49 protein-coding genes and 1 pseudogene (1 of these 50 only partly in view) are annotated in these 46,703 nt (G+C 72.2%); 12 read left to right on the plus strand and 38 right to left on the minus strand.

Annotated features, from left to right (window positions below; all coding sequences use genetic code 11):
- Positions 1-569 carry the 3' portion of a DUF4192 domain-containing protein gene (locus tag ACFQGL_RS20260; RefSeq protein WP_377513740.1) on the plus strand. The gene continues 475 nt to the left of window position 1, outside the view, so 569 of the gene's 1,044 nt are visible here — the last part of the coding sequence; its start codon lies off the left edge, out of view; its stop codon occupies positions 567-569.
- 11 nt (positions 570-580) lie between these two features.
- On the opposite strand, the gene fdhD is transcribed toward ACFQGL_RS20260, so the two are convergent.
- A complete protein-coding gene (gene fdhD / locus ACFQGL_RS20265) occupies positions 581-1,447 on the minus strand; it encodes a formate dehydrogenase accessory sulfurtransferase FdhD (protein ID WP_377513741.1) in 867 nt (288 codons plus the stop codon).
- 78 nt (positions 1,448-1,525) lie between these two features.
- Between fdhD and mobA the strand changes: the two genes are divergently transcribed.
- From mobA to ACFQGL_RS20280, 3 genes are all read left to right on the plus strand, one after another.
- Positions 1,526-2,272 (plus strand): molybdenum cofactor guanylyltransferase, encoded by a 747-nt coding sequence (gene mobA / locus ACFQGL_RS20270; RefSeq protein ID WP_377513742.1) that lies wholly within the window; start codon positions 1,526-1,528, stop codon positions 2,270-2,272.
- Positions 2,269-2,535 (plus strand): DUF6457 domain-containing protein, encoded by a 267-nt coding sequence (locus ACFQGL_RS20275; RefSeq protein WP_377513743.1) that lies wholly within the window; start codon positions 2,269-2,271, stop codon positions 2,533-2,535. Before mobA ends, ACFQGL_RS20275 begins: the two co-directional genes overlap by 4 nt.
- 124 nt (positions 2,536-2,659) lie before the next feature.
- The gene (locus tag ACFQGL_RS20280) at positions 2,660-3,766 is read left to right on the plus strand and encodes a T3SS (YopN, CesT) and YbjN peptide-binding chaperone 1 (RefSeq protein ID WP_377513744.1); all 1,107 of its coding nucleotides are present in this window, start codon (positions 2,660-2,662) and stop codon (positions 3,764-3,766) included.
- A gap of 7 nt (positions 3,767-3,773) precedes the next feature.
- On the opposite strand, the gene ACFQGL_RS20285 is transcribed toward ACFQGL_RS20280, so the two are convergent.
- Together ACFQGL_RS20285 and ACFQGL_RS20290 are read right to left on the minus strand one after the other, a co-directional pair.
- A complete protein-coding gene (locus ACFQGL_RS20285; protein ID WP_377513745.1) occupies positions 3,774-4,730 on the minus strand; it encodes a zinc-binding dehydrogenase in 957 nt (318 codons plus the stop codon).
- Positions 4,731-4,818: 88 nt separating this feature from the next.
- Positions 4,819-5,277, minus strand: coding sequence for an Lrp/AsnC family transcriptional regulator (locus ACFQGL_RS20290; RefSeq protein WP_377513746.1), 459 nt, complete (start codon positions 5,275-5,277; stop codon positions 4,819-4,821).
- Between the two features lie 59 nt (positions 5,278-5,336).
- Here ACFQGL_RS20290 and ddaH point away from each other — a divergent pair, with 59 nt between their 5' ends.
- A complete protein-coding gene (ddaH, locus tag ACFQGL_RS20295) occupies positions 5,337-6,170 on the plus strand; it encodes a dimethylargininase (RefSeq protein ID WP_377513747.1) in 834 nt (277 codons plus the stop codon).
- Between the two features lie 76 nt (positions 6,171-6,246).
- On the opposite strand, the gene ACFQGL_RS20300 is transcribed toward ddaH, so the two are convergent.
- Together ACFQGL_RS20300 and ACFQGL_RS20305 are read right to left on the minus strand one after the other, a co-directional pair.
- Positions 6,247-7,434 (minus strand): ABC transporter substrate-binding protein, encoded by a 1,188-nt coding sequence (locus tag ACFQGL_RS20300; protein WP_377513748.1) that lies wholly within the window; start codon positions 7,432-7,434, stop codon positions 6,247-6,249.
- A gap of 80 nt (positions 7,435-7,514) precedes the next feature.
- Complete coding sequence (locus tag ACFQGL_RS20305; protein ID WP_377513749.1) at positions 7,515-8,312, minus strand: alpha/beta hydrolase family protein; 798 nt, start codon at positions 8,310-8,312, stop codon at positions 7,515-7,517.
- A gap of 83 nt (positions 8,313-8,395) precedes the next feature.
- On the opposite strand from ACFQGL_RS20305, the gene ACFQGL_RS20310 reads away from it, so the two are divergent.
- Positions 8,396-8,998, plus strand: a complete 603-nt coding sequence (locus ACFQGL_RS20310; protein WP_377513750.1) for a bacterial proteasome activator family protein — start codon at positions 8,396-8,398, stop codon at positions 8,996-8,998.
- A 20-nt stretch (positions 8,999-9,018) separates the two neighbouring features.
- On the opposite strand, the gene ACFQGL_RS20315 is transcribed toward ACFQGL_RS20310, so the two are convergent.
- The 3 genes from ACFQGL_RS20315 to ACFQGL_RS20325 all read right to left on the minus strand — a co-directional run bounded on the left by ACFQGL_RS20315 (position 9,019) and on the right by ACFQGL_RS20325 (position 11,615).
- Positions 9,019-9,831, minus strand: coding sequence for an HAD family hydrolase (locus tag ACFQGL_RS20315; protein ID WP_377513751.1), 813 nt, complete (start codon positions 9,829-9,831; stop codon positions 9,019-9,021).
- Positions 9,831-10,652 (minus strand): HAD family hydrolase, encoded by an 822-nt coding sequence (locus ACFQGL_RS20320; protein ID WP_377513752.1) that lies wholly within the window; start codon positions 10,650-10,652, stop codon positions 9,831-9,833. Before ACFQGL_RS20320 ends, ACFQGL_RS20315 begins: the two co-directional genes overlap by 1 nt.
- Before the next feature lie 225 nt (positions 10,653-10,877).
- Positions 10,878-11,615 carry a hypothetical protein gene (locus ACFQGL_RS20325; protein WP_377513753.1) on the minus strand — a complete coding sequence of 246 codons (738 nt, stop codon included), beginning with the start codon at positions 11,613-11,615 and terminating at the stop codon, positions 10,878-10,880.
- Positions 11,616-11,746: 131 nt separating this feature from the next.
- On the opposite strand from ACFQGL_RS20325, the gene ACFQGL_RS20330 reads away from it, so the two are divergent.
- The 3 genes from ACFQGL_RS20330 to ACFQGL_RS20340 all read left to right on the plus strand — a co-directional run bounded on the left by ACFQGL_RS20330 (position 11,747) and on the right by ACFQGL_RS20340 (position 13,518).
- Positions 11,747-12,178 (plus strand): OsmC family protein, encoded by a 432-nt coding sequence (locus tag ACFQGL_RS20330; protein WP_377513754.1) that lies wholly within the window; start codon positions 11,747-11,749, stop codon positions 12,176-12,178.
- 152 nt (positions 12,179-12,330) lie between these two features.
- Positions 12,331-12,678: a metallopeptidase family protein gene (locus tag ACFQGL_RS20335; protein ID WP_377513798.1), complete on the plus strand. Its 348-nt coding sequence runs from the start codon at positions 12,331-12,333 to the stop codon at positions 12,676-12,678.
- Between the two features lie 117 nt (positions 12,679-12,795).
- Complete coding sequence (locus tag ACFQGL_RS20340; protein ID WP_377513755.1) at positions 12,796-13,518, plus strand: AIM24 family protein; 723 nt, start codon at positions 12,796-12,798, stop codon at positions 13,516-13,518.
- A 49-nt stretch (positions 13,519-13,567) separates the two neighbouring features.
- Here the strand turns inward: ACFQGL_RS20340 and pheA are convergent, their stop codons facing one another.
- The 5 genes from pheA to ACFQGL_RS20365 all read right to left on the minus strand — a co-directional run bounded on the left by pheA (position 13,568) and on the right by ACFQGL_RS20365 (position 17,062).
- A complete protein-coding gene (pheA, locus tag ACFQGL_RS20345; protein WP_377513756.1) occupies positions 13,568-14,524 on the minus strand; it encodes a prephenate dehydratase in 957 nt (318 codons plus the stop codon).
- Positions 14,525-14,534: 10 nt separating this feature from the next.
- The gene (locus tag ACFQGL_RS20350) at positions 14,535-15,041 is read right to left on the minus strand and encodes a hypothetical protein (protein WP_377513799.1); all 507 of its coding nucleotides are present in this window, start codon (positions 15,039-15,041) and stop codon (positions 14,535-14,537) included.
- Between the two features lie 198 nt (positions 15,042-15,239).
- On the minus strand, positions 15,240-15,629 hold the full coding sequence (locus ACFQGL_RS20355) for an ACT domain-containing protein (RefSeq protein WP_377513757.1): 390 nt from the start codon (positions 15,627-15,629) through the stop codon (positions 15,240-15,242).
- Between the two features lie 65 nt (positions 15,630-15,694).
- Complete coding sequence (locus ACFQGL_RS20360) at positions 15,695-16,153, minus strand: hypothetical protein (protein ID WP_377513758.1); 459 nt, start codon at positions 16,151-16,153, stop codon at positions 15,695-15,697.
- A 168-nt stretch (positions 16,154-16,321) separates the two neighbouring features.
- A complete protein-coding gene (locus tag ACFQGL_RS20365) occupies positions 16,322-17,062 on the minus strand; it encodes a hypothetical protein (protein WP_377513759.1) in 741 nt (246 codons plus the stop codon).
- Between the two features lie 163 nt (positions 17,063-17,225).
- On the opposite strand from ACFQGL_RS20365, the gene ACFQGL_RS20370 reads away from it, so the two are divergent.
- Positions 17,226-18,449 (plus strand): arginine deiminase, encoded by a 1,224-nt coding sequence (locus tag ACFQGL_RS20370; RefSeq protein ID WP_377513760.1) that lies wholly within the window; start codon positions 17,226-17,228, stop codon positions 18,447-18,449.
- Positions 18,450-18,483: 34 nt separating this feature from the next.
- Here the strand turns inward: ACFQGL_RS20370 and ACFQGL_RS20375 are convergent, their stop codons facing one another.
- From ACFQGL_RS20375 to ACFQGL_RS20400, 6 genes are all read right to left on the minus strand, one after another.
- Positions 18,484-19,371, minus strand: a complete 888-nt coding sequence (locus ACFQGL_RS20375; protein WP_377513761.1) for a DUF5926 family protein — start codon at positions 19,369-19,371, stop codon at positions 18,484-18,486.
- Between the two features lie 61 nt (positions 19,372-19,432).
- Positions 19,433-19,849: an ATP-binding protein gene (locus ACFQGL_RS20380; protein WP_377513800.1), complete on the minus strand. Its 417-nt coding sequence runs from the start codon at positions 19,847-19,849 to the stop codon at positions 19,433-19,435.
- 61 nt (positions 19,850-19,910) lie between these two features.
- Positions 19,911-21,365 (minus strand): PAS domain-containing sensor histidine kinase, encoded by a 1,455-nt coding sequence (locus tag ACFQGL_RS20385; protein ID WP_377513762.1) that lies wholly within the window; start codon positions 21,363-21,365, stop codon positions 19,911-19,913.
- 56 nt (positions 21,366-21,421) lie between these two features.
- Positions 21,422-22,210: a glycerophosphodiester phosphodiesterase gene (locus ACFQGL_RS20390; protein WP_377513763.1), complete on the minus strand. Its 789-nt coding sequence runs from the start codon at positions 22,208-22,210 to the stop codon at positions 21,422-21,424.
- Positions 22,211-22,220: 10 nt separating this feature from the next.
- Entirely contained in the window at positions 22,221-22,556 is a 336-nt protein-coding gene (locus ACFQGL_RS20395; RefSeq protein WP_377513764.1) for a rhodanese-like domain-containing protein, read from the minus strand.
- A gap of 58 nt (positions 22,557-22,614) precedes the next feature.
- The gene (locus ACFQGL_RS20400; protein ID WP_377513765.1) at positions 22,615-23,517 is read right to left on the minus strand and encodes an LCP family protein; all 903 of its coding nucleotides are present in this window, start codon (positions 23,515-23,517) and stop codon (positions 22,615-22,617) included.
- On the opposite strand from ACFQGL_RS20400, the gene ACFQGL_RS20405 reads away from it, so the two are divergent.
- Positions 23,506-23,652: a hypothetical protein gene (locus ACFQGL_RS20405; RefSeq protein ID WP_377513766.1), complete on the plus strand. Its 147-nt coding sequence runs from the start codon at positions 23,506-23,508 to the stop codon at positions 23,650-23,652. The two genes, ACFQGL_RS20400 and ACFQGL_RS20405, sit on opposite strands and share 12 nt — an antisense overlap.
- 135 nt (positions 23,653-23,787) lie before the next feature.
- Here ACFQGL_RS20405 and ACFQGL_RS20410 read toward each other — a convergent pair whose 3' ends face one another.
- From ACFQGL_RS20410 to ACFQGL_RS20500, 19 genes and pseudogenes are all read right to left on the minus strand, one after another.
- A complete protein-coding gene (locus ACFQGL_RS20410; protein WP_377513767.1) occupies positions 23,788-25,041 on the minus strand; it encodes an LCP family protein in 1,254 nt (417 codons plus the stop codon).
- Between the two features lie 210 nt (positions 25,042-25,251).
- Positions 25,252-26,487 carry an LCP family protein gene (locus ACFQGL_RS20415; protein ID WP_377513768.1) on the minus strand — a complete coding sequence of 412 codons (1,236 nt, stop codon included), beginning with the start codon at positions 26,485-26,487 and terminating at the stop codon, positions 25,252-25,254.
- Between the two features lie 76 nt (positions 26,488-26,563).
- A complete protein-coding gene (locus ACFQGL_RS20420) occupies positions 26,564-27,541 on the minus strand; it encodes an NAD-dependent epimerase/dehydratase family protein (RefSeq protein ID WP_377513769.1) in 978 nt (325 codons plus the stop codon).
- A gap of 92 nt (positions 27,542-27,633) precedes the next feature.
- Complete coding sequence (locus ACFQGL_RS20425) at positions 27,634-29,307, minus strand: solute symporter family protein (RefSeq protein WP_377513770.1); 1,674 nt, start codon at positions 29,305-29,307, stop codon at positions 27,634-27,636.
- Complete coding sequence (locus tag ACFQGL_RS20430) at positions 29,285-29,650, minus strand: DUF485 domain-containing protein (RefSeq protein WP_377513771.1); 366 nt, start codon at positions 29,648-29,650, stop codon at positions 29,285-29,287. Before ACFQGL_RS20430 ends, ACFQGL_RS20425 begins: the two co-directional genes overlap by 23 nt.
- 175 nt (positions 29,651-29,825) lie before the next feature.
- A pseudogene (locus ACFQGL_RS20435) lies at positions 29,826-30,359 on the minus strand (flavin reductase family protein); the annotation flags it as partial.
- Positions 30,340-31,242: an alpha/beta fold hydrolase gene (locus ACFQGL_RS20440; RefSeq protein ID WP_377513772.1), complete on the minus strand. Its 903-nt coding sequence runs from the start codon at positions 31,240-31,242 to the stop codon at positions 30,340-30,342. The pseudogene ACFQGL_RS20435 and the gene ACFQGL_RS20440, both read right to left, overlap by 20 nt.
- 80 nt (positions 31,243-31,322) lie before the next feature.
- Positions 31,323-32,957, minus strand: coding sequence for an ABC transporter permease (locus ACFQGL_RS20445; protein WP_377513801.1), 1,635 nt, complete (start codon positions 32,955-32,957; stop codon positions 31,323-31,325).
- Positions 32,958-33,010: 53 nt separating this feature from the next.
- Positions 33,011-33,775 (minus strand): ABC transporter ATP-binding protein, encoded by a 765-nt coding sequence (locus tag ACFQGL_RS20450; protein WP_377513773.1) that lies wholly within the window; start codon positions 33,773-33,775, stop codon positions 33,011-33,013.
- 58 nt (positions 33,776-33,833) lie between these two features.
- Positions 33,834-35,474: a sodium/solute symporter gene (locus ACFQGL_RS20455; RefSeq protein WP_377513774.1), complete on the minus strand. Its 1,641-nt coding sequence runs from the start codon at positions 35,472-35,474 to the stop codon at positions 33,834-33,836.
- Position 35,475: 1 nt separating this feature from the next.
- The gene (locus ACFQGL_RS20460) at positions 35,476-35,889 is read right to left on the minus strand and encodes a DUF485 domain-containing protein (protein ID WP_377513775.1); all 414 of its coding nucleotides are present in this window, start codon (positions 35,887-35,889) and stop codon (positions 35,476-35,478) included.
- Positions 35,890-35,932: 43 nt separating this feature from the next.
- Complete coding sequence (locus ACFQGL_RS20465; protein WP_377513776.1) at positions 35,933-37,807, minus strand: DUF4153 domain-containing protein; 1,875 nt, start codon at positions 37,805-37,807, stop codon at positions 35,933-35,935.
- Positions 37,804-38,886 carry a HAMP domain-containing sensor histidine kinase gene (locus tag ACFQGL_RS20470; protein ID WP_377513777.1) on the minus strand — a complete coding sequence of 361 codons (1,083 nt, stop codon included), beginning with the start codon at positions 38,884-38,886 and terminating at the stop codon, positions 37,804-37,806. The genes ACFQGL_RS20465 and ACFQGL_RS20470 overlap by 4 nt, the downstream gene beginning before the upstream one ends.
- Positions 38,883-39,560, minus strand: a complete 678-nt coding sequence (locus ACFQGL_RS20475) for a response regulator transcription factor (protein WP_377513778.1) — start codon at positions 39,558-39,560, stop codon at positions 38,883-38,885. Before ACFQGL_RS20475 ends, ACFQGL_RS20470 begins: the two co-directional genes overlap by 4 nt.
- 137 nt (positions 39,561-39,697) lie before the next feature.
- On the minus strand, positions 39,698-40,348 hold the full coding sequence (locus ACFQGL_RS20480; RefSeq protein WP_377513779.1) for a DUF5701 family protein: 651 nt from the start codon (positions 40,346-40,348) through the stop codon (positions 39,698-39,700).
- Between the two features lie 153 nt (positions 40,349-40,501).
- Complete coding sequence (locus tag ACFQGL_RS20485; protein ID WP_377513780.1) at positions 40,502-41,260, minus strand: LytR/AlgR family response regulator transcription factor; 759 nt, start codon at positions 41,258-41,260, stop codon at positions 40,502-40,504.
- Positions 41,257-42,483, minus strand: coding sequence for a sensor histidine kinase (locus tag ACFQGL_RS20490; protein ID WP_377513781.1), 1,227 nt, complete (start codon positions 42,481-42,483; stop codon positions 41,257-41,259). The genes ACFQGL_RS20485 and ACFQGL_RS20490 overlap by 4 nt, the downstream gene beginning before the upstream one ends.
- A 39-nt stretch (positions 42,484-42,522) precedes the next feature.
- Positions 42,523-44,094 (minus strand): sugar transferase, encoded by a 1,572-nt coding sequence (locus tag ACFQGL_RS20495; RefSeq protein ID WP_377513802.1) that lies wholly within the window; start codon positions 44,092-44,094, stop codon positions 42,523-42,525.
- Between the two features lie 263 nt (positions 44,095-44,357).
- On the minus strand, positions 44,358-45,218 hold the full coding sequence (locus ACFQGL_RS20500) for an Fpg/Nei family DNA glycosylase (protein ID WP_377513782.1): 861 nt from the start codon (positions 45,216-45,218) through the stop codon (positions 44,358-44,360).
- 24 nt (positions 45,219-45,242) lie between these two features.
- On the opposite strand from ACFQGL_RS20500, the gene ACFQGL_RS20505 reads away from it, so the two are divergent.
- A complete protein-coding gene (locus tag ACFQGL_RS20505) occupies positions 45,243-46,523 on the plus strand; it encodes a glycosyltransferase family 4 protein (RefSeq protein ID WP_377513783.1) in 1,281 nt (426 codons plus the stop codon).
- Positions 46,524-46,703 lie beyond the last annotated feature (180 nt).

The raw sequence follows: 46,703 nt of genomic DNA on the forward strand, positions 1-46,703 counted from the left end.
CTCTCGTGGCACAGGTGTCGCCGGTGGACGGCCCAGCCCGAGCTGCGTTGAGCGCCGCCACCGTCCGCGCCGAACAACGACTGGCCGAACTGATCGAGGAGGCGTCCGAGAGCGACCTGCTCGGTGGCCGGGCACTGCGCTCCGCCGGAGTGGCGGCGGTCCGTGAGGCCCAGCGCCGGCAGCGCCGCGGCGAGCCACTCGACGACGACGAGGTGGCCTGGCTGAGTCTGTTGCTGACGCATCTGCCGATCCGCGATCACGCGTGGGAGCGCACCGACGGGCGGGACCGGGACATCGCCCTCTGGATGGACGTGTTGCGGCGGGCCGAGCCGGAGCTGACCGCCGCGCCGGGTGCCCTGCTGGCGTTCGCCGCCTGGCGGGCTGGGCAGGGCGCGCTGGCCGCGGTCGCGCTGGAGCGCACGCTGAGCGTGCACCCGGACTACTCGCTCGCCCAACTCCTGGACGACCTGCTCCGGCGCGGCGTGCCCCCGTCCGAGCTGGACGGCTGGCCGTCGGTCGGGCTGCCCGGCGTGGTCCGCCACCGCAGACGAAGCCGTCGTCGCCGTTGAGGTGCGTCCGGTCAGGCTGGCTGCTCTACCGTGATCCGCTGGGGGCCGGCGTAGACGTTCATGGTCCGGCCGCGGAGAAACCCGACCAGCGTCATGCCCGCCTCGTCGGCCAGCTCGACGGCGAGGCTGCTCGGCGCGGAGACCGCCGCGAGCAGCGGCAGCCCGGCCATCCACGCCTTCTGGGTCAGCTCGAAGCTGGCCCGGCCGGACACCAGCAACAGGTGCCCGGCCAGCGGCAGTCGGCGTTCCCGCACCGCCCAGCCGATCACCTTGTCGACCGCGTTGTGCCGGCCGACGTCCTCCCGGAGCACCACCAGCTCTCCGGCGGGTGTGAACAGCCCCGCCGCGTGCAGTCCGCCGGTCCGGTCGAAGCCGCGCTGGGCGGCGCGCAGCCGGTCGGGCAGCTCGGCGAGGAGCGCGGCCGGCACGGCGAGCGTGTCCGCCGCGACCGGGAACAGCGAGCGGGTGCGTACCGCGTCGATGCTGGCCTTGCCGCAGACTCCGCAGGAGCTGGTCGTGTAGAAGTTCCGGGACGGGTCGGTGGTCGGCTCCGGCACGCCGGGGGCGAGCACCACGTCCACCACGTTGTACGTGTTCGGCGTCTCCGCGCCAGCGCAGAGCTGCGCGGTGAGCACGTCGTCGGTGGACCGGATCAGCCCCTCGGTCAGCAGGAACCCGATCGCCAGGTCCAGGTCGTCCCCCGGGGTACGCATGGTGACCGCGAGCGGCTGCCGGCGGCCGGGCCCGGCCAGGCCGACCCGGATCTCCAGCGGCTCCTCCACCGCCAGGTTGTCCGGGCGGCGGACCGCCCCGCGCCCGTCGGCCGCCGCGTCCAGGTCGATCCGGAGCACGCTCCGTCGGTCAGTCGCCCGTCCCATCCCGTCATCCTGCACCCCACGTCCGCCGGTCCGCACGGCCACCGGGTACTCGGCCGGCGGCACGGCTACCGTGGCCGGGTGGGGACGTACGCCGCCGTGGTGCTCGCTGGTGGGGCCGCCCGACGAATGGGCGGGGTGGACAAGCCCGCACGTCCGGTCGGCGGTCGGCCGATGCGTGACCGGGTGCTGGCTGCCGTCACCGATGCCGCGTCGCGGGTGCTGGTCGGTCCCGTCGACGTCGTCCCGCCCGGTGTGCGGGTCACCCGGGAGGATCCGCCCGGCGGCGGACCGGTCGCCGCGATGGCGGCCGGGCTGGCGCTGCTCGACCCCGGTACGACCGTGGTCGCGCTGCTCGCCGCCGATCTGCCGCTGCTCACCCGCGCCGCGGTCGGCGAACTCCTGCTCCACCTCGACTCCGATAGCGCCACCGCCCCTCCCGCCCCGACAGCCGGCACCGTCGTGAGCAGCGCCGTCGTGAGCAGCGCCGTCGTGAGCAGCGCCGTCGTGAGCAGCGCCGTCGTGAGCAGCGCCGTCGGGGCTGGCCCCGGCGAGAGCGGCGGCGGGCGGCGACCCGACGGGGCGTGTTTCGTCGACGCGGACGGGCGGCGGCAGTCGCTCTGCGGGGTGTGGCGGGTCGCCGCACTGCGGGCCGGGCTGGACCGGCTGGCGGCGGAGCGCGGCGGCAGTCTGGCGGGGGCACCGGTCCGGGCGCTGCTGGCCGGTCTCGTCGTCCGGGAGGTGCCGTGGTCCGGCGACGGCCCGCCGCCCTGGTTCGACTGCGACACTGACGAGGACGTACGCCGGGCGGAGGAGTGGGCGCGATGACGGTGCTGGACGACTGGGTCACGGCGGCCTGCGTGGAACTGGACCTGGACCCGAGCGGGGTGCCGGTGCCGGCGGTGCTGGACCTGGCCCGGGACGTCGCACATCAGGTGCTGCGGCCGGGGGCACCGGTCACCGCGTACCTGCTCGGGCTGGCGGTGGGTAGGGGCGCCGACCCCGCGGACGCCGCCGCCCGGCTCAGTGCCCTGGCGGGCAACTGGCCGGTCGAGCTGGGCGCCGACCCCACCGACCCGTCCGCGTCCTGATCTCCGGGTGCTGGCTGACGCAGCTGCTTCGTGGCGGCCCGTCGCGCCGATGTCCGATCCCGGTCCGGGCTGATTGGCCACCCAGCGGGCGTGGGTAGGGTGATCGTGACGGACGGAGGCGATCATGACGGCTGACCACCCCTCGGTGCCGGACGGTGAGCTGCCCGGCGCTACGGCCGAGCCGGCGGAATCGATCCTGCTCGACGAGCCCAGCACAACTGACCTGCGGGCCAAGGTGACCGAGGCGTGGCAGGAGTTCGTCCGCGCGCTCGCCGTCCGGCTGCGGGAACTGCCCGCCGGCGCGCACGTCGAGCTGACCCTGGACCCCACCGCCTCCGGGACCGGGGACGCCGTCTATTCGATCAGCATCGACGCGGACGGCGCCGGCGCGTTCTCCGCCCGGGCGGTCGGCAACGCCAGCCTGCCGGCGGGCTACCGGCTGGACCGCGCCGCCGTGGCGGACATGATCGCGCTCGGCTGGTCCCCGCCCGGGGTGGTGCTCGGCTCCGGCGGCTTCTTCGGCCTGGACGGTACGACGGCCGAGGCAACCCGGATCGCCACGCTGCTCGCCCGGACGCTGCGCGACGTCTACGGCGCCCCGCACCCAGCCTTCCTCGTCTACCTGATCCAGGACGCCGAGGGCGAGCCGCTGGCCGTGGAGCCGCTGGGCACCGCGCGCAGCGAGTTCGGCCCGGACGCCGACGTCGAGGGCGATCTGGAGGAGGCGCTGGCCGGAGCGGCGGCCGCGCAGGTCGAGCGGGACGACGTGCTCGACCTGGCGGACCGGGTCCGTACCGTGGTCTCCACCATGCTGAAGTCCGACAGCGACCGCTTGCAGATCGACTCGGACGGCGACATCAACATCCGTGCCGGTTCGGCGATGGTCTTCGTCCGGGTCCGGGACAACCCGCCCCTGGTGGACGTCTCCTCCCCGGTGCTCACCGAGGTCGAGCCGACCGAGCGGCTCTACGTCCGGCTGTCCGAGCTGACCAACCGGATGCCGATCGGTCGTCTCTACTGCGCCGACGACACGGTCTGGGCGTCCATCCCGGTCTTCGGCCGGAACTTCCAGGCCACCCACCTGATGTTGGCGGTGCAGGTGATGACCGGGCTCGCCGACGAGTTGGACGACCGGCTGCACGGTGAGTTCGGCGGCAAGCGGTTCTTCGGTGAGGGCGACAAGCCGGTCCGCCGGGACGATTCCGAACACCGCACCGGCATGTACCTCTGAGCAAGGTTCAGGAGACGTCCAACAGGGTCTTGCCGACCGTCGCGCGGGCCTCGATGGCGGCGTGCGCGTCGGCGGCACGCTCCAGCGGGAAGCGCTGGCCGATCAGCGGTCGCAGCCGGCCGGCCGCCGCGTCCGCCAGCGCCCGATCGGTGTACGCCCGCAGCTGCGCGGGCGGCACGTCCGGCCGGACCAGCGTGACCTGTCGCGCCGTGGCCGCCTCCGCGGAGACCGGGGACCACTCGCCGCTGGCCAGCCCGAAGCTGACCATGCGACCACCCGGGGCCAGCAGCTCGAACGCCGTCCGGGCGACCTCCCCGCCGACCCCGTCGAGCACCACGTCGACGCCGCCCACCGCCTCCCGGATCTGCTCGGCCCACTCCGGCGCGCGGTAGTCGACGGCCAGGTCGGCACCCAACGCGGGCAGCAGCTCCACCTTGCGCGGGCCACCAGCCACACCGATCACCCGCGCGCCGGCCTGGGCCGCGAGCTGTACCAGCAGGCTGCCCACACCGCCCGCAGCCGCCTCCACCAGCACCCGGTCACCGGGGCGTACGCCGACCGCCTCGACCAGCATGGTGGCCGTACGCCCGTCGGCCAGCAGCGCCACCGCCGCGTCCAGCGCGAGCCCGGCCGGCACCTCGAACGGCGCGGAGGCGTCCACGGCGGCACGTTCGGCGTACCCGCCGGAGCCACCGGTGGCGCTGACCACCCGACGCCCGGTCAGCGCGGGGTCGACGTCCGGCCCGACGGCGGCGATCACTCCACCGACGCCGTTACCGGGGATCAGCGGCGGAGTGACCCGGAAGGGTCCGGGGCGACCGGACCGAAGCTGTGTCTCGACGAAGGTGATGTTCGCGTGCGCGACGTCGATCAGCACCTGGCCGGGGCCGGGCACCGGGTCGGGAGCCGGGCCGGGGACCAGCACCTCGGGTCCGCCGAACGCACGTAACCAGACCGCCCGCATGGAACCCCCTTGGTCAAGGTGGGCACCGTGCCCACGCTACGGCCAGTTCATCTCCTCAACCGAACTTGAGGTCAAGGGGCGTGGCCGGTCAGCGGGCGGAGGGGCCGACGCCCGGCGACTCGACCAGCCGGGAGAGCACGATGGTGCTGCGGGTGGAGGTCACGAACGACTCGGCGCGTAGCCGTTCCAGCGCCGCCTCCAGGTGGGCGATGTCGGCGGCGCGCAGGTGCACCAGCGCGTCCGCCTCACCGGACACGGTGTACGCACCGACCACCTCCGGGTGTCGGCGGGCGGCCACGCCGATCTGGGCCGGGGTGGTCCGGCCGGCGCAGAACAGCTCGACGAACGCCTCGGTGGTCCAGCCGACGGCGGCCGGATCCACGACGGCCGTGAATCCCCTGATGACGCCGGTGGCGCGCAGTCGGTCGACCCGGCGTTTGACCGCCGGGGCGGAGAGTGACACCCGGTTGCCGATGTCGGCGTACGACGCGCGGGCGTCGGCGACGAGCAACGCAATGATCCGCTGGTCTACCGCGTCTATCTGCAACGTTCCGCCCCTGGGAAGCAATGGTTGTGGCTGTTACCAAAGTTCTACGGTACCTACTCTTGGTGACCGTGAACCAGCAGCGAGTCCCGCGAAAGCGGACATATCTCATGTGCTCGCCCGAGCACTTCGCGGTCGAGTACGCGATCAACCCGTGGATGGACGTGGCCACCCCGGTGGACCGGGAACTGGCCGTCAAGCAGTGGGACCGGCTGCGCGAGACGCTGGTCGGCCTCGGCCACGAGGTGCACCTGCTCACCCCCGAGCCGGGCCTGCCCGACATGGTCTACGCGGCCAACGGCGCCCTGATGGTGGACGGCAGTGTCTACGGCGCGCGGTTCAAGCACGAGCAGCGGGCCGCCGAGGCCGCCGCGCACCGGGCGTTCTACGAGTCGCAGGGCTGGCGGTTCATCGCACCGAGCGAGACCAACGAGGGCGAGGGTGACTTCGCGTACGTGCCGGAGGCGCACGGCGGGCTCATCCTGGCCGGGCATGGTTTTCGCACCGAGATCCCCGCGCACGCCGAGGCACAGGAGGCGCTGGGCCGGCCGGTGGTGTCGCTGCACCTGATCGACCCGCGCTTCTATCACCTGGACGTGGCGCTCACCGTCCTCGACGACTCGAACATCGCCTACTTCCCCGGCGCGTTCTCCGCAGCGAGCCAGCGGGTGCTCGCCCAGCTCTTCCCGGCCGCGGTGATCGCCGACGACGCCGACGCCATGGCGTTCGGGCTCAACCTGGTGAGCGACGGCGCGAACGTGGTGCTCAACAGCGAGGCCACCGGACTCGCCGGCACGCTCAAGGCCGCCGGCTACACCCCGGTGCCGGTCGAGCTGGCCGAGCTGAAGAAGGGCGGCGGCAGCGTCAAGTGCTGCATCGCCGAACTGCGGCACTGACCCGAGCGCTGCCGCGTACGTCAGGGGCCGGTCTCCCAAGCGGGAGGCCGGCCCCTGATCTCGCTCCGGTGGGCGCTCAGCCCAGCGTCTCCAGCTCGTTGATCAGCACGTTCGACATGACCTGACCGTCGCGCTGCACCTCGCGCAGGTACCACTTCTGCTGCGGGGTACGCGGCTGGTTGAACTGCCAGACGCCGCGCGGGCTGTCGATCTGCCCGATCTTGCCCAGCGCAAGGTTGACCTGCTGCGGGGTGGGCTCACCGCCGGTCAGCTGGATCGCCTGGTCGAGCACCTGCGCCGCGTCGTACGACGCCATCGCGTAGGTGGTCGGGGTGACCTGGTGCTTCTTGCGGTAGGCCGAGGCGAAGACCCGGTTGGTCGTGCTGTTCAGGTCGGCCGAGTAGTTCAGCGCGGTCTGGATGCCCAGGGCGTCGCGCTGCATGCTCTCCAGCGCGGTGCCCTCGGTGAGAAAGCCGGGCGCGTAGATCGGCCCGGAGAACTGGTCGCGAAGCTGCTTGATGAACTCCACGGCGGCGGTGCCGGCGTAGAAGCAGAAGACCGCGGTCGGCTTCTTGGCCAACGCCTTCTTGATGTCCGAGACGTACGTGGTCTTCCCCGGCGTGGCGGTGGCGTCGGTGTTGGTCACCGGGTCGGCGATCCGCGGGTCGGTGGCCCCGAACGCCTGCCGGAAGCCCCGCACCACGTCCGGGCTGCCGACGTTCTCCGGCACGATGATGGCCACCCGGGCGTTCGCGGGCAGCTGGTCGCGCAGGTAGCGGCCCATCGCGCGGCCAGCCTCGTCCAGCACGTACGACGTCCGCCAGATGTAGACCACGCTCTGCAGGCTGCTGGGCGAGGCGTTGGAGCCGATCAGCGGGACCCGGGCCTGCTCCACGGTGTCCCGGATGTTGACCATCACCGACGAGTTGACCACCCCGGTGAGCGCGAGGACGCCCTGCTTGAGCAGGTCGTCGACGGCGGCCTTGCCGGTCTTGGCGGTGTCGCCCTCGTCGGCGGTCAGCAGGGTCACCGGGTGCCCGCCCAGCCGCTGGTCGTGCAGGTCGAGGAAGAGCTGGAAGCCGTTGGTGATGTCGTCGCCGATGCTCTTGAAGCCGCCGGCACGCGGTGCGATCAGACCGATCTTGATCGGGCCCCGGTTGGAGGTCGCCTGGCCGTCCGTGTCGGAGCCGCAACCGGCGGCGAATCCGGTGGTACCGAGCGCGGCCAGCAGTTGGAGCGCTCGCCTGCGATTCATCTGCGACACCGAGTTCCTTCCAAGGAGCGTTGCAGGGCAGGACAACGCCCCTCCGGCGTTCTACCTGGTCCGCGACGCTGCGTCAATGGTTAGTGATCATCCTGCAGGGACCGCAACGCGTCGAGGACCTGCGGCCAGGCCTCCGACTCCGGGTCGATCAGCCCGAAATGCTCGCATCCGGGCAGTTCAACAAGGGAAATATCGGATCCTGCGGCACGGGCCGCCGTAACGAAAACTCGGCTGATCTCCACCGGCACCTGTTGGTCAGTCGAGCCATGAACTATTACTGTCCGTGTCTGTGTCGGCACCAATGATCGTGGATCTGCCGCCGCGTACCGGTCCGGAACCTGCGCCGGACCGCCGCCGAGCAGCGCGGCCACCGCGCCCGAGTCCAGATCCCGCCGGTACGCCTCGGCGAGGTCGGCCACCGGGGCCAGGGCGAGGACCCCGCCCACCGTCGTCGGCGCGACGGCCGCCGCGTACAACGCCAGGTGGCCGCCGGCGGAGTGGCCGACCAGGATCGGCGCGGCCCGGGTCACCCGGTCGGGCATGAGGTCGGCGGCCAGCCCCGGTAGCTCGGCCACCCCGGTCAGCACGTCGGTCAACGTGCCCGGCCAGCCGCCGCCCGGCTGCCCGGTACGCCGGTATTCCAGCTGCGCGACCGGGTACCCGGACCCGGCGAGTGCGGCAGCCAGCGGCCCGGTGTGCCGCCGGTCGTACTCGGCCCGCCAGAAGCCGCCGTGCACCACGACGACCAGCGGTCGCGCCGGGCCGTTGCCGGCCGGGAGCCGCAGATCGGCCACCTGATCCGGGTGGTCGCCGTACGCCACGGTCCGGTCCGGCTCCGGGGCGGGCCGGGTCAGCACGGCACGCGGGTCGGCAGGCATGGCGCGACCGTAGCGCGCCCGCCCGGGTGGTTCGGTCCTGGGAGTCGGTCCCGGGCGGCACGACACAGGCCGACTGAGTAAAGATGGACCCCATGACCGAAGCGCACTCCGCTGCACAGAACGATGAGCCGGGCCCCGACGGCACCGGTCACTCCGGCATCGTGGTGGTGGTCGGCCCGGACGGCCAGCCGGTCGGCACGGTGCAGACCGACGAGGGGCAGGGCGAGGATCCGACCCGCCTGGTCGAACAGCCGGCCAAGGTGATGCGAATCGGCAGCATGATCAAGCAGCTGCTCGAGGAGGTCAAGGCCGCCCCGCTCGACGACGCCAGCCGGCACCGGATGCGGGAGATCCACGAGCGGTCCATCGTCGAGCTCAAGGAGGGCCTCGCCCCCGAGCTGCGCGACGAACTGGAGCGCATCTCACTGCCCTTCACGGAGGACAAGGCCCCGAGCGAGAGCGAGCTGCGGATCGCGCACGCACAGCTCGTCGGCTGGCTGGAGGGGCTCTTCCACGGCATCCAGGCGGCCCTGGTCGCCCAGCAGATGGCGGCCCGGGTCCAGCTGGAGCAGATGCGCTCGGGCCGGCAGGCGTTGCCCAGCGGCCCCGGTGGGGTGGTGCCCGGCATGCCGGGCATCGGCCAGCCCGGGGGCGGCGAGGGGCACAACACCGGCCAGTACCTCTGACCCGCCGGGCCCCGGCCCGGTCAGCCCACCCCGAAAACCTTCTCCAGGTACGCCGCCACGCCGTCCTCGGAGTTCGCCGTCGTCACCTCGTCGGCGACCGCCAGGACGGCGCGGTGCGCGTTCGCCACCGCCACGCCACGTCCGGCCCAGCTCAGCATCGGCACGTCGTTGGGCATGTCGCCGAAGGCCAGCACGTCCGCTGCCGCCACACCGAGCCGGTCGCAGTACCAGGCCAGCCCCGCCGCCTTGGTCACACCGGCCGCCGAGATCTCCACCAGCCCGGACGACGACGAGTGCGTCGCCTCGGCCAGCCCAGCCACCGCCCCGGCCACCAGCGCGACGAACGCGTCCGGGTCCTGCTCGCCGGCGCGAGCGAGAAGTTTCACCGCCGGGGCCGAGAGCAACTCCTCCGGCGTCTCGACCGGCCGCATCCCGTCTGGGTCGACGTCCCAGCGCAGCGGGTAGTGCACCTCGTGCCGCATCTCCCGGCTGTCCAGGATCTCCACCGCGAAGCTGATCCCGGGCACCTCGGCACGTAGCCGCCGGGCCACCTCGGCCAGGTGCTGCGGCGCGAGCGGGTCGGCTCGCAGCACCTCGTCCGCGACCGGGTCGTAGACCACGGCGCCGTTGGCGCAGATCGCCGGCAGCGGCTCGGCCAACTGGTCGTACACCATCTTGAGCCAGCGGACGGGACGACCGGTGACCAGCACGACCGGCGTGCCCCGCGCGGAGATCCGCGCGAGCACGTCGGCGGTGTGCGGGCTGACCGTGCGGTCGTCACGGACGAGCGTGCCGTCGATGTCGGTGGCGATGAGCCGGGGTGTCTCTCCCATCACCGGGACAGTAGCCGGTCCAGGTACACCGCCACCCCGTCGTCGTCGTTGCGCAGGGTCACCTCGTCGGCGGCGGCGCGGACGTCGGGGTGCGCGTTCGCGACCGCCACCCGGGACCAGCCAGCCCACTCGAACATCGGCAGGTCGTTGGGCATGTCACCGAAGACCAGCACGTCGGCCGGATCGACCCCGAGAGACTGCGCCACCACGGTCAGCCCGGTCGCCTTGTCCACGCCCGGCGGGCAGATCTCGATGAAGCCGAGCCCGGCCTGGGTGAGCGTGGCGACCTCCGGCGGAACGATCCGCCGGGCCACCGCCAGCAGTTCGTCCACGTGATGGTCGGCGGTCCGGGCGAAGGCCTTGATCACGTCGCAGGAGAGGCATTCCGCGCGGCTGCGCGCCTCGAACCGGTCCTGATAGGGCCAGCTTGCGTGGTAGTCGCCCCAGAGTGGGGCGTCGTGCTCGTCGGACGCCTCGACCATGACGGTCAGCGGGCCGACCTCGGCCTCCAGGTCGGCGAGCAGACGGGTCAGCACCTCGCCGGCCAGCCGCTCGTCGCGGAGCACCACCGGCCCGGCCGGGTCGCTCTGGTCGACGACCCGTCCGCCACCGGCCAGCACCAGGAAGTCGGCGGCCCGGATGTCGTTGCGGGTCAACTCGGTCAACCGCGGGCCGCGCCCGGTCGCGCCGACCACCGGAATTCCGGCGGCCCGCACCCGGTCGAGCACCCCATGGGTGTACGCGGAGACGGTGTCGTCGCTGCGGACGAGCGTCCCGTCGAGATCGGTCGCGATCAGCTTGGGCAGGCCCGGGCGGGTCATCGTTCCTCCTTCGCCCGCCGCCGTCGCAGCCAGCCGTGCGGCCCTGAGTGTCGAGACCCGGCGGGACGGCGGGCAGCAACCGTACCTCGCGGAACAGGTCGCAACCATGGCTTCCAGGCGAATCGGGCGCCAACGGGCGGGGACCCGCCGGTGTCGATGGATAACCGACCGGACGGCGCTGGTGTAAGGGGACGCCGGCGCCTCCGGGGACCGGATCCGCGCTGCTCAGCGCGGGGGCTCAGGGTGGGCGAACGGTACGGCCGAGGTGACCGTCAGATCGGCCGGCTCGGATCGGCCGTCCTCCTCGATCGGCTCCTGGCGGCGACGCCAACCGCGGCCCGCGCCACCGGCCAGGTCGTCGTCGGCCGCTGGCCCGGCCGGGCCGCCGTCGAGGGCGGCCGCCGGCAGTCGCAGCGCCGCGCCGAGCAGCAGGCAGGCGACGAACGCCATCACCAGTCCGCGGCCGTACTCGGCCCGGAAGCCTTCCTGGGCGGTGTAGAGGAGGCTGCGTTGGGCGGGGTCATCGAGCGTCGTCGCGGCGGCGATCAGCAGCGCCAGCAGGGCGCCGGTCAGGGTGAGCCCGGCCAACCGGGCATTCGGCCGGATGGCGGCCGTGCCCCGCAGCGCCAGCGCCACGATGCAGACCAGGCCGAGCAGCCCGACCAGATAGCCGACCCCGAAACCGCCGACCTCGGACAACCCGGCCGGCACCTCGATCGAGCTGTCCGGGCCGGGCCCGCCGTCCGGGACGGTCATCACCAGCCACTCGCCGACCAGCGAGGCGACCCCGGCCACCGCACCGAGCCCGGCCAACAGCAGGGGCACCCGGGGGTCCCGGGTCAGACCGGCCAGGGACCGGCGGAACTGGCGCCGCCGGGCCGGCGGCTCATCGGCGGCCCACTCGATCACGGCCGGGCCGTCGGACCGGTCGCCCTGCCGGGGGATCGGCAACTCCTCGGACATCGGCCATCCTTCCGCCGGTCACGCACCTGTCACGAATCATGGCACAACCTGCAGATTGTGACCGGAATCGCAGGGCGGGCGTCGGTGTCGGTCGGTCGCTCGGTGGTCGCCTTTCCGCTAGCGTTCTGGCTATGCCAATCCGTACCGCTTCCGCACAATGGCAGGGCAATCTCACCGAGGGCGCGGGCACTGTCCGCACCGGTAAGGGCGGCCTGTCCGGCAACTACTCGTTCAAGTCGCGCTTCGAGGAGGGTGAGGGCACCAACCCCGAGGAGCTGATCGCGGCCGCGCACGCCGGCTGCTTCTCGATGGCGTTCTCAAAGGCCCTCGCCGACGCGGGCTCGACCCCCACCTCGGTCGAGACCACCGCGAAGGTCCACCTGGACACCACCGACGCCGGCCCGACCGTGACCCGGATCGACCTCGAGACCGTAGGCCAGGTGCCGGGCGTCGACGAGGCCGAGTTCCAGAAGATCGCCGAGGCCGCCAAGGCCGGCTGCCCGATCTCCCGCCTGCTCTCGCCGGGCGCCGAGATCACCCTCACCGCCCGCCTGGCCTCCTGACTCGGCCGACCCGTACGCCAGACGTTTCCGCAGCGAGCGGCCGCCCAGTCCGGGTGGCCGCTCGCGGCGTAAAGGCGCGGACCTCGATCGGGGTCGCGGAATCGTGACCCGGGTCGGTCGGGTCGGCATCGGGCAGAATGGGTGGCGTGCCGGTGGAGATGAACCGCGAGCGCTTCGAGGAACTGGTCGGCGACGCCCTCGACGAGGTGCCCGAGGAACTGCTCCGCCTGATGAGCAACGTGGTGATCCTGGTCGAGGACGACCCACCGCGGGGCGACCCGCACCTGCTCGGCCTCTACGAGGGGCACGCGCTGACCAGCCGAGGCTGGGACTACTCGGGCGTACTGCCCGACCGGATCTTCATCTACCGTCGGCCGATCCTGCGCATCTGTGACAGCGACGAGGACGTCGTCGACGAGGTGGCGGTGACCGTGGTGCACGAGATCGCCCATCATTTCGGCATCGACGACGAACGACTGCACGCGCTGGGCTGGGGCTGAGAGACCGCCGATGGTCCGCGCGCCGGACCCGCCACGCCGCTCGGCTGATGGCCCGTGGTTGCTCCGGTCGCCTACCGTCGGTGCAGCGAACGCGACCCTTTTCAGGAGGCACCTTTCATGCGCAGCGAGCTGTTCTCCGCGGAAAATCTGGAGAAGGAGTCCGCACAGGCCGGCATGCGGCTGCAGAACTCCAAGATGTTGAAGATCGAGCTCAACGGCGAGGCGATGGCCCGGGTCGGGTCGATGGTCGCCTACCAGGGGCAGGTGCAGTTCCAGGCGCTGGGCTCCGGCGGGCTCGGCAAGTTCCTCAAGCAGAAGCTCACCGGCGAGGGCGTCCCGCTGATGAAGATCTCCGGCCAGGGTGACGTCTTCCTCGCCGAGTTGGCCAAGGACGTGCACATCATCGATCTGGAGCCGGGCGACGCGCTCTCCATCAACGGCTCCAGCGTGCTCGCCTTCGACTCGACCCTGCAGTACGACATCAGGATGGTCGGCGGTGCCGGAATGGCCTCCTCGTCCGGCCTGTTCAACTGCGTGTTCAGCGGGTACGGCCGGATCGCCATCACCACCAAGGGCACCCCGGTGGTGCTCAACGTGGACGCCCCGACGTACGTCGACCCGCAGGCGGCGGTCTGCTGGTCGGCCAACCTCCAGACCGGCTACCACCGAGCCGAGCAGCTCGGCCTCGGCACGCTGCTCGGTCGACGTACCGGCGAGTCGTTCACGATGAGCTTCGCCGGTCAGGGCTTCGTGGTGGTGCAGCCGTCCGAGGAGCCGCCGATCATGGGCAGCGGGACGCAGCAGCAAGAGGGCGGTCTGCTCGGCGGTCTGCTGAGCTGACACGGCGGTTGCGGGCGCTCCCGGCTCGGGGGCGCCGGCAACCGTACGGTCAGGTCAGCTCGCCGGAACGCAGCCGGGTCAGCCAAGCAGCCGCGTCGGCGTAGTCGACGTCGGACAGACCGGCCGGCGCGGGCACCGGTCGGTCGCTGGCCGTCGGGGCCCAGCGGTGTCGGGGGTACGAGCCCAGGAAGCGGACATCGGCACAGACCCGGTGCAGCCCCTGCAACGCCTCGCCCAGCCGTACGTCCGCGACGTGCCCGGTGCAGTCCAGGAAGAAGACGTACCGGCCCAACGCCTCGCCGGTCGGGCGAGACTCGATCCGGGTCAGGTTGACCCCCCGGACGGCCAGCTCCATCAGCACCGACAGCAGCGCGCCGACCCGGTCGTGGGCGATGAACACCGCGAGTGAGGTGAGGTCGTCGCCGGTCGGTGGCGGTGGCGTCCCGGGGCGGGAGACCAGCGCGAACCGGGTCACCGCGTCGGGGTGGTCGGCGATCTTGTCGGCGAGCACCGCGAGCCGGTTCCTGGTCGCCCCGATCGGCGCGCAGATCGCGGCGTCGTAATCGCCTGAGGCGGCGCCAGCGGCAGCCGCGCCGTTGGAGAGCACGTCGACGACCACCGCGTCGGGCAGGTGATTGCGGAGCCATCCCCGGCACTGGGTGGACGCCTGCGGATGGGCCGCCACCGTGCGGACCGAGCTGAGCGGGGTGCCCGGTCGGGCACCGATCACGAACTCGACCGGCAGGATCACCTCCCGGACGATCACCAACGGCTCGCCCTCGGCCATTTCGTCCAGCGTGACGCCGACCGCGCCGCCGATGGAGTTCTCCAGCGGCACCAGCGCGGCGTCGGCGTCGCCGGCTCGGACGCTGTCCAGCGCCTCCCCGACGCTGCGGGCGGGCGTACGACTGCCCCGCTCGGCGGCGGGGACGGTGCGCAGGGCCTGCTCGGCGAAGGTGCCCTCCGGACCGAGGTAGACGAAGCGTGTCGGCGGTGTACCCGGCATACCGTTCAGCCTACGCACCCGGCCCGACGACCGGGCCGGCGTCGCAGGCGAGTGTCCGGATGCCGGCCGGGCTGGTGGCCCGTACCTCGATGGTGCACACATCGGTGCCGGCGGTGACCAGCTCGGGTCCGGCGGACCGGCCGCGGGTGACCACCTGAAGCTCCTCGTGCCCGGTCACCTCCAGCACGGTGTACTGCCAGTCGGCGGCGCAGAGCGGCCCGGTACGGACCCGGACCTGGACGTTGTCCGGGAGTACCGCCGCGCGGCCGCGCAGCAGCTGCACCACCCGTTGCCCGGTCGGCCCGTTCCGGCAGGCCGTGGCGACCAGCCCGGCGTCCGGGGTGGCCGACATGGTGCCGGTCGGCGGTGTGGTGGGCCTGCTGCTCGGGATGCCGGTCGGGCTGGGCGCCGTTGGTGCGCCACTGCCGGTCGGCACCGTCGCCGGGTCGCGGAGTTCGGGTGGGGCGCCGCAGCCGGTCAGCACCCCGATCGCGAGCAGGGCGAGCGCAGCCGACAGGACCCGGGTAGCGGGCCGCGGCTGCCGGGTCGCCGTCGAGATGCGGGGCGCCGGTGGGACGCGGGTCGTCGCCCGCGGTGGGGCGTACGCGCGGCGGGGCGGGGTGAACGGCACGGGCCGATCCTCGGGACTTCGGAGAACGTCGTGGCGGCCGGGTGGCCGAGCCCATCGTAGGGGGAGCGGCCGGCCGGGTGAAGCTCAGCCGAGGACGCGGTGCCCGGCACGTTCCAGCGCGGCGGTGCCCTCGGCCAGCCGGACGGCCGGCACCAGCAGGTAGTCGGTGTCGAAGGTGGAGAACGTGACCACGCTGACCCGGGCTCCCGCGAGCGGGTCGACCAGAGCCGCCAGGGTGCCGGTGCCGGCCGCCTCCAGCGGGCCGGCGACCCGCAGGCAACGCCACGCGGTCTCCACCACGGCCTGTGCCGGCGCACGATCGGTCGGGCAGATCACCGAGATCCCGTCGGCGGTCCAGCTCACCGTCACCACGTCGGTGCGGCCCAGCCCGCTCGACAGCGCGTACGGCAGGGCGGTGCCGGCGGCCAACCGGCACACGGCGTACTCCCCCGGCAGCAGAGCGATATCGAGCATGAGGGCACCTTACGGCCTCGGCGCGGACCCATCCCGACATCGCCGCGTACACACTCCGTCGGAGCTCAGACCTCGGAGAAGAAGGTGAGCGAGCCGGCCACGTCACCGTCGGCCAGCACCGGGGTGGAGATCGCGTCGACGGTCGCGTCGGAGCTGTCCGGTGAGGCCGCCTGCACGCGGATCAGCCCGCGGGCGAGTCGCCCGGAGGTGAGCGCCAGCAGGGGCGGGATCTTGTCGACCTCGGCCTCGGTCAGCACGTTCCGGTTGGCGGTGAAGTCCAGCAGGCGCAGCCCACCGTCGAGCAGTGGCCGCCCGACCAGGCCGGCCGGGTCGCCGAGGCAGAGCAGCTCGCAGCCGGCCGAGGAGATCGCCACGACCCGGGTGGCCGCGTCGATCAGCAGGCATGGCTCGTCGGCCCGGGAGACCGTCGAGGACCACTGGCCGACGTTGTCGGACTCCGGCTCGGACGAGGCCCGCGCCGTCGGCACGAACACTTCCGAGAGCGAGAGTTCGACGTGGGCCACCGCGCCTCCTATGTACACCGACGGACTGTCCACGCTAGCGGGTCGCCGACAGAACCATCGAGCGCACCGGGGTCACCGAGCCGCGCTGCCCGAACCGGGGCGGCCGGTGACGGCGCGGGTGACCGGTGGGGTCGGGGGGACCGGAGCCGCGTGGCGTCGCCGGTGACGTTACCGGCGGCTGGCCGGCTTGTCAGCGGCCGTTCGGCCCTCGTCATACCACCGGTAGTCGGCTGTTGGACGGTAAGTGCCCTTCAGCCAGGTGCCGGGGTGCTGCGCGACCCGGGACAGCTTCTCGGCGGTGGCCGGGCTGATCCGGCTGCCACCGGCCACGAGGAGCCGGTCGAGCTCCCGGTGGGTGGCCATCATGCAGTCCTTCGGCAGGCCGTAGACGCTGATCACGCCGGAGCCGACGAAGGTCAGCACCGGAGACACCGGAACGGGCAGCCCCACCGCGTCGGAGAGGGCCTTGCTCGCCCGCTTGGCATCCCGGCGGGCCTCTGCCACGTACGGAGGCCGCTTGCCGTTGATCTGGACGACGTCCCCGGCGACGAGCACGCGGGCCCGGCCGTGGTCGGCGATGGTCACCGCGAACAGGCCGCTCGGCCCGATGGCGAGGAACCCGGCCCGCTCGTCCTGGTCGCGGTCGAGCAGGACGTCCGCCACATCGGTGCGGGGCCACTCGATCACGTGCCAGGCCGGCCCGAGATGGTCGAGCTGGCCCAGCGCCCGTGCTCCGGCCGCCTCCAGCCGCCGAGCGCCCCGCTCGGCCCGACGACGGCGTGCCCATTCGAGCGGTGTCGGACGGACCGGTTGGAGCGCCCCCGGGGAGTCGACCCGGGGATGGGGCACCGCGACGGGCGGCAGTGCCCGTGCGGTCGGTACGGCTCGTCGGGCGGGAAAGACAGTCATCGCGACCTCCGGCAAAAGGTCCCTCGAAGTTATGTCCTCACTACCCTACGTTGCTACTCCCGGTGTTCTGCAAGCCGGAGCGCCGGAGTGACTGTGGATGAATGCCATATTCATCCACAGTTCTTTTCTCGGATGCCGCCAAACCCTGCCCTACGCTGCGGGAGTGACCCACTACGTCGACAGTGAAGTCGGCCGGCTCGGCACCGTACTGCTGCACCGGCCCGGCCCGGAACTGGCCCGGCTCACCCCCCGCAACAACGACTCGCTCCTGTTCGACGCGATCCCCTGGGTCGGCCGAGCGCAGGAGGAGCACGACGCGTTCGCCGCCGCGCTGCGCGAGCGTGGGGTCGAGGTGCTCTACCTGGCCACCCTGCTGGCCGAGACACTGGCCGTCGAGGACGCCCGGGCCGAACTCACCGAGCAGGTGCTCCGGTCCCGCCGGCTCGGCGACACCCTGCGCGCCCGGGTCGCCGACCATCTCGCCTACCTGGACCCGGCCGCGCTGGCCGACGTGCTCACCGCCGGGCTGGCCCACGAGGAACTGCGGATCAGCTCCGAACGGCCGGGCGGTCTGGTCTACACGCTGATGGACCGGCACGATTTTGTCATCGACCCGCTGCCGAACCTGCTGTTCACCCGGGACTCATCGCTGTGGATCGGCGATCGGGTCGGTGTCACCAGCCTGGCCATGCCGGCCCGCCGTCGGGAGACCACCCTGACCGACGCGATCTACCGGCACCACCCGCGCTTCGCGGGCACCGAGTTCGTCTACCGGCCCGATCTCGAGCACCTGGAGGGCGGGGACGTGCTGCTGCTGGCCCCCGGGGTGCTGGCGGTCGGTGTGGGCGAGCGGACCACTCCGGCCGGTGCGGAACGCCTCGGCCGGCAGGTCTTCGCCGCCGGGCTGGCCCACACCATCCTGGTGGTGCCGATCGCCCAGGAGCGCGCCACCATGCACCTGGACACCGTCTGCACGATGGTCGACGTGGACGCCGTGCTGATGTATCCCAACATCGCCAGCACGCTCTCCGCGTACACCGTGATCGCCGGCGCGGACGGCGAGGACCCGCGGGTGGACGGCCCGGCGCCGTTCCTGCGGGCCGCCGCCGACGCGATGGACCTCGACCAGCTCCGGGTCATCGACACCGGGCTGGACCCGGTCACCGCGGAACGCGAGCAGTGGGACGACGGCAACAACACCCTCGCTCTGGCGCCTCGGCTCTGCGTCGGCTACGAGCGCAACACCGAGACCAACGCCCAACTGGAGCGGGCCGGCATCGAGGTGATCCCGATCGCCGGCTCGGAGCTGGGCTCCGGCCGGGGTGGCCCACGCTGTATGTCCTGCCCGATCGTCCGCGACCCACTGAAAGGAAGGGCCCCCTATTAACGCCTGGTGCATAACAAGGGTCCCTTCCTTGCACTCAGCGCAGGGTGAGCTGACGGCCTAGCAGCCCCTGGCGGGCACGCCGGCCGGCGGCGTCCAGCTCGTCGGTGGCGTTGAGCGCCTCGGCGTACCGCTTGGCGAACTGCGCCACCGGCTCCTCCCAGTCGGCCGCCGGGGTCTCCTCGGGCAGGTCCCAGACCGGCACCAGCCGGCCGTGCGCGCGGAACATGCCGGCGAAGCGGGTCTGCTCGCCGAGCGGCAGCGTGCCGGCCGCGCCGAGCCGGGCCAGCGCGTCCAGGGCGGCGTCCTCGTCGTCCGGCAACACCCAGCGCACGTGCGACTTCTCCGGCACCCGACACCAGTACGCGGCCTTCGCGGCGGTCAGCCGGACCGTCGGGTAGATGGCCGCGTTCGCCCGCTCCAGCGACGCCTGCACGGTCGGGTCGTCCGCGGCGCCGGGGTCGAGCCAGAACTCGAACCCTTCATGCATGGTGATCTCCAGCGGGCCGTCCACCAGGACGTCCTGCAACCGGGGGCCGGGGCCGGGCAGCGGTGGCACCGCCACCTGGCCGCCCGGCTCGGTCCGCAGCGCGCAGAGCAGCGCCTCGGCGAGGTCCCTGGAGACGTCGCCGGACTGCTGGTGACGCTGCAGACCGATCAGCACCCGGCCGTCCGGCTTGGTCATCGCCGGCGCGGCCATCGGCAGCACCGTGGCCAGCGTCGCCGGCCGGTCACCGAATTCCTCGACCAGGGCGGGCGCCAGCCGCAGCGGCGCGGAGGCGGCGGGCACCAGTTCCCGCAACGCGATCCACTCGGGCTCGTCGATGAGCCCCTCGAATGGTCGCGGTACGAAGATGTCCCGCACCTTGTCCCGCCGGGGGGCGGTGTCGGCTGCGCTGCGCTGGCTCTTTCGACGCTTGCTCACGGCGTCACAGCCTAGAGGCCCGACGGGCTCGCCGTGGCCGGGACCCGCCCCGAGCCGTCGCTCAGCCCGCCGCCACCAGGTCGGAACGGGGCGTCGGCGCCGGATCGAACTCCGCCCAGACGCGCTGGCCCAGCCCGTCCCGCTCGACGCCCCAGCGGGTGGCCAGGCCGGCCACGATGTGCAGGCCCCGCCCGTCCGCCGAGTCGGGGGTGGCCGCCCGGATCCGCGGCCCGGCGCCCGCGCCACCGTCGGTCACCCGCAGTTGGATCCGCGGCCCGTCGGCCGAGGGCCGCAACCGCCAGGCCACCCGGACCACCCCGCCGGGCAGCGGCCGGGCGTGCCGCACCGCGTTGCCCACCAACTCGGCGAGCACCGCGATCAGATCCGCAAGAAGCGTCGGGGGTACGACGTCCGCCAGATCGCTGGCGAGCCGGTGCCGGGCCAGCCGCGCGCCAGCGGGGTGGTGGGGGACCACCACGCACCATGCCCGTTCCCTCGCTGCCGCTGCCACCGTCGCCTCCACGTCGCGTCACCGCCGGTCAACCGCGCGGTAGCCGCACCTCTGCGACCGTACCGCCGCCGGTCCTCGGACGTAGGGATACCCATCCATTCTGCTGTTCAACGATCCGGCGGACGAGATAGAGGCCGAGCCCCGCTCCCGGATAGCCGCGTCGGTCGCCGGACTCGCCCTGCCAGAACCGGTCGAACGCCCGCTCCACGTGCTCCGATCGGATGCCGATGCCCCGGTCGCTGACCCGGAGCGCCACCAGTTGCCCGTCGACCCCGGCGGTGATCTCGATCGGCGAGTCCGGTGCCGAGTACTTGCCGGCGTTGGTCGCCAGCTCGGTCAGTACGGTGGCCAGGCTGGGCCGGTGGCCGAGCGCCTTGGGCAGGTCGGCAGGGAGGCGGAGCACCAGCCGGCGACGCAGCTCCGCCGGCAGGTCGACGACCGCGTGGCGCAGCGCGTCGCCCAGGTCGAACGGCGTGGGCGGCTCGTCCCCCGGCCCCGCCTCGGCGGCCGAGGAGAGCAGCCGGTCGACCAATCGGGCCAGCTCGTTGGCGCGCTGCCCGATCACCCGGGCGGCCTGCCGCCGGTCGGAGTCGGTCAACGACTCCCAGTGGTCGGTGAGGGTGTCCGCGTACCCCTTGATCACCGTGACCGGCGTGCGCAGCTCGTGGCTGGTCACCGCGACGAACAGCTCGCGGTCGTGGTCCCGGCGCTGCTGGTCGGTGATGTCGCGGAAGGTGACCACCCGCAGGCTGCCCGGGCCGGGCAGCTCACCGGAGGTGATCCGCAGCCAGCGCCCGTCCGGCAGCCGGTGGTCGCGGACCTGACCGGACGGCGGCAGCGGGAACGGCAGCTGACGACTCAGTGCCTGCTCCGATGCCCGACCGGTGACCTGGGCGGCGGCCGGGTTCCAGAGCCGGACGTAGCCGTCCCGGTCGACCACGGCCAACCCGTCGGCGAGCGCCGCCACCACCGGCCCGTCGCCGTGCACCGGCAGCCCGCTCTGGTCGCCGTACATGTGCGCGACGCAGGAGGCCAGGTAGGCGATCACCCCCTGCTGCTCGGCACCCGGTTCGTCGTCGTCCGCGTAGACCGCGTGCAGGCTGCCGACGGTGTGCCCGCCGATCTCGGCTCGGGAGACCGCCATCCAGCGCAGTCCGCAACCGGCCAGCTCGTCGGCGAGCTTGCCGGTGAGATGGCCGACCCGGACCTGACTGACCCGGGGGCCGGAGAGCAGACAGACGGTGTCCGGATCGTCGGCGGCAAGCGGGCGACCGAGGGTCCATTCCGCGGCACCGGTAGCGGCGATCACCCGGCCGCCGGCGGGGCCGAACTCGGCGAACGCCATGCCGGCCGCGCCGAGCGCGGGCTGGGCCACCCGGAGCAGTTGGGTGAGGACCGGCAACCCCGAGTCCCCGGAATTGATCATCTCGATGACCACGGTGTGGCCGGCGATGAGAGCGGGGAAATCGATACGCTCCGGCATGTGCCGAGTCTGCCCCGGCGACCCGGTTTTGGGCACCCCCGCCCGGCCGGTACCCCTCAGCGGTCCAGCCGGGCCAGGGCGTGCGCCGGCCGATCGGTGATGATGCCGTCGACCTCGGCGGCCAGCACCAGTTCCAGGTCCGCCGGGTCGTTCACCGTCCACACGTATACCTCGTTGCCGGCCGCGCGCAGTGCGGGCAGCAGTTGCGGGCGGGCCCGGACCAGGCCGATGCCGGGCCCGGCGATGCGGGCGCCGAAGGGCAGCCGGCCGAGCCGCAGCCAGGGCGGCAGCACCTCCAGCAGCAGCACCGTGGGCAGCGTCGGGGCCAGCTCGCGGACCCGCCGGACCGCCAGCGGGGAGAACGACATGACGGTGACCTGGACCGGAGCGCCCGGCACCGGATCGGCCAGCCCGTATTGGCGCAGCAGGGCGACCAGCCGCCGCTCGACGTTCGAGCCGTAGCGGGACGGGTGCTTCGTCTCGACCAGCAGCCGGACCGGTCGGCCGGCGGCCAGCACCGCGTCCAGCAGCCGGGCCAGGGTCAGCAGCCGGGTGTGCGACTCGTCCGGGGGCACGTCACCGCTCGACGCGCTGCCCGGATGCCACGAGCCGAAGTCGAGGGCCTCCAGCTCGGCGAGGGTACGGGCACTGACCAGGCCGCGACCGTTGCTGGTGCGATCCAGCCGCCGGTCGTGTACGCAGACCAGGTGCCCGTCGCGGGTCAGCCGGACATCGCACTCCAGGCCGTCGGCACCCTCGTCGAGGGCGCGCAGGTAGGCGGCGAGGGTGTGCTCCGGAAGGTCGTACGAGGCGCCGCGGTGCGCGAAGACCAGAGGTCCGCCCATCCCCGCCGCCTCAGATGACCCGGCCGGGCTGCCCGTCCGCGCCGACCACCGGCCGCCCGACGGCCGCCCACTGGCGCATCCCGCCGTCGGCGTTGCGTACCTGCTCCCAGCCGTTGTTGACCAGGTAGGCGACGACCTGGGCGGAGCGTCCGCCGGAGCGGCAGATGACCGTCACGTCCCGGTCGGTGGGCACCTCGGCCAGCCGAGCCGGCAGTTCCATCATCGGCAGGTGGTGGGCGTTGGGAGCATGGCCGGCGGCCCACTCGTCGTCCTCGCGGACGTCGAGCAGGTAGGTGTCGTCGGCGATCTCGGTCACGGGCATGGTGGGAACCTGGGGTCCGAACACAGGAAGCAACACTAGATCCTCGCCGGCCGGATCGACACCGACCCGGCCGTCGGCACGGTCACAACCGGGTCACCCAGCGCGGGTTGGCCTGCGCCCAGTCCGACACCCGCGTGTCGCGGACGGCCTCGAAGAGCCCGTTGCCCCCGTTGTCCAGTACCACGTAGGAGACCTCGTCGATGGTCTGCGGGGACGAGGGCACCTGGACGCCGCGCATCCCGTCGGCCGGCAGCGCGCGCAGCGCGAGGAGCAGGTCCTCCAGGGGTACGCCGTTGGTGTCGACGGTGAGCGAGCCGCCGACCGCCCGGAGTACCCGGTCCAGCTTGACCGGGTTGCTGCGCAGGTCGGACTGGCCGGCGCGGTCCAGCATCGCCCGGAGCAGTTGTTGCTGGTGGTGCTGTCGGTCGTAATCGCCGCCGGGCAGGTTGTAGCGCTGCCGTACGTAGTCCAGCGCCTGCGCACCGTCCATCTGCTGGCAGCCGGTGGGGAAGACCCGGTTGGTGTGGATCGAGCGGACCTCGGTGTCCACGCACATCTGCACCCCGCCGAGCAGGTCGATCACCTTCCGGAAGCCGGAGAAGTCGATCAGCGCGGCACCGTCGAACCGGATGCCGGTGAGCCGGTTCAGGGTGGCGGAGAGCAGTCGGGCACCGGCTTCCCCACCGCCGCCGTGCTCGTACGCCGCATTGATCTTGTCCTGGCCGCCGCCGAAGCCGTTCGCGGGCGGGATGGCGACGAGCAGGTCGCGCGGGATGGAGACCAGGTACGCCTCCCGCCGCCCCTCCGGCACGTGCACGATGAGGATGGTGTCCGAGCGCTGGTCCGGGCCGGTGTCGCCGGGACGCCGGTCGGAGCCGACCAGTAGGTAGTTGAGCGCCCCGTCCAGGTCGGTCCGGTCGGTGCGGGCGTCGGCGTCGAGGAGTTGCTCCTTGGCCACCGCGCGGTCGTACCGGTGGCTGAGCATCTTGAGCCCGGCCACCGCGAGGCCGGCCAGCAGGACGAGGGTGAGGCCGACGCCGAGCAGGATCCGGGAGCCGCGGGCACGAGGTGGCCGGGCGGTGTGGGGCGCGCCGGCCCGGCCCGCCGCGTTCCGTCCTGACCTGGACGTGACCGTCTCCCCGCAGCCGAGATGTGAAACCTGCTCACATCAGGCTACGGGCCGTGACGGTACGTTCGCCGGCTTTCCGCGACCTCCGGCCGATCGTCGCCCAATGGCGAGGTCGACCGGCGGCGGTCACTTGCGGCTGGACATCATCTCGGGGTGGGCGAAGACGAACTCGGCCAGCTTGTCCTGCTTGACCGCCCGGAACATGTCCATCGTCTCGGCGTTCAGCGCCTCGCGCTTGTTCTCGTTGCCGTTGAAGGTGCCGTTGTTGGTCTTGAGCATGGTCAGCTCGTTCGCGGTCACCCCGCGCATGGTGAAGATGAAGTTCTCGATCGGTACGCCGCCGGTGTCCAGCACGAACGCCTTACCGGCCGCCTTGATCAGCTGCTGGAGCTTCGCCGGGTTCTTCAGCGTGCCGCCGTCGGTGGCCTTCTTGGCCATCGCCTTGATCAGCTGTTGCTGGTTCTGCTGGCGGTCGTAGTCACCACCGGGCAGCCCGTAGCGCTGCCGGGCGTAGTCCAGCGCCGCCCAGCCCTCCATCTCCCGGCAGCCCTTCTTGTGCACCACCGGGGTCATCTGCTTGCCGGTCTTCTTGGCGTCCGCGTTCCACATCGGCTCGCCGTCGACGAACGACATGTGCTTCGACTTGACCTCGTGGCTCACGCAGATGCGCACCGTGCCGAGGGTGTCGATGACGTTCTTGAAACCGCCGAAGTTGATGATCGCCGCGCCGTCGAAGCTGACCCCGGTGAGCCGCTTGATGGTCTGGGCCATCAACTGGGCGCCACCCTCCCAGCCGCCGCCGTTGCTGGCACCGGCCTGGAACGCGGCATTGATCTTGTCAGTGCCGCCGGGGTAACGGCTCTTCGGGAAGGCCGGGATCTGCGCCTCGGTGTCCCGGGGAACGGAGATCAGGTACGCCTGGTCGTGGGAGGCCGGGATGTGCAGGATGATGATGCTGTCCGACCGGACGTTGTCGGCGGCCCAGCGCTCGCGCGCGTCCACGCCGAGCAGCAGCATGTCGATGGGGCCGTCCAGGCTCGCGCCGCCCTCGGCGTCGGTCTTGCCGGCTTCGCCGAGCAGGTTGCGCTGCGCGATGTCGCCGGTCGCCTGACCGATCAGCACCTTGGTGCCGACGATGGCCGCCCCGCTGCTGAGCATCAGCACGGCACCGAAGATCACGGTCAACCGCGCCCAGAGGGGATCCTTGCGCCGCTTCTTCGTCGACCCGCCACCACCGCCCGACCGGCCACCGTTGCCGGGCGGACGCCCGCCCGGGCCACCGCCGTTGGGGCCCGGCTGCATCGGAATGGGCCCGACGACTCGTCCGCTGGGCGCTGCGGGCGCGGCGGACGAAGGGCGACGGCTGGCCTGAACCGGCATGCGTGCTCCAGCTCGCGTGATCAGGAGGGGGGCGGCACCACTGTACGGACATCATTTCGACTTGGCGAGTTCATCCCGGGTCAATCCGGACGCCAATTTCGCCAACCTCGGTCGATCGTCGCCGCTCAATGAGCCGAACGGCCGGCCGTCGATCCGACGGCCGGCCCGTTCGCCCTGGGCCGTACCGCCAGTGCCCGCCACCCGGCGCGATCAGCCGCCGTCGGTGCCCTTCGGCTGATTGGCCGCGACCCAGTCCGCCATCTTGTCCGCCGCCATGGCCTGGTACATCGCCAGCGCCTTCTCCCGGTCCGAGACCACCACCGATTCACCGTTGATCGTGTCGCTGCCCGAGTTCGGGCTGGTCACGAAGGTGAGGTTCTGGCCGCGCAGGTTGCGGAACTGCAGCGCCATGTCGGTCACCGAGAAGCCCTGGTCGACGGTCACGGCCGCCGTCACCGACTGGAGGAAGTCGTTGAGCTTCTTGGGGTTGGCCAGCGTGCCGGTGCTCGCCGCCTTGTCCAGCAGCGCCCGGAGGAACTCCTGCTGGTGCCGCATCCGGGCGAAGTCCCCGTCCGGGAACTGCTTGCGCTGCCGGATCCAGTCCAGCGCCTCCGTGCCGTCCATGTGGTTGGTGCCCTTGGTGAACGTCCGGTACGGCTTGTGGATCGACGTGATGGTCCGCTCCACCTTGAGGTCGACCCCACCGAGAGCGTCGGTGACCTGCTTGAAGCCGGCGAAGTCGATCGCCATCACGTGGTCGATCCGGACGTCGGAGAAGCACTCCACGGTGCGGACCGCCAGCGGCAGCCCGCCGAACGCGAACGCCGCGTTGATCTTCGCGCGCTGGCCGGAGCCGCAGTCCGCGCCCGCGCTCTTCGGGATCGGCACGTAGAGGTCACGCGGGATGGAGACCAGATAGGCCTCCTGGTGGTCGGCCGGGATGTGCATCACGATGATCGTGTCGGCCCGCCACTGGCTCTTCGTGTCGACCGGTGCGTCCGGGTCCCGGGAGTCGCTACCGACCAGCAGGATGTTCAGCGCACCGTCGACAGTCTTGGCCGGCCGACCGCCGGTGATCTCCGCGAACGGATCGGTCCGGGCCAGGTCACCGTCGAGGTTGCGGGCGTACAGCCAGGCGCCGATGCCGCCGAGCAACCCCAGCACCAGCACCGCGATCCCGGCCACCAGGCCGATCCGACCCCAGCGTGGCCGCCGGCGCGGCCGACCGCCGCCACCCGGGCCGCCCGGGCCGGTCGGGCCGCCCGGCCGTACCGGACCCGACGGGCCGCCGGGACTCGGCCGCTCCTCGTCGGGCGACGGGTACCACTGCGCCTCGGTCGGACGGGCACGGCCGGAGGCGCTCCGGTCGGGGCCGGGCACCGAGGCGCGCCCGGTGCTGCGGTGCAGATACGGGTACGGGGCGCCGGCAGACGAGGTCGCTGACATGTAACTCAGGGTACGTAGCGGAGGCCACTACCGCCTTCAGGTGACACTCAGCGACCCGAGGCCTGTCGCGGGCCAGTTACCCTAGCCGCGCCCGGAAGTACTCGATCGTGCGCCGCAGGCCGTCTTCGGGCGCCACGGCCGGCTCGTATCCGAGCAGGTTGCGGGCGAGGGTCAGGTCGGGGCGGCGCATCTCCGGGTCGTCCGAGCTGCGGGTGATGTAGGTCACCTGCGAGGTGCTGTCGGAGAGCGACACGATCAACTCGGCCAGTTGCCGCATGGAGAGCTCGTGCTCGGTGCCGCAGTTGATCGGGCCGGTCTCGGTCGAGTCGAGCAGCAGCAGGATGCCGCGCACCAGGTCCTCGACGAAGCAGATGGACCGGGTCTGGTTGCCGGTGCCGTGCACGGTGATCGGCTCGCCGCGCAGCGCCTGGGAGATGAAGGTGGGGATGGCCCGGCCGTCGTCCGGGCGCATCCGCGGGCCGTACGTGTTGAAGATCCGGACGATCGCCGAGTCGAGCCCGCGGTAACGGTGGTACGCCATGGTGGCCGCCTCGGAGAAGCGCTTCGCCTCGTCGTAGACGCTGCGAACCCCGATCGGGTTGACGTTGCCCCAGTAGGTCTCGCGCTGCGGGTGCTCCTTCGGGTCCCCGTACGCCTCGGAGGTGGAGGCCATCAGGAACCGGGCGCCGTCGGCGGCCGCGCGGTCCAGCAGGTGCAGGGTGCCCACCGAGCCGACCCGGAGGATCTCGACCGGCAGTTGGTCGAAGTCGGTGGGGCTGGCCGGCGAGGCCATGTGCAGGATCGCGTCGAACCGCTCGGCCATTGCCGGGTGATGGGTCGGCAGACCCTCGGAGATGTCCGCCTCGACCAGCGTGAAGGTCGGCAGCTCCAGCAGGTGGGCGACGTTCTCCTTGGAGCCCGTGACGAAGTTGTCCAGCGCCACCACCGTGCAGCCCCGGGCGATCAGGGCGTCGACAAGGTGCGACGGGACGAAACCGGCGCCGCCGGTGACGAGGATGCGGTGACCGGAACCGAAGCGCTCAGCAACCTTCATACCGGCCAGCCTACCGACCCCGGAAATCAAGGAAGGGCCCCCTGTTAACGCGTGGCGTTGTACAGGGGGCCCTTCCTAACACGTGTCGCGGATCAGTGGGCACCAGCGCCGGTGAGGGCGCGCACCTCCAGCTCCGCGTACTTCTCCTCGTCGTGCTCCTTGGAGACCAAGGTGCCGATCCATCCGCACAGGAAGCCGAACGGAATGGAGAGGATGCCCGGGTTGGACAGCGGGAACCACTGCCAGTCGTGATCCGGGAACATCGAGGTCGCCGCACCGGAGACCACCGGCGAGAAGAACACCAGCAGTACGGCCGAGAGCAGCCCACCGTAGATCGCCCACACCGCGCCGGAGGTGTTGAACCGCCGCCAGAACAGGCTGTAGAGGATCGCCGGCAGGTTGCCCGAAGCGGCCACCGCGAACGCCAGTGCCACCAGGAACGCCACGTTCAGGTTCTGCGCGTAGATCGACAACAGGATGGAGATGGCACCGATGACCAGGGCGGAGATGCGGGCGACCCGTACCTCCTGCCGCTCCGACGCTTCACCCTTCTTGAGGACGTTGGCGTAGAAGTCGTGCGCCAGGCTGGACGACGAGGCCAGCGTCAAGCCGGCCACCACCGCCAGGATCGTGGCGAACGCGACCGCCGCGATGATCGCCAGCAGGGCCGCTCCGCCCAGGTCGCCGCCGAAGAAGTCGATGCCGAGCGCTTCGGCCAACTGTGGCGCGGCGGTGTTGCCGGCCTTGTCCTGTTCGGTGATCGCCTTGCTCCCGACCAGCGCCGCAGCGCCGAAGCCGAGGGCCAGGGTGAGCAGGTAGAACGTGCCGATGATGCCGATCGCCCAGAGCACGCTCTTGCGGGCCGCCTTGGCGGTGGGCACCGTGTAGAAGCGGATCAGGATGTGCGGCAGGCCGGCGGTGCCGAGCACCAGGGCGATGCCGAGGGAGAGCAGGTCGACCTTGTTGTAGAAGGTCTGTGTCGCGTTGCCGGCGACCTCGACGCCGTACCGAAGCCCGGGTTCGAGGAACGCGCTGCCCTTGCCGGACGACGCGGCGGCGTCGCCGAGCAGCGACGACAGGTTGAACTTGTACTTGGCGAGCACCAGCAGGGTCATCAGCAGCGCGCCGGTCATCAGCAGGAACGCCTTGACGATCTGGACGTAGGTGGTGCCCTTCATGCCACCGACGGTCACGTAGATGATCATCAGAGCGCCGACCATGATGATGGTGGCGACCTTGGCGGTGGCCGCGTCCATGCCCAGGAAGGTCGTCCCGGGCCGGATGCCGAGCAGCAGCGCCACCAGCGCGCCGGCGCCCACCATCTGGGCCAGCAGGTAGAAGATCGACACCGTGATGGTGGAGACCGCCGCCGCCGTACGCACCGGACGCTGGCGCATCCGGAAGGCCAGCACGTCCGCCATCGTGTAGCGGCCGGAGTTGCGCAGCAGCTCCGCGACCAGCAGCAGGGCCACCAACCAGGCGACCAGGAAGCCGATCGAGTAGAGGAAGCCGTCGTAGCCGTAGAGCGCGATGATGCCGGCGATGCCGAGGAAGGAGGCGGCCGACATGTAGTCGCCGCCGATCGCCATGCCGTTCTGGAAGCCGGAGAAGGACCGGCCACCGGCGTAGAAGTCGGTCGCCGTCTTGGTCTGCCGGCTGGCCCAGATGGTGATGGCCAGGGTCACCGCCACGAAGACCAGGAAGAGCGTGATGGTCAGGTTGCGGGCGGTGTGGTTGCCCGCTTCAGCCGCGAGGACCATTCTCATGGGTCACCTCCCCGATCTCGGCACGGATCCGGTCGGCGACCGGGTCGATCTTCCGGTCCGCGTACCGCGAGTAGAGCCAGGCGATCACGAACGTGGAGACGAACTGGAGCAGGCCGAAGACCAGCGCGATGTTGATGTTGCTGCCGAAGAGCTTCGTGCCCATGAAGTCCCGGGCGTACGCGGAGAGAATGACGTAGAGCGCATACCACAGGAAGAACGCGACGGTCATCGGGAAGACAAAGCCGCGCAGCGCACGCCGCAGCCCGGCGAACTCGTCCGACCGTTGCACGGCCAGGTACTTGTCCGGCTGGGAAGCGGTCGGGGCGGGTGTGTCCGTGGACATCTGTGGATCACCACCTTCACAGGCGTCGGGGGAGTTTCGCGCACCGTAGAGAGCACGCTCCCCGCCGGGGAAGGCCGAGATCGACGCCGGTCGCCGAGTGCGCCGAGCGGTTGGTTGGCTGCGCCGAGTGACCCAGATCACCCCGGTGACCGGTCGGGCGGTACGGGTCGACCGCTCAGCCTGGCAGCTCGTGGTAGCGACCGCGGTAATACAGCAGAGGTGTGCTCTCCTCGGCCAGGTCGACCGCCTCGATGGTGGCCTCCACCAGCAGGCCCCATCCGTACTCCCGGGCGGTGTCCAGCCGACACCCGGCCCAACCGCCGGCATCGGCCGGCACCGGGCCGTACGGGGTGTCGGTCCACGTGCCGGTGGCGAAGAGCCCACCCGGGGCGGGGAAGAGGCCGGCGAACCGGTCGGCGAGTTGCCGGTGCGGCGGGCCGAGCGGCGCGACGGCGAAACGGCCGGCCTCCTCGACCGCCGCCCAGAGGTCCGACTCCGGGTCGATGAGCCCGAGCAGCCGATCCGGCTCGCCCTCGGCCACCAGAGTGGACGAGACGGTCAGCCCGGCGGGGCCGGGTGCCGTCCAGAGCGTCACCGGCGCGGCGAGTCGACCGCGCAGTCGGCGTACCGGCGACCGGTGCCCGGCCGGCACCGCGAACGGATCGGTGTGGTGGATCTCGGCACCCGGCTCATGATTCACGTGAAACATTGTGACCCCGCTGTCCCGGTCCGAGGACCCGGCCGGCGAAGGTCCGGACCAGGGCGGCCACCTCGTCCGCCCGCGTGTCGAGTGCGAAGTGACCGCCGTCCAGCAGGTGCACCTCCGCCCCCGGAACATCGGACCGGTACGCCGCTGGCTCGCTGATCTCGAAGGACGTGTCGTGTCGACCCCAGACGACCAGCAGTGGCGGTTGGGTCCGCTGGAGCCACTCCTGCCAGACCGGGTACGAGGCGACGTTGGTCCGGTAGTCGTACATCAGGTCCAGTTGGATCTCGATCTCCCCGGGGCGACTGAGGAAGGCGTGTTCGTCGGCCCACAGGTCGGGGTCGTACAACTCGGGGTCGGGATCGTCGCCGACGTGCCGCTTACGGGTCGCCGCCATCGAGAGGATGTTTTCCCGGATCGCCGCCTCGTGCCCGGCCCGGTCCTGCCAGAAGGCTCGGCGGGTCGCCCAGAGTGGTCCCAGTCCCGTGTCGTGGGCGACCGCGTTCTGCACGACGAGGCCGTGTAGCCGGCCCGGATCCGCGAGGGCCATCCGGAACCCCACCGGGCCGCCGTAGTCCTGAACGTAGAGCAGGTACTGCTCGGCGCCGACGGCCGCGGCGAAGCTCGACATCGTGGCGGCGATGCGGTCGAACGTGTACGGGTAACTGGCCGGGCTCGGGGCGTCGCTGTGCCCGAACCCCGGATAGTCCGGCGCGATCAACCGGAACTGGTCGGCGAGTCGGTCGAGCAGCGGTTCGAACATTCGCGACGAGGACGGGAAGCCGTGCAGGAGCAGCAGCACCGGTGCGTTGGGCGGGCCGGCCTCCCGGTAGAAGACGGAGAGGCCGTCGACGAGCGTGCTGCGATAGCGGGTGTGACCGCTCATGTCGACTGCCCCCTGTCCCGACTGATCGCACCATATCGGGCAGTCGAGGCGGCCTGCGGGCGTTCGGCCGGACGGCCCGCTCAGCGTCGTGGGGTGACCGTGGCCAGCAGCTCCGGCTGCCGTCGGTCCAGCACGTCACCGGCCAGGTACGCGCCGAGCAGCGCCGCGCCCAACCCGTACGCCACGCCGACCGGCAGCGCCAGCCAGAGCCAGGCGTCGCCGAGCAGCGCGGCGGCCACCACCATCGGCACCGCGGTCACCGCCGTGGTCAGCATCGCCAGCAGGGTGAGCAGGCCCTTCGCCACACCAGCGCCACTGTTCATGGCGAACGGGTTGCTCGTCTCCGGCAGCGCGTACGCGCCGAGCACCGAGATGAAGCTGTTGATCGCCAACCCGGTGCCGTAGGTGGCGAGCAGGCTGCCGACCGTCAGCCCGATCCAACCCGGCCGGCCGAGCACCACCGACAGCACCACCGCGACGACCGCCAGCATCGGCAGCACGTACAGCGAGAAGGCGGCCATCCGCGCGCGCAGCTCCACCCGGCCGGGGATTCCGGCCACCACGTTCGCGGCGTACGCGCTGCCGTCGAAACCGAACTGGTTGGCCAGGGTGACCGAGGCGAGCACCCCGACGAAGAGCATGGAGAGGGTGATCAGGACGGGTGAGCTGTCGGCGGAACCCGTCGTCGGGCCCTGCCCGTTGTCGACCGTGAAGCCGGTGCCGCCGAAGTTGACCAGCGCCGGCACGAAGATGCCGACCACCGCGATCGTGATCAGGTTGGCCCGGCGACGGGCGTCCCGCCACCAGTAGCGGGCCTCCCGGGCGACCAGCGCACCGAACTGGTCCCGACGCACCCAGCCGGTCAGCCGGGGAAACAGTTGGGCGACCGCCCCGCCGGTGGCACCCCGCCGCACCGGGGCCGGGCCGGCGCTCACCGCCCCCACCATCGCCGACTCCAGCGACCGGGACCACCACGCCAGCAGAGCCCCGAGCGCCACCAGCGTGATCAGTAGCTTGACCGGCGCGGCCCAGACCCGTCCCTGTGCGACGTCGACGCCGACGGTCCACGGTGCACCGAACGGTGTCCAACCGAGCACGGTCGCCACACCCGTCAACCGGGTCCAGTCCATCTCGCGCAGCGCGGCCAGGCCGAAGACCTGCAACGGGCCGAGCAGCGCGGCGGCCACCGCCAGCAGCACGGCCGCCAGGTCGCGCACCCGGCGGGACCGCAGCATGGTGGCGAAGGCGCTGGTTACCGCACGACTCGCGGCCACGCAGAGCAGTAGCCCGCCGAGCACGCCCACGGCCGCCACCAGCCCTGCGGACCAGCCGCCCAGCACCCAGGCGGTGAGCACCAGCCCGGACGATGCGATCAGCACCGCCACCACCGGCACGCTGATCAGGGCCGCGGCGAACAGACCGGCGAGCAGCGTGCGGCGGGGTAGCGGCAGTAGTGCGAAGCGGGCCGGGTCCAGCGTCTCGTCCACCCCGAAGAAGACCAGGGGGAGCAGCAGCCAACCGAGCAGCAGCGCCCCGCCACCGGCCCCAGCGATCAGCACCGCGTAGCGGCCATCGCCGGCGAGGCCGGGCGCGGCGAAGAGGAAGAAACCGCTGATCGCGAACCAGAGCCCGACCAGGGCGCCGCCGAGGAACAACGCGATCCGCCAGCCCTGGCCTCGGAAGTTGTTGCCCATCACCCGCAGCTTCAGCCGCATGAAGTGCCGGGCGGAAACGGCGCGGACCGGCTCGGCCGGTGTGGCGACGGCGCTCACCGGGAGAGCCACGACAGCTCCTCACCGGTTGCGGTGCGCCCGCCGACCACCTCGACGAAGACCTGCTCCAGGGAACGCTCGCCGCGGACCTCGGCGAGCGTGCCGACCCGCTTGATGACGCCCCCGGCGAGGATCGCCACGTGCGAGCAGAGCCGCTCGACGACCTCCATCACGTGGCTGGAGAAGACCACCGTGCCGCCGCCCGCCGCGTACCGGGTGAGGATGTCCCGGATCAGCGCGGCGGAGACGGGGTCGACCGCCTCGAACGGCTCGTCCAGCACCAGCAGCCGGGGGCCGTGCAACAGCGCGCAGGCCAGGCCGATCTTCTTCTTCATACCCGCCGAGTAGTCCACCACCAGCGTCCGGCCGGCGTCGCCGAGCGCCAGCACGTCCAACAGCTCCGCGGCCCGCTGGTCGACCACCGCCGGGTCCATCCCACGCAACAATCCGTGGTACGCGAGCAGCTCCGCCCCGGTCAGCCGGTCGAACAGGCGGACCCCGTCGGGCATCACGCCGAGCAGCCGCTTGGCGGTGACCGGGTCCCGCCACACGTCGGTGCCGAGCACCCAGGCCGAGCCGGCGTCCGGCCGCAGCAGGCCCACCGCCATCGACAGGGTGGTGGTCTTGCCGGCACCGTTCGGCCCGAGCAGGCCGTAGAAGGAGCCGGCCGGGACGTCCAGGTCGACGCCGGCCACCGCGATGGTGCCGTCGAACCGCTTTGCCAGGCCACGCAGCGCGAGCGCGGGGTGCTCACCAGTCATATGGCGACGTTAACCGTCAATCGCCAGTTTCGCGCTCCGCCGCAGGGTGGACCCGTTCTCACAGACGGAGCGACTCGGGCGTGTGCAGGCGGAGCATGGTGGCACCCACGTCGGTCGGCGTTCGGCGGCGGGTCGCCACCGACACCGCCACCATCACGGTGAAGGCCAGTGGCACCGTCCAGGCGGCCGGCTGCGCGATGAGCGTTGCCGGCCAGCCGGACAGCGGTGGGCCGAGCACGGTGACCAGCACCGCGCCGATCGCCGCGCCCCCGCCGACCAGCACCCCTGCCGCGGCGCCCAGGTCGGTCAGCCCGCGCCACCAGATGCCGAGCACCAGCAGCGGGCAGAAGCTCGACGCGGCCACCGCGAAGGCCAGGCCGACCACCTGGGACACGTCCAGCCCGGAGACGTTGAGTGCCAGCACCGCCGGCACCCCACCCGCGATGACCGTGGCCAGCCGGAAGCCGCGTACCGAGCCCCGGCCGAGCACGTCCGTCGAGATCACCCCGGCGACGCTGGTCAGCAGACCGGACGAGGTGGAGAGGAAGGCCGCGAACGCGCCGGCCGCGACCAGTGCGGCCAGCAGCCGCCCGGCCAGTCCGTCGCCGAGGGCCGCTCCGGGCAGCAGCACCACCACCGCATCGGTCTGCCCGCTGACCAGCAGTTGCGGGGTATAGATCCGGCCGAGCACCCCGTACAGGGTCGGTAGCAGGTAGAACGCGCCGACCAGGGCCAGCACGACCAGCGTGGTCCGGCGGGCCGCCGCGCCGTCGGGATTGGTGTAGAAGCGGACCAGCACGTGCGGCAGCCCCATGGTGCCCAGGAAGGTGGCCAGGATCAGCGAGTACGTGGCGAACAGACCTCGGTCGTCGTCACCGGCGGTGCTGGGTAGCAGCCAGTCGCTCGCGTCGGTGGCCACTCCGGACACCTCCGGCACCGGATCACCGGCGGCGAAGGTCAATTCGTCGCCGGGGCGTACCTCTCGGATGTCGCCGTCGGGCAGGGTGAGGGTCGCGCGGTGCTCGACCACGACGGTGGTCGCGGCCCGGAACGTCGGCCCGTCGGGCGGGGTCACCGCCGGCCGGGCGTCGGCCTGCCACTGCAACGCCAGGAAGATCGCCGGTACGGCGAGCGCGGTCAGCTTGAGCCAGTACTGGAACGCCTGGACGAAGGTGATCGCCCGCATCCCGCCGAGCGCCACGTTCGCGGTCACGACGGCCGCCACCAGCAGAGCACCGATCGGGTACGGGGAGCCGGCCACCGTGGCCAGGGTGAGCCCGGCGCCCTGGAGCTGCGGCACCAGGTAGAGCCAACCGATGAAGATCACGAAAGCGGTGGCCAGGATCCGCAGCCGGCGGGAGCCCAGCCGCAGCTCGCAGAAGTCGGGCAGGGTGAACGCGCCGGAGCGGCGCAGCGGCGCGGCCACGAAGAGCAGCAGGGCCAGGTACCCGGCGGCGAATCCGACCGGGTACCAGAGCACGTCCACGCCGTACTTGAGGATCAGGCCCGCGACGCCGAGGAAGCTCGCCGCCGACAGGTACTCCCCGCCGATGGCGGCGGCGTTCCAGGTCGGGCTGATCGCCCGGGAGGCGACCAGGAAGTCGGAGGTCGTCCGGGCCAGCCGCAGCCCGTAGAACCCGATCCCGACGGTGACCAGGGTGACCGCGACGATGGCCGGGACCACGTAGTCGTTGGCCACCTCAGCGCTCCGGCCGCTGCACCAGGTCGGTGAAGTCCTGCTCGTTGCGCTCGGCCAACCGCACGTACGCCCATCCGACCGCGATCAGGAACGGGAAGGAGACCACACCGAGCAGCAGCCAGGGCAGGTTGACCCCGGCCACGGTGGTCCGGCCGAGCGACGGTGCGATGGCGAACAGCCAGGGCAGCCCGCCGAGCCCGATGGCCACCACCAGCGAGAGCCGCACCGCCAGCGCGAGCTGCGCCCGGACCAGACCGCGGACCAGCGCCTCGCCGACCTGGGTCTGCTGGGCCAGTTCGGCGCGGGTCCGCTCGGTGCGGCTGTCCCGTCGGGTGATCTCGGCCAGCACGATCCGGGCCCGCCGGGGCGGCGGTACCGTACCGCCCGTGCCCACGTCGGGGAGTTGCTCGGCCACCCCGGCAGTCTTGCCCGCCCTGCGGGATTGTCAAGCGTCACGCTCACCGGTGCCAGAAGTCGGAACAGTCCGGCACCCCGAGGATCGCCGACGTCTTCGCCAGCTCCCGACGGGCCCGCTCCCGGCTGAGGTTCGCCGCCCAGAGACCGTCCTGCGGCAGCTCGGACGTCATCTCCCGGAGCGCGCACGCCCGCAGTGGCGCGGGTAGCCGGTCCAGTGCCGGTACGGCGTCGGCCGACAGCCCGGACAGGTAGATGACGTCCAGTCGGCTGGTCTCCAGGTAGCGGTCGACGTTCCGCTCGGCGATCAGCCGGTCCGGGTTGACCAGCGCCAACCCGAGCAGCGCCAGCACTGCCGTACCCACGACCAGCCGGGGCAGCCACTCGGCCCGCAGCCGCACCACGGCCACCCCGACCAGGACGAAGAGCAGTCCGAGCCAGAGTTCGACGGCGGCCACGACGAGCCGGAGTCGGGTGGCACCGTACGCGTCGGCGTAGACCTGCATCCGGTAGAGCGCGGAGGCGACGACGACCAGGCTGAGCGCGGCGAGCGTACCGAGCAGGACGCGGACCAGCAGCCGGTCGGCCCGGGTCGCCCGGGGTGCCCGGCGAGCGGCGATCGCGATCACCAGCAGGGTGAGCGCGGTGACGACGAGCAGCTGCCAGAAGCCACTGCGGGCGTACTCGGCGTAGGTGAGTCCCGCCGTGCGCAGCACGTGCTTCTCGCCGCCGAAGAACACCGTGAGCTGGACCGTCACGAAGGCGGCGAACAGGGCGTCGAGCAGCGCCAACGGCAGGCTCCACTCCAGCCGGTGCACCGGCCGGCCCGGCGTACGCACCAGGCCGTCCAGGTCGGGCGGGCGGTTGACCAGGTACGCCGAGCCGAGCAGGAGCAGGCCGAGCAGGAGCAGGCGTGTCACCCAGCCGAACGCCCTGCCCGCCGCCAGCTCGGGCAGCAGCCCGGCGACCAGGTCGGCGAAGACCGCGTCGGCGGAGGAGAAGAGCAGACCGAACAGCACCAGCAGGACAGCCGAGACCGCGAGGCTGGTCAGGATCCGTCCGATCCCGGGACCGGCCGGGCGGGTCCGGCGTAGCCCTCGTACCGTCCAGGGGAGGGCCCGTGCCGCGGCGGCCGGCGGCAGCGTCGCGGCCACCAACATTCCGATCGGGCTCCGCCCGCCGGTGATGGCGAGCGCCGCGGTGACCGCGGCGGCGAGCAGACAGAGCACGAAGAGCCAACCGGCGGCCCGGACCGTGCCGACCGCGACCAGCGCGATGGTCGCCGCAGCCCAGGCCACTCGCATCGCCCGCCCCGGTACCCCCGTGGCATCGGGACGGACGGTCGCTGGCCGCTCGGCCGTAGCCGGCGTGGCGGTCGCGGTCGGTACGGTCCCGGCCGGCTCGGCCGCGACAGTCGTGGCTGGCGAGGTTGGGCCGGCTGGCTTGGCTGCGGCGGTCTTGGCTGGGTCGGTTGGCGTGGCTGGCTCGGCTGCGGCGGTCGTGGCCGGGGAGGCTGGGCCACCGGGTGCGTCGCCCAAGCTGGTCCGGGCGGGGGTGTCTGCAACCGGGAACGCCCCGCGCCGAGTGGCGTCGGCGGTGATCAGCGCGGCGGCGGCAACCAGCGCGGCCACCAGCCAACCGACGCCGGGACGGGTCATCGGCAAGGTCGACGCACCGATGACCGCCGCAGCCGTGACCGCGGCCAGGACCAGCGGGTGGGCGGGGCCGGACGGCCCCGGCCAGCGTCGTTCGAGCAGCGAGGGTGGCCGGGGCGTGGCCGGTGACAGAGGCCAGGGCTGGGGCCGACCAGCCGCCGGGACGGGTGCCGGGGCGGGGCCGAACCAGGGCTGGCCGGGCCTGCCGGGCGCGGGGGGTTGCGGGCCGCCGGCCGGTACGGGGGTGCTGCCGGTGCTGCTCATACGTCCTCTTCTCGGTGTGGCCCGCCGGTGGGGATGGTGACCTGGATGCGGCAGCCGGGCGCCGAGCCTCGGGCCCGTCCGGCCGGATCGAGTACGCGGATCCGGCCGCCGTGCAACTCGACGACCCACTGGGCGATGGCCAGGCCGAGGCCGGTCCCGCCGCCGGCCGATCGGTCGCCGCGGGTGAACCGCTCAAAAACCCGGGAGCGCTCCGCCGGTGGGATCCCCTGGCCCTCGTCGCTCACCTCGAAGTGGAGCTGGCCGGCATGCTGCTCGGCGCTCACCCGCACGACGCCACCGGGCGGGCTGTGCCGCGCCGCGTTGTCCAGCAGGTTCGCGAAGACCTGGTGCAGCCGCCACGGATCCGCGTGCACGGTCAGGGGCACCGCCAGCCTGCGGAGGCGGAAGTGCACGTCCAACCCGGCACCGGTGGTGCTCGCGGTGGCGTGCTCCACCGCCTCGTCGAGGAAGTCCCCCACGTCGATGCGGACCCGCCGCAGCGGAACCACCCCGGCGTCGAGGCGGGACAGGTCGAGCAGATCGGCGACGAGATGCCCGAGCCGCTCGGTCTGGTTCAGCGCGGCGCGAAGCGCCGCCGGTTCGGGCTCGGCCACCCCGTCCACCATGTTCTCCAGCACGCCCTGCAACGCCGTGATCGGCGTACGCAGCTCGTGCGAGACATTGGCGATGAGCTCGCGTCGGCGCTGGTCCGCGGCGTGCAGGTCCTCGGCCATCTTGTTGAACGCCTGGGCCAGCTCGCCGACCTCGTCCTGGGAGGTGGCCCGGACCCGACGCGTGTAGTCGCCCCGGGCCATCGCCCCGGCGGCCGCCGTCATCTCCCGCAGCGGCGAGGTCATCCCGTGGGCGAGCACCTGCGAGGTGAGCAGGGCGACGGCGATGGCGGTCGCCGAGGTCACCGGCGGTGGCCAGCCGATGCCGTACGAGAAGTAGGCCAGACCGGCGGCGCCGGAGGCGACCAGCAGTACGCCCAGCTTCAGCTTGATGGAGCGCACCGGGTCAAGCGGGCGGGGCAGCAGCTCCAGCACCCGGTCCAGACGGGCGAGCAGAGCGGCGGTCACGCCGGCACCTCCAGGGCGTAGCCGACGCCGTGCACGGTGCGGATGAGGTCGGAGCCCAGCTTCCGGCGCAGCGCCTTCACGTGGCTGTCCACTGTGCGGGTCCCGCTCCCGTCAGCCCATCCCCAGACGTCGGCGAGCAGCCGCTCCCGAGGTAGCACCGTGCGGGGGCGCCCGGCGAGGTGCACCAGCAGGTCGAATTCGGTCGGCGTGAGGTGGACGTCCGCGCCGGCCCGACGGACCCGTCGTTCCGCCTCGTTGATCTCGATGTCGCCGAGGCGGATGGCGGGCGGTACGGGCGCGGCTGCCCGCTCCACCCGCCGGAGCAGGACATGCACCCGGGCGGCCAGTTCCCGCATCGAGAACGGCTTGGTGAGGTAGTCGTCCGCGCCGACAGCGAGCCCCACCAGCAGGTCGGTCTCGTCGTCCCGGGCGGTGAGCATCAGGACCGGCACCGGCCGGTCGGCCTGGATCCGCCGACACACCTCCAGGCCGTCGAAGCCGGGCAGCATCACGTCGAGGACGACGAGATCCGGCTGTCCGCTTCGGAACTGCTCGACCGCGCTGGGACCGTCCGCTGCGATATCCACCGCGAATCCCTCGGCGCGCAGTCGGGCGGCGACCGACTCGGCGATGGTCCGTTCGTCCTCGACCACCAGTACCCGGCGTTCCTTCATGGGCCATGACTGTAGGGAGCCGGCGTGGAGATCAGTGGGTGGCGTTGTGAATAACCTGTGGAGAACGCTTCACCCTTGTGGATAACCGGTGGGCCGCCGGTGCGGGCCTCGCCGGGCGGCCCGCACCGGCGCCGTCGTCACTCCAGCCCGACGCGTTCCGGGCGGGCCGACGCGGAGCCGAGCCAGGTGTGCGGGTTGCCGTACCAGCACCAGCCCAGCTTCGGCGCGCCCTGGCTGATCCACAGCGCCGGCACACGCTTGTCGCCACAGCGGGAGCCGACCAGCGAGAAGCACCTGTTGCTGGCCAGCGCGGCGGGGTAGAGCGTGATGAACGCGAGCCCCTCGTCGATGGTGAGTGGCAGCCGGCCCTGGGCGGTCATCTCGTCCAGCGCCGTGGACGGGGCAAGGTTGCGGAACTCCTCACCGCGGTCGACGTCGAAGAGCAGGTACGCCGGACTCGCCGGCACCTCGAGTTCCTTGATCGGATCGAACGTCGGCAGGTCGTCCTCGCCGTAGTGCCGGTCGAGGAAGCCAGGCTTGCGCTTGCCGTCGAGCGTGGTGAGTGCCAGCCGCTGCTCGACCGTTGCCAGGTCGCGCGTGATGACCAGCAGGAACGGCACTCGGGCCTCGGTCGGTGCGGGCAGCCCGGCGGTGCCCGCGATCGCCGCCGCGCGGAGCGGGGCGACCAGCTCACGGAAGGCGGTCTCGGGCAGGTCGGCGAGCGCTGGGTAGCCCAGCTCCACCAGGCGGTCGAGCTGACGGTCGAATTCGGTGGCGGCGTCGAACACGGCGGGCTCCTTGTCGTCGTTCGCTCGTGGATACCGTACGACGTACGACAAGGCCGGGTTATTCCCGCCGCGCGATGCGACCCTGTTGAGCGACCACGCTGACGACCGCCGGGGCGGAGGCGGAGTCGACGAGCTGCGAAGGTGGAGCCGGACCTACCGGTTCCAGTCCTGCTTCGCCGCGCGGACCAGCTTGTCCTTCAGCTCCCGGGTGTGCCGCCGGCTCACCGGCAACTCGGTCGCGTCGATCACCACCACGTACCCGGAATTGACCAACCGCAGCTCCGCGATCAACTTCAACTGCACCAGGTACGACCGGTGCACGCGGACGAAGCCGGCGTCGGCCCACCGTTCGGCGAGCGTGGCCAGCGAGACCCGCACCAGGTGTGACCCCTCGGCGGTGTGCAACCGGGCGTAGTCCCCCTGCGCCTCCACCCAGCGCACCGCCGAGCGGGGCAGCATCCGGGTGGTGCCGGCCAACTCGATCGGGATGGTCGGGTCCTCCTCGGCCCGGGCCAGCGCCGCTGGATGCGACGGCACCACCCGAGAGCCGATCACCCGGCGCAGCGACTCGGCCAGCCGCTCGGCGCGGACCGGTTTGCGCACATAGTCGGTGGCCCCCAGGTCGAAGGCGTCCACCGCGCCGTCGTCGTACGCGGTGACGAAGACGATCGCCGGCGGCCGGGCGAACCGGCGCAGCACCCGGGCCAGCTCCATGCCGTCCAGTCCGGGCATCCGGATGTCCAGGAAGACCACGTCCACGTCGCCGTCACGGAGCAGGCGCAGAGCCTCGGTGGCGTCCCCGGCCGTGTGCAGCCGGGCCACCCGGGGATCGGCCCGCAGGTGGTACGCCAGCTCGTCGAGCGCCGGCGGCTCGTCGTCCACCGCCAGCACGCGGAGGAACCCGGTCGTCACGAGCCGGCCCGCACACCCGGGTGGAACTTCGGCACCCGCATGCTCACCTTGGTGCCCGAGCCCAACCCGGTCTCCACGACCAGGCCGAACCGGTCCCCGAAGACCGACCGCAGCCGCTCGTCGACGTTGGAGAGGCCGACGTGCTGGCCCGTGTCGTCGCCCGGGTCGCCAGTGCCGCGGGCCAGCTCGGCGATGCCGGCGGTCAGCGTGGTCGGATCCATTCCCACCCCGTCGTCCTCCACGGTGATGTGGCACTCGGCGCCCGCGTCCCGGGCCTCGATGCTCACCATGCCCGTGCCCGGCTTCCGCGACAACCCGTGCCGGACGGCGTTCTCCACCAACGGTTGCAGGCAGAGGAACGGCAGCGTCACCGGGAGCACCTCCGGGGCGATCTCCAACCGCACCTGCAACCGGTCGCCGAACCGGGCGCGCTCGATGGTCAGGTACCGGTCGATCGACCGCAGCTCCTCGGCCAGCGTGGTGAACTCCCCGTGCGCCCGAAACGAGTACCGGGTGAACTCCGCGAACTCCAGAATCAGCTCCCGGGCCCGCTCCGGGTCGGTGCGGACGAACGAGCCGATCGCGGTCAGCGCGTTGTAGATGAAGTGCGGGCTGATCTGCGCCCGCAGCGCCCGGATCTCGGCCCTGGCCAGCCGCTCCCGCGACGAGTCCAACTCGGCCAGGGCCAGTTGGTTGCCCGCCCAGTGCGCGGTCTCCAGGGTGGCCTGCACCAGCCCGGGTGCCGGCGGGCTGTCGGCGATCGCCACCAGCGCGCCGACGACCCGACCGTCCGCCCCGTGCAGTGGCGCGACCACCGCCCCCCGGACCGGGCAGTCGACCCGGTCGCAGTGCAGCTCCGACTCGCCGAGCACCGTCGAACGCCCGCTGGTCACCGCCCGCCGGGCCGCCGCGAGCAGTTGCTCGCCGTGGTGCGTGCCGCGCCCGTCGAGGGCGAGCAGTCGGTCGGCGTCGGTGAGCGCCAGCCCGGCCGCGCCCACCAGGGCACGCAGATGGCGTACGGCCTTCGCCGCGCCGGCCGCGCTCAGCCCCGCCCGCAGCGGCTCGGCGGCCAGCCCGGCGGTGTGCAGCACCTCGTAGGTGGCCCGTTGGGTGGCGGTGGCGATGCCGCGACGGGCACGCAGCCGCAGCACCGCCAACAGAGCTGCGGCCAGCGCGGTTACCAGCGAGACGACGCCGATGACGGCGGAGAGGTTGCCACCCACGCAGCGATCCTGGCCCCTGCGGGCCGGCGCGCCAAGCCCCTAGTACGCGCCCTTGCGGGCGAGCACCACTCCGACGGTGCGCCAGAGGATGCTCAGGTCGTACGCCAACGACCAGTTGTCGACGTAGTAGAGGTCCAGGCGGACCGCCTCGTCCCAGGACAGGTCGGAGCGGCCGGAGACCTGCCAGAGGCCGGTCATGCCGGGGCGGACCAGCAGCCGGCGGCGTACGTCACCGAGGAAGTCACCGTCGTCGGCCGGCAACGGGCGGGGCCCGACCAGCGACATCTCACCCCAGAGCACGTTGATCAGCTGCGGCAGCTCGTCCAGTGACGAGCCCCGCAAAAAGCGGCCCACCGCGAAGACCCGCGGGTCTTCCTTCATCTTGAAGAGCATGCCGTCGGTCTCGTTCCGGTCGACCAGGCTGGCCAGTCGATCCTCGGCGTCGACGTACATCGTCCGGAACTTCCACACCCGGAACGTGCGCCCCTCGTGCCCGACCCGGGGCTGGCGGAAGAAGACCGGCCCGGGGTCGGAGATCCGGATGGCCACGGCGATGGCCAGGAAGAGTGGAATCAGCAGCAGCAGGCCGAGGCCGGCGGCGACCCGGTCCATCAGGTTCTTGGCCAGCAGCGCCGGCCCGGAGAGGGTCGGCTCCTCGACGTGCAGCAGAGGCAGGCCCTCGATGGGTCGGATGTGCACCCGGGGGCCGGCGATGTCGGTCAGCTGCGGTGCGACCACCAGGTCGACGCCCGAGCCCTCCAACTGCCAGGCCAGTCGACGCAGCTCGCCCGGTTCGGCGCTGGCCGACCCGCAGACCGCGATGGTGTCCCCACCGACCTCGCGGACCAGGGCCAGGACGTCGCGGCCGGCGTACACCGGCACCGGGGTCGGCAGTCCCCGGGCCGCCGCGTAGCCGTCGGTGATGTGGATGGCGACCGGCATCAGCCCGGCGTTCGGGCTGCGGGTGACCGCCGCGTAGACCTCCAGGCACTCCGGCAGGGTGCCCACCAGCACCATCCGATGCGCGGCCTGACCGGCCCGCCGACGGATGTAGTGCAGGGCCCAGCGGGCCACGAAACGACCCCAGAGGATCAGCACGGTGGCGCCGACCAGCGCCGTGCCGACGGTGTACCGGGACAGCTGGGTGACCGTGGCGAAGGCGAGGAAGGAGACGCTCGCGGCGACCGTCACCGAGGCCCGGATCACCCGCTTGAACTCGTCCGGCCCGAGCCCCAGATAGCGCCGGTCGTAGGCCCGGTTGCTCCAGAGGATGACCACCCAGCCGAGCGGGAGCAGCAGGTAGGAGATGGTGTGGAACCAGGTCGGATCCTGGTTGGTGCCGGAGAAGCCGGAGGCGGCCTGGTCGAAGAGCTGGACGGCGATCCAGCTGGCGAAGGCCGCCGCACCGAAGTCGAGCAGCAGGAGCACGGCGGTGTAGGGCCGGTGCCAGCGGGAGACGCGGCGCCGGGCCCTGGCCCATGCCGACCGGGGTACGCCATTGTGCGACGGCGGCGTCGGCGGCTGGATCTCGAAGCTGTCGACGTGCCGCACGAGTCTGCTCCGGCCTTCGTTGGATACCGGGCGCTGGAGGCTTGCCGTCACCTCACCCATGTCCTCCCGCATGACGCGTGCCGCTCACTCGCAGTGAGGGCCCGGGTCGCCCACCGTCCCAGTCTCCCACGGGGCTCCGACCGGTCGCCGCCCCGTAGGAGATTGGCGCCCGATGGTGCCGGCGAGATCTGGCCGGCTCCGTACCATTTCAGAAGCCGGGGACCGGGCCACTATACCGATGGATGCACGGCTGGCGAGAACGGTGGACCGGAGCATCCGCTCAGTCGGGCCGATTCCGCTCCGTAATCGGCGAGTGTGCTTACTCACCGTACGAGACGGGACAACCGTCGGTCAGCGAGCGGCTTGCCGCCGGTCTGACAGGTCGGGCAGTACTGCAGGCTGGAATCGGCGAACGAGACCTCCCGTACGGTGTCCCCGCACACCGGGCAGGGCAGCCCGGTACGCGCGTGCACCTTCAACCCGGAGCGTTTCTCGCCCTTCAGCTCCGCCGCCCGCTGGCCGAGGGACCGCTCGACCGCGTCGCCGAGCACCTGCCGGGTGGCCGCGTGCAGGGCGGCCAGCTCGGCGTCGGAGAGCCGGTCGGTGATCGCGAACGGGGACAGCTTCGCCGCGTGCAGGATCTCGTCGGAGTACGCGTTGCCGATGCCGGACAGCACCGCCTGATCGGTCAGCACCCCCTTGACCTGCCCCCGCCGGCTACGCAGCCGCTCGGTGAAGGTGGGCAGGTCCGCAGCGAGCGCGTCGGGGCCCAGCTTGGCCACCCCGGGCACCGCCGCCGGGTCGCCGACGAGGTACGCCGCCAGCTTCTTCTGCGTACCGGCCTCGGTAAGGTCGAAGCCGGAGCCGTCGTCGAGGCGTACCCGTACCGCGATCGGCCCCTTGCCGGGGCGCAGCGGAGTGGTGGCCGGGAACGCCTCCCGGTAGTGCAGCCAGCCCGCGCGGGCCAGGTGGACCACCAGGTGCAGGTCACCCTCGACGAGCACGTCGAGGAACTTGCCGTGCCGGCGGGCGTCGACCACCGCCCGGCCGGCGACCGCGGTCGGAGCCGGGTCGTACGTCTTCAGGGCGCTGATCGCCGCGACCTCCAGCCGGTCGACCCGCCGCCCCACCGCGCGCTGCCGCAGGTAACCCGCGAGCGCCTCAACCTCCGGTAGTTCGGGCACCAGCCAACGGTAGCCTTCTTTCCCGTGAGAATCGTGGTGGCACACAACCGGTACCGGGAAGCCCAGCCCTCCGGCGAGAACACCATCGTCGACTCGGAGATCGCTCAGCTCACCGCCGCTGGCGTCGAGGTGTTGCCGTTCATCCGCAGCTCGGACGAGATCCCGTCGATGTCGAAGGCGGCGAAGGCGCTGCTGCCGATCTCGCCGATCTGGGCCCCGCGCGCCCAGCACGACCTGAGCCGGCTGCTCACCGAGCACCGGCCGGACGCTCTGCACCTGCACAACCCGTACCCCCTGCTGTCGCCCTGGGTGGTGCGGACCGCGCACCGGCACGGCGTGCCGGTGGTGCAGACGGTGCACAACTACCGGCAGGTCTGCTCCTCGGGGATCTACTTCCGGGACGGGGTGATCTGTCAGGATTGCAAGGGGCGGGCGCTGGGCGTGCCGGCGATCAAGCACCGCTGCTACCGCGACTCGGCCGCGCAGAGCGCGTTGATGGCGACCACCCTGGCCGTACACCGGGGCACCTGGCGGTCGGTGGATCGGTACATCGCGCTCACCTCGGCGATCGCCGACCACCTGCGCGAGTACGGCATTCCGGACGAACGGATCGTGGTGAAGCCGAACTCGGTGCCGGACCCGGGGCAGCCGGCGCCGCTCGGCGACGGGTTCCTCTACATGGCCCGGCTGAGCCCCGAGAAGGGCGTCGACCTGCTGCTGGACGCCTGGCGGCGGCATCCGGTGGGCGCGCTGGGCACGCTGCGGGTGGCCGGGGACGGTGAGCTGCGCCCGCTGGTGGAGGCCGCCGCCGCCGAGCGGCCCGACGTGGTCTACCTCGGTCAGCTCGACCGGGCGGGGGTGCGGGCGGCGGTCGAGGCGAGCGCCGTGGTGATCGCCGCCTCGATGTGGCACGACGTGCTGCCGACCGTGATCATCGAGGCGCTGGCCAGTGGGCGGCCGGTGCTCGGAACGGCCCTGGGTGGCATCCCGTACCTGGTCGGGGCCGATGCCCCGCACGAGCCCGCCGGCACCGGGCCGGCCGAGGTCGCCTCCGCCGTCGCCGGGGGTGGCTCCGGGAGCGGCGGGTCGGCCATGCCGGCCGGGATCGGTCTCGGCGAGGCCGGCTGGGTGGTCGCCCCGGAGCCAGCCGCGCTGGCCGCAGCCCTACCGGTGGCCCAAGCCGGCGCGCCCCTGCTGGCCCCAACCGCCCGCGCCCGCTACGAGCGAACCTTCCACCCCGACGTGGTCACCAAACAGCTAATCAACATCTACGCAAACCTCCCCCAGACCCCCCGCAACCCCTAAACCACCCACCCCGCCCCGCGTCCCCGCCCGCGCCCTCGCCCCGCGTCCCCGCGTCGCGCCCCGCGTCCCGCGTCCCGCGTCCCCAAGGCCCGCGTCGATCTAGGGCATATCGCTGCTAGTGGATCTCCAACAACTGCGATATGCCCTAGATCGACGCGGGCGGTGGGCGCGCGGGGGGCG

It is taken from the genome of Micromonospora vulcania, assembly GCF_042658605.1.
In the GTDB taxonomy this organism is placed as follows: Bacteria; Actinomycetota; Actinomycetes; order Mycobacteriales; family Micromonosporaceae; genus Micromonospora; species Micromonospora vulcania.

Excerpts from the sequence above, each read along its gene's own strand:
- fdhD (WP_377513741.1), bottom strand. The coding sequence starts at position 1,447 with ATGGGACGGGCGACTGACCGACGGAGCGTGCTCCGGATCGACCTGGAC.
- ACFQGL_RS20275 (WP_377513743.1), top strand. The coding sequence starts at position 2,269 with ATGACGGTGCTGGACGACTGGGTCACGGCGGCCTGCGTGGAACTGGAC.
- ACFQGL_RS20280 (WP_377513744.1), top strand. The coding sequence starts at position 2,660 with ATGACGGCTGACCACCCCTCGGTGCCGGACGGTGAGCTGCCCGGCGCT.
- ACFQGL_RS20285 (WP_377513745.1), bottom strand. The coding sequence starts at position 4,730 with ATGCGGGCGGTCTGGTTACGTGCGTTCGGCGGACCCGAGGTGCTGGTC.
- ACFQGL_RS20305 (WP_377513749.1), bottom strand. The coding sequence starts at position 8,312 with ATGCCTGCCGACCCGCGTGCCGTGCTGACCCGGCCCGCCCCGGAGCCG.
- ACFQGL_RS20310 (WP_377513750.1), top strand. The coding sequence starts at position 8,396 with ATGGACCCCATGACCGAAGCGCACTCCGCTGCACAGAACGATGAGCCG.
- ACFQGL_RS20315 (WP_377513751.1), bottom strand. The coding sequence starts at position 9,831 with ATGGGAGAGACACCCCGGCTCATCGCCACCGACATCGACGGCACGCTC.
- ACFQGL_RS20320 (WP_377513752.1), bottom strand. The coding sequence starts at position 10,652 with ATGACCCGCCCGGGCCTGCCCAAGCTGATCGCGACCGATCTCGACGGG.
- ACFQGL_RS20325 (WP_377513753.1), bottom strand. The coding sequence starts at position 11,615 with ATGTCCGAGGAGTTGCCGATCCCCCGGCAGGGCGACCGGTCCGACGGC.
- ACFQGL_RS20330 (WP_377513754.1), top strand. The coding sequence starts at position 11,747 with ATGCCAATCCGTACCGCTTCCGCACAATGGCAGGGCAATCTCACCGAG.
- ACFQGL_RS20340 (WP_377513755.1), top strand. The coding sequence starts at position 12,796 with ATGCGCAGCGAGCTGTTCTCCGCGGAAAATCTGGAGAAGGAGTCCGCA.
- pheA (WP_377513756.1), bottom strand. The coding sequence starts at position 14,524 with ATGCCGGGTACACCGCCGACACGCTTCGTCTACCTCGGTCCGGAGGGC.
- ACFQGL_RS20355 (WP_377513757.1), bottom strand. The coding sequence starts at position 15,629 with ATGCTCGATATCGCTCTGCTGCCGGGGGAGTACGCCGTGTGCCGGTTG.
- ACFQGL_RS20365 (WP_377513759.1), bottom strand. The coding sequence starts at position 17,062 with ATGACTGTCTTTCCCGCCCGACGAGCCGTACCGACCGCACGGGCACTG.
- ACFQGL_RS20385 (WP_377513762.1), bottom strand. The coding sequence starts at position 21,365 with ATGCCGGAGCGTATCGATTTCCCCGCTCTCATCGCCGGCCACACCGTG.
- ACFQGL_RS20390 (WP_377513763.1), bottom strand. The coding sequence starts at position 22,210 with ATGGGCGGACCTCTGGTCTTCGCGCACCGCGGCGCCTCGTACGACCTT.
- ACFQGL_RS20400 (WP_377513765.1), bottom strand. The coding sequence starts at position 23,517 with ATGCTCAGCCACCGGTACGACCGCGCGGTGGCCAAGGAGCAACTCCTC.
- ACFQGL_RS20410 (WP_377513767.1), bottom strand. The coding sequence starts at position 25,041 with ATGCCGGTTCAGGCCAGCCGTCGCCCTTCGTCCGCCGCGCCCGCAGCG.
- ACFQGL_RS20415 (WP_377513768.1), bottom strand. The coding sequence starts at position 26,487 with ATGTCAGCGACCTCGTCTGCCGGCGCCCCGTACCCGTATCTGCACCGC.
- ACFQGL_RS20420 (WP_377513769.1), bottom strand. The coding sequence starts at position 27,541 with ATGAAGGTTGCTGAGCGCTTCGGTTCCGGTCACCGCATCCTCGTCACC.
- ACFQGL_RS20425 (WP_377513770.1), bottom strand. The coding sequence starts at position 29,307 with ATGAGAATGGTCCTCGCGGCTGAAGCGGGCAACCACACCGCCCGCAAC.
- ACFQGL_RS20430 (WP_377513771.1), bottom strand. The coding sequence starts at position 29,650 with ATGTCCACGGACACACCCGCCCCGACCGCTTCCCAGCCGGACAAGTAC.
- ACFQGL_RS20440 (WP_377513772.1), bottom strand. The coding sequence starts at position 31,242 with ATGAGCGGTCACACCCGCTATCGCAGCACGCTCGTCGACGGCCTCTCC.
- ACFQGL_RS20445 (WP_377513801.1), bottom strand. The coding sequence starts at position 32,957 with ATGCGGCTGAAGCTGCGGGTGATGGGCAACAACTTCCGAGGCCAGGGC.
- ACFQGL_RS20450 (WP_377513773.1), bottom strand. The coding sequence starts at position 33,775 with ATGACTGGTGAGCACCCCGCGCTCGCGCTGCGTGGCCTGGCAAAGCGG.
- ACFQGL_RS20465 (WP_377513776.1), bottom strand. The coding sequence starts at position 37,807 with ATGAGCAGCACCGGCAGCACCCCCGTACCGGCCGGCGGCCCGCAACCC.
- ACFQGL_RS20475 (WP_377513778.1), bottom strand. The coding sequence starts at position 39,560 with ATGAAGGAACGCCGGGTACTGGTGGTCGAGGACGAACGGACCATCGCC.
- ACFQGL_RS20495 (WP_377513802.1), bottom strand. The coding sequence starts at position 44,094 with ATGGGTGAGGTGACGGCAAGCCTCCAGCGCCCGGTATCCAACGAAGGC.